The sequence below is a fragment of the Streptomyces sp. NBRC 110028 genome, from assembly GCF_001417735.1.
In the GTDB taxonomy this organism is placed as follows: Bacteria; Actinomycetota; Actinomycetes; order Streptomycetales; family Streptomycetaceae; genus Streptomyces.
The window spans coordinates 115,344-170,430 of the sequence record NZ_BBUZ01000032.1 but is presented as its reverse complement, the minus strand read 5'-3'; the positions used below and the strand labels follow the sequence as shown (position 1 = coordinate 170,430).

52 protein-coding genes and 4 pseudogenes (2 of these 56 only partly in view) are annotated in these 55,087 nt (G+C 71.0%); 17 read left to right on the top strand and 39 right to left on the bottom strand.

Features of this window, described 5'->3' with window-relative positions:
- The 5 genes and pseudogenes from ASC60_RS43140 to ASC60_RS25020 form a co-directional block, all read right to left on the bottom strand.
- Positions 1–47 (bottom strand): annotated as a pseudogene (locus ASC60_RS43140) (MFS transporter); its annotated part reaches 172 nt to the left of the window's first position; the annotation flags it as partial.
- Positions 48–252: 205 nt separating this feature from the next.
- Entirely contained in the window at positions 253–2,037 is a 1,785-nt protein-coding gene (gene uidA / locus ASC60_RS25035) for a beta-glucuronidase (RefSeq protein ID WP_055554681.1), read from the bottom strand.
- Between the two features lie 70 nt (positions 2,038–2,107).
- Positions 2,108–2,983 carry a carbohydrate ABC transporter permease gene (locus ASC60_RS25030; protein WP_055554678.1) on the bottom strand — a complete coding sequence of 292 codons (876 nt, stop codon included), beginning with the start codon at positions 2,981–2,983 and terminating at the stop codon, positions 2,108–2,110.
- A 1-nt stretch (position 2,984) separates the two neighbouring features.
- Positions 2,985–3,938: a carbohydrate ABC transporter permease gene (locus tag ASC60_RS25025; protein ID WP_055554676.1), complete on the bottom strand. Its 954-nt coding sequence runs from the start codon at positions 3,936–3,938 to the stop codon at positions 2,985–2,987.
- The gene (locus ASC60_RS25020) at positions 3,935–5,227 is read right to left on the bottom strand and encodes a sugar ABC transporter substrate-binding protein (RefSeq protein ID WP_055554674.1); all 1,293 of its coding nucleotides are present in this window, start codon (positions 5,225–5,227) and stop codon (positions 3,935–3,937) included. The genes ASC60_RS25025 and ASC60_RS25020 overlap by 4 nt, the downstream gene beginning before the upstream one ends.
- A gap of 182 nt (positions 5,228–5,409) precedes the next feature.
- Between ASC60_RS25020 and ASC60_RS25015 the strand changes: the two genes are divergently transcribed.
- A complete protein-coding gene (locus ASC60_RS25015) occupies positions 5,410–6,030 on the top strand; it encodes a TetR/AcrR family transcriptional regulator (protein ID WP_055554672.1) in 621 nt (206 codons plus the stop codon).
- A gap of 23 nt (positions 6,031–6,053) precedes the next feature.
- Here the strand turns inward: ASC60_RS25015 and ASC60_RS25010 are convergent, their stop codons facing one another.
- Positions 6,054–6,617 (bottom strand): DUF488 family protein, encoded by a 564-nt coding sequence (locus ASC60_RS25010; protein ID WP_107097157.1) that lies wholly within the window; start codon positions 6,615–6,617, stop codon positions 6,054–6,056.
- Positions 6,618–6,795: 178 nt separating this feature from the next.
- Here ASC60_RS25010 and ASC60_RS25005 point away from each other — a divergent pair, with 178 nt between their 5' ends.
- Positions 6,796–7,575 carry an SOS response-associated peptidase gene (locus ASC60_RS25005; protein WP_055554668.1) on the top strand — a complete coding sequence of 260 codons (780 nt, stop codon included), beginning with the start codon at positions 6,796–6,798 and terminating at the stop codon, positions 7,573–7,575.
- Here the strand turns inward: ASC60_RS25005 and ASC60_RS25000 are convergent.
- From ASC60_RS25000 to ASC60_RS24970, 7 genes and pseudogenes are all read right to left on the bottom strand, one after another.
- Positions 7,529–8,317, bottom strand: a complete 789-nt coding sequence (locus ASC60_RS25000; protein ID WP_055554666.1) for a thioesterase II family protein — start codon at positions 8,315–8,317, stop codon at positions 7,529–7,531. The two genes, ASC60_RS25005 and ASC60_RS25000, sit on opposite strands and share 47 nt — an antisense overlap.
- Positions 8,314–8,529 (bottom strand): acyl carrier protein, encoded by a 216-nt coding sequence (locus ASC60_RS44145; protein WP_234357120.1) that lies wholly within the window; start codon positions 8,527–8,529, stop codon positions 8,314–8,316. The genes ASC60_RS25000 and ASC60_RS44145 overlap by 4 nt, the downstream gene beginning before the upstream one ends.
- A pseudogene (locus ASC60_RS44140) lies at positions 8,506–8,718 on the bottom strand (TetR family transcriptional regulator); the annotation flags it as partial. The gene ASC60_RS44145 and the pseudogene ASC60_RS44140, both read right to left, overlap by 24 nt.
- Positions 8,719–9,459: 741 nt before the next feature.
- Positions 9,460–10,449 (bottom strand): aldo/keto reductase, encoded by a 990-nt coding sequence (locus ASC60_RS24985; RefSeq protein WP_055554660.1) that lies wholly within the window; start codon positions 10,447–10,449, stop codon positions 9,460–9,462.
- Positions 10,450–11,144: 695 nt separating this feature from the next.
- Positions 11,145–11,768 (bottom strand): TetR/AcrR family transcriptional regulator, encoded by a 624-nt coding sequence (locus tag ASC60_RS24980; protein WP_055554658.1) that lies wholly within the window; start codon positions 11,766–11,768, stop codon positions 11,145–11,147.
- A gap of 170 nt (positions 11,769–11,938) precedes the next feature.
- On the bottom strand, positions 11,939–13,366 hold the full coding sequence (gene dctA, locus ASC60_RS24975) for a C4-dicarboxylate transporter DctA (protein ID WP_055554656.1): 1,428 nt from the start codon (positions 13,364–13,366) through the stop codon (positions 11,939–11,941).
- Positions 13,363–14,481 carry a PrpF domain-containing protein gene (locus tag ASC60_RS24970; protein ID WP_055554654.1) on the bottom strand — a complete coding sequence of 373 codons (1,119 nt, stop codon included), beginning with the start codon at positions 14,479–14,481 and terminating at the stop codon, positions 13,363–13,365. The genes dctA and ASC60_RS24970 overlap by 4 nt, the downstream gene beginning before the upstream one ends.
- Before the next feature lie 131 nt (positions 14,482–14,612).
- Here ASC60_RS24970 and ASC60_RS24965 point away from each other — a divergent pair, with 131 nt between their 5' ends.
- On the top strand, positions 14,613–15,617 hold the full coding sequence (locus ASC60_RS24965; protein ID WP_234357110.1) for a LysR family transcriptional regulator: 1,005 nt from the start codon (positions 14,613–14,615) through the stop codon (positions 15,615–15,617).
- Here the strand turns inward: ASC60_RS24965 and ASC60_RS24960 are convergent.
- A complete protein-coding gene (locus ASC60_RS24960) occupies positions 15,521–17,311 on the bottom strand; it encodes an amylo-alpha-1,6-glucosidase (RefSeq protein WP_055554652.1) in 1,791 nt (596 codons plus the stop codon). The genes ASC60_RS24965 and ASC60_RS24960 overlap by 97 nt on opposite strands.
- A complete protein-coding gene (locus ASC60_RS24955; RefSeq protein ID WP_055554650.1) occupies positions 17,308–18,336 on the bottom strand; it encodes a LacI family DNA-binding transcriptional regulator in 1,029 nt (342 codons plus the stop codon). The genes ASC60_RS24960 and ASC60_RS24955 overlap by 4 nt, the downstream gene beginning before the upstream one ends.
- Before the next feature lie 271 nt (positions 18,337–18,607).
- Here ASC60_RS24955 and ASC60_RS24950 point away from each other — a divergent pair, with 271 nt between their 5' ends.
- Complete coding sequence (locus tag ASC60_RS24950; protein WP_055554648.1) at positions 18,608–21,250, top strand: CBM35 domain-containing protein; 2,643 nt, start codon at positions 18,608–18,610, stop codon at positions 21,248–21,250.
- Here the strand turns inward: ASC60_RS24950 and ASC60_RS24945 are convergent.
- The 8 genes from ASC60_RS24945 to ASC60_RS24910 all read right to left on the bottom strand — a co-directional run bounded on the left by ASC60_RS24945 (position 21,237) and on the right by ASC60_RS24910 (position 28,030).
- The gene (locus ASC60_RS24945) at positions 21,237–22,292 is read right to left on the bottom strand and encodes a LacI family DNA-binding transcriptional regulator (RefSeq protein ID WP_055554646.1); all 1,056 of its coding nucleotides are present in this window, start codon (positions 22,290–22,292) and stop codon (positions 21,237–21,239) included. The two genes, ASC60_RS24950 and ASC60_RS24945, sit on opposite strands and share 14 nt — an antisense overlap.
- Before the next feature lie 136 nt (positions 22,293–22,428).
- A complete protein-coding gene (locus ASC60_RS24940; RefSeq protein WP_055554644.1) occupies positions 22,429–23,814 on the bottom strand; it encodes an MFS transporter in 1,386 nt (461 codons plus the stop codon).
- 169 nt (positions 23,815–23,983) lie between these two features.
- Positions 23,984–24,904 (bottom strand): dihydrodipicolinate synthase family protein, encoded by a 921-nt coding sequence (locus tag ASC60_RS24935; protein WP_055554642.1) that lies wholly within the window; start codon positions 24,902–24,904, stop codon positions 23,984–23,986.
- 173 nt (positions 24,905–25,077) lie between these two features.
- Entirely contained in the window at positions 25,078–25,365 is a 288-nt protein-coding gene (locus ASC60_RS24930) for a YiaA/YiaB family inner membrane protein (RefSeq protein WP_055554640.1), read from the bottom strand.
- Positions 25,366–25,424: 59 nt separating this feature from the next.
- Positions 25,425–25,823: a VOC family protein gene (locus ASC60_RS24925; RefSeq protein WP_055554639.1), complete on the bottom strand. Its 399-nt coding sequence runs from the start codon at positions 25,821–25,823 to the stop codon at positions 25,425–25,427.
- 55 nt (positions 25,824–25,878) lie between these two features.
- Positions 25,879–26,667 carry an ABC transporter permease gene (locus ASC60_RS24920; protein WP_055554637.1) on the bottom strand — a complete coding sequence of 263 codons (789 nt, stop codon included), beginning with the start codon at positions 26,665–26,667 and terminating at the stop codon, positions 25,879–25,881.
- A 65-nt stretch (positions 26,668–26,732) separates the two neighbouring features.
- A complete protein-coding gene (locus ASC60_RS24915; RefSeq protein WP_055554635.1) occupies positions 26,733–27,662 on the bottom strand; it encodes a M48 family metalloprotease in 930 nt (309 codons plus the stop codon).
- Entirely contained in the window at positions 27,659–28,030 is a 372-nt protein-coding gene (locus ASC60_RS24910; protein WP_055554634.1) for a BlaI/MecI/CopY family transcriptional regulator, read from the bottom strand. Before ASC60_RS24910 ends, ASC60_RS24915 begins: the two co-directional genes overlap by 4 nt.
- 113 nt (positions 28,031–28,143) lie before the next feature.
- Here ASC60_RS24910 and ASC60_RS24905 point away from each other — a divergent pair, with 113 nt between their 5' ends.
- The 3 genes from ASC60_RS24905 to ASC60_RS24895 all read left to right on the top strand — a co-directional run bounded on the left by ASC60_RS24905 (position 28,144) and on the right by ASC60_RS24895 (position 30,894).
- Positions 28,144–28,773 carry a phosphatase PAP2 family protein gene (locus ASC60_RS24905; protein WP_055554631.1) on the top strand — a complete coding sequence of 210 codons (630 nt, stop codon included), beginning with the start codon at positions 28,144–28,146 and terminating at the stop codon, positions 28,771–28,773.
- 73 nt (positions 28,774–28,846) lie between these two features.
- Complete coding sequence (locus tag ASC60_RS24900; RefSeq protein ID WP_055554629.1) at positions 28,847–29,509, top strand: response regulator transcription factor; 663 nt, start codon at positions 28,847–28,849, stop codon at positions 29,507–29,509.
- On the top strand, positions 29,506–30,894 hold the full coding sequence (locus ASC60_RS24895; RefSeq protein WP_055554627.1) for an ATP-binding protein: 1,389 nt from the start codon (positions 29,506–29,508) through the stop codon (positions 30,892–30,894). The genes ASC60_RS24900 and ASC60_RS24895 overlap by 4 nt, the downstream gene beginning before the upstream one ends.
- Here ASC60_RS24895 and ASC60_RS24890 read toward each other — a convergent pair.
- From ASC60_RS24890 to ASC60_RS24855, 8 genes and pseudogenes are all read right to left on the bottom strand, one after another.
- Positions 30,875–31,705: a hypothetical protein gene (locus ASC60_RS24890; protein WP_055554625.1), complete on the bottom strand. Its 831-nt coding sequence runs from the start codon at positions 31,703–31,705 to the stop codon at positions 30,875–30,877. The genes ASC60_RS24895 and ASC60_RS24890 overlap by 20 nt on opposite strands.
- Positions 31,706–31,777: 72 nt before the next feature.
- Complete coding sequence (locus ASC60_RS24885) at positions 31,778–33,286, bottom strand: hypothetical protein (RefSeq protein WP_055554832.1); 1,509 nt, start codon at positions 33,284–33,286, stop codon at positions 31,778–31,780.
- Positions 33,287–33,416: 130 nt separating this feature from the next.
- Entirely contained in the window at positions 33,417–34,295 is an 879-nt protein-coding gene (locus ASC60_RS24880; RefSeq protein ID WP_055554623.1) for a hypothetical protein, read from the bottom strand.
- Between the two features lie 215 nt (positions 34,296–34,510).
- Positions 34,511–34,882: a hypothetical protein gene (locus ASC60_RS24875; RefSeq protein WP_055554621.1), complete on the bottom strand. Its 372-nt coding sequence runs from the start codon at positions 34,880–34,882 to the stop codon at positions 34,511–34,513.
- A gap of 134 nt (positions 34,883–35,016) precedes the next feature.
- Positions 35,017–35,856 carry a hypothetical protein gene (locus tag ASC60_RS24870; RefSeq protein ID WP_234357109.1) on the bottom strand — a complete coding sequence of 280 codons (840 nt, stop codon included), beginning with the start codon at positions 35,854–35,856 and terminating at the stop codon, positions 35,017–35,019.
- Between the two features lie 141 nt (positions 35,857–35,997).
- Positions 35,998–37,113 (bottom strand): annotated as a pseudogene (locus ASC60_RS24865) (beta-galactosidase); the annotation flags it as partial.
- A gap of 156 nt (positions 37,114–37,269) precedes the next feature.
- Complete coding sequence (locus ASC60_RS24860) at positions 37,270–37,704, bottom strand: DUF2267 domain-containing protein (protein WP_055554617.1); 435 nt, start codon at positions 37,702–37,704, stop codon at positions 37,270–37,272.
- Positions 37,705–37,843: 139 nt separating this feature from the next.
- Entirely contained in the window at positions 37,844–38,278 is a 435-nt protein-coding gene (locus ASC60_RS24855; RefSeq protein WP_055554615.1) for an Hsp20/alpha crystallin family protein, read from the bottom strand.
- Between the two features lie 125 nt (positions 38,279–38,403).
- Here ASC60_RS24855 and ASC60_RS24850 point away from each other — a divergent pair, with 125 nt between their 5' ends.
- The gene (locus tag ASC60_RS24850) at positions 38,404–39,075 is read left to right on the top strand and encodes a hypothetical protein (protein WP_055554613.1); all 672 of its coding nucleotides are present in this window, start codon (positions 38,404–38,406) and stop codon (positions 39,073–39,075) included.
- A gap of 65 nt (positions 39,076–39,140) precedes the next feature.
- Here ASC60_RS24850 and ASC60_RS24845 read toward each other — a convergent pair whose 3' ends face one another.
- From ASC60_RS24845 to ASC60_RS43780, 3 genes and pseudogenes are all read right to left on the bottom strand, one after another.
- The gene (locus ASC60_RS24845; protein ID WP_055554611.1) at positions 39,141–39,935 is read right to left on the bottom strand and encodes a SigB/SigF/SigG family RNA polymerase sigma factor; all 795 of its coding nucleotides are present in this window, start codon (positions 39,933–39,935) and stop codon (positions 39,141–39,143) included.
- Positions 39,936–40,254: 319 nt separating this feature from the next.
- Entirely contained in the window at positions 40,255–40,482 is a 228-nt protein-coding gene (locus ASC60_RS24840) for a DUF5133 domain-containing protein (protein ID WP_055554609.1), read from the bottom strand.
- 158 nt (positions 40,483–40,640) lie between these two features.
- Positions 40,641–40,736, bottom strand: a pseudogene (locus ASC60_RS43780) (thiamine pyrophosphate-binding protein); the annotation flags it as partial.
- A 153-nt stretch (positions 40,737–40,889) separates the two neighbouring features.
- Here ASC60_RS43780 and ASC60_RS24835 point away from each other — a divergent pair.
- The 4 genes from ASC60_RS24835 (at position 40,890) to ASC60_RS24815 (ending at position 43,736) form a co-directional block, all read left to right on the top strand.
- On the top strand, positions 40,890–41,393 hold the full coding sequence (locus ASC60_RS24835; RefSeq protein ID WP_055554607.1) for a methylated-DNA--[protein]-cysteine S-methyltransferase: 504 nt from the start codon (positions 40,890–40,892) through the stop codon (positions 41,391–41,393).
- Between the two features lie 62 nt (positions 41,394–41,455).
- Positions 41,456–42,187 carry a 2OG-Fe(II) oxygenase gene (locus ASC60_RS24830; protein WP_055554605.1) on the top strand — a complete coding sequence of 244 codons (732 nt, stop codon included), beginning with the start codon at positions 41,456–41,458 and terminating at the stop codon, positions 42,185–42,187.
- Entirely contained in the window at positions 42,184–43,047 is an 864-nt protein-coding gene (locus tag ASC60_RS24820; RefSeq protein ID WP_234357108.1) for an ABC transporter substrate-binding protein, read from the top strand. Before ASC60_RS24830 ends, ASC60_RS24820 begins: the two co-directional genes overlap by 4 nt.
- The gene (locus ASC60_RS24815) at positions 43,044–43,736 is read left to right on the top strand and encodes an alpha-ketoglutarate-dependent dioxygenase AlkB (protein WP_055554603.1); all 693 of its coding nucleotides are present in this window, start codon (positions 43,044–43,046) and stop codon (positions 43,734–43,736) included. The genes ASC60_RS24820 and ASC60_RS24815 overlap by 4 nt, the downstream gene beginning before the upstream one ends.
- A gap of 239 nt (positions 43,737–43,975) precedes the next feature.
- Here ASC60_RS24815 and ASC60_RS24810 read toward each other — a convergent pair whose 3' ends face one another.
- Complete coding sequence (locus ASC60_RS24810; RefSeq protein WP_055554601.1) at positions 43,976–45,439, bottom strand: MFS transporter; 1,464 nt, start codon at positions 45,437–45,439, stop codon at positions 43,976–43,978.
- 320 nt (positions 45,440–45,759) lie between these two features.
- Between ASC60_RS24810 and ASC60_RS24805 the strand changes: the two genes are divergently transcribed.
- The 3 genes from ASC60_RS24805 to ASC60_RS24795 are packed head-to-tail and all read left to right on the top strand — an operon-like array spanning position 45,760 to position 47,741.
- Positions 45,760–46,347 carry an RNA polymerase sigma factor gene (locus ASC60_RS24805; RefSeq protein ID WP_055554599.1) on the top strand — a complete coding sequence of 196 codons (588 nt, stop codon included), beginning with the start codon at positions 45,760–45,762 and terminating at the stop codon, positions 46,345–46,347.
- Complete coding sequence (locus ASC60_RS24800) at positions 46,344–47,159, top strand: MGMT family protein (RefSeq protein WP_063787194.1); 816 nt, start codon at positions 46,344–46,346, stop codon at positions 47,157–47,159. Before ASC60_RS24805 ends, ASC60_RS24800 begins: the two co-directional genes overlap by 4 nt.
- Before the next feature lie 30 nt (positions 47,160–47,189).
- Positions 47,190–47,741, top strand: coding sequence for a methylated-DNA--[protein]-cysteine S-methyltransferase (locus ASC60_RS24795; RefSeq protein ID WP_079038587.1), 552 nt, complete (start codon positions 47,190–47,192; stop codon positions 47,739–47,741).
- Between the two features lie 687 nt (positions 47,742–48,428).
- On the opposite strand, the gene rutA is transcribed toward ASC60_RS24795, so the two are convergent.
- Positions 48,429–49,493, bottom strand: coding sequence for a pyrimidine utilization protein A (gene rutA, locus ASC60_RS24790; protein ID WP_055554597.1), 1,065 nt, complete (start codon positions 49,491–49,493; stop codon positions 48,429–48,431).
- Positions 49,494–49,926: 433 nt separating this feature from the next.
- On the opposite strand from rutA, the gene ASC60_RS24785 reads away from it, so the two are divergent.
- Together ASC60_RS24785 and ASC60_RS24780 are read left to right on the top strand one after the other, a co-directional pair.
- Positions 49,927–50,772 (top strand): putative RNA methyltransferase, encoded by an 846-nt coding sequence (locus ASC60_RS24785; protein ID WP_055554595.1) that lies wholly within the window; start codon positions 49,927–49,929, stop codon positions 50,770–50,772.
- A gap of 247 nt (positions 50,773–51,019) precedes the next feature.
- A complete protein-coding gene (locus ASC60_RS24780) occupies positions 51,020–51,913 on the top strand; it encodes a bacteriocin fulvocin C-related protein (protein WP_055554593.1) in 894 nt (297 codons plus the stop codon).
- 116 nt (positions 51,914–52,029) lie between these two features.
- Here ASC60_RS24780 and ASC60_RS24775 read toward each other — a convergent pair whose 3' ends face one another.
- From ASC60_RS24775 to ASC60_RS24765, 3 genes are all read right to left on the bottom strand, one after another.
- Positions 52,030–52,911: a peptidoglycan-binding protein gene (locus ASC60_RS24775; RefSeq protein WP_055554592.1), complete on the bottom strand. Its 882-nt coding sequence runs from the start codon at positions 52,909–52,911 to the stop codon at positions 52,030–52,032.
- Between the two features lie 85 nt (positions 52,912–52,996).
- Positions 52,997–54,484, bottom strand: coding sequence for a DUF6519 domain-containing protein (locus ASC60_RS24770; RefSeq protein WP_079038586.1), 1,488 nt, complete (start codon positions 54,482–54,484; stop codon positions 52,997–52,999).
- A gap of 64 nt (positions 54,485–54,548) precedes the next feature.
- On the bottom strand, positions 54,549–55,087 hold the 3' portion of the coding sequence (locus tag ASC60_RS24765; RefSeq protein ID WP_055554590.1) for a hypothetical protein. Its footprint extends 1,630 nt past the window's final position; 539 of the gene's 2,169 nt are visible here — the last part of the coding sequence; its start codon lies off the right edge, out of view; it ends in the stop codon at positions 54,549–54,551.

Below are 55,087 nucleotides of genomic sequence, written 5' to 3'. Positions count from 1 at the left end.
TTGAAGGCTCCCGCGTTCAGACCCGGCAGGAAACCGGGGTTCTCCTTGGCTGCTGGTTGACCGCGTGCGTGAATGTCACTGGACCAGTGGCTGAGCCCCTCGGTGGGTTCACCGCACGTGCTGACATGACCGCGAGCGGGCGCTTCCCGAGGGAAACGCCCGCTCGCGGTCGTCCCCGGCCGGATGACCGGGAGGCGGACGCAGCGCGATGAAGGCCGCGCCGACTGACGTGATCCGCCTTCTCTCCCGTGCTCAGTCGGCCTTTCGCCACCGGGCGCGCAGGCTGAAGGCGGCACTCTTGGGGCGGCGCTCGCGTGTGAAGACGCCCTTCTTGTTGCCGTCGACGCGGAAGACGCCGGGCGCGGTGGCGAAGTCGGCGAAATGCCAGACCTGTTCTCCCACCACCGCGTCGACCCGGTCGAATACCCGGTGATACACGTCGAGCAGCTCCGTCTGGTACTCCTCCGTCCAGGGGCTGGGCACGGCGCTGTGCAGACCGGGGTAGGTGTCGGCGCCGTACTCGGTGATGACGATGGGCTTGTCGTGCCGCTCCGCCCACTGCCGCAGTTCGGCCTCCAGCTCGGTCTCGGCCGCTGCCAGGTCATCGGGGCCGAAGTACCAGCCGTAGTAGCGGTTGAGGAGTACGACGTCGAACAGGTCGGTGACCGCGCACTGGTCCGGTGAGCCCATCAGTGCGTTGACGTAGGCGACGGGCCGGGTCGGGTCCAGCCGGCGGGTTTCGGCCGCCAGCGGGGCGAAGTAGTCGCGGGCCTCCGGTTGGACGTTGTCGGGCTCGTTCGCGATGGACCACAGGACGACGCTGGGGTGGTTCTTGTCGCGCGCCACGAGTTCCCGGATCGCCTGCAGATGGGTGTGCCGGGCGCGTTCGCCGATGGTGTCGGAGGAGAACGTGGCCACCTTGCCGGTCTTGAAGACACCTCCGCCGATATTGAGGTTGAGGCCGACCGCCGCGGTCTCGTCGATCACGACCACACCGTGGCGGTCGGCATAGTCGAGGACCTCTTCCGCGTAGGGGTAGTGCGAGGTCCGGAACGAGTTCGCGCCGGTCCACTCCAGCAGTGCGAAGTCATGCACCATCAGCACGTCGTCGTGGCCCCTGCCGCGCACCGCGGCGTCCTCGTGTTTGCCGAATCCCTTGAAGTAGAAGGGGTCTCCGTTGATCAGGAACTGCTTGCCCCGTGTTTCCACGGTGCGCACGCCGACGGACTGACGGTAGTCGTCGACGATGCCGCCCGACGTGTCCGACAGCGTGGCCACCAGTTCGTAGAGGTAGCCGTCGCCCGGTGCCCAGGGATGCACGTCGGGCACGCGTAGTGTGCCGACGGCACCGGTGGCGGTGGCCACCTCGGCGCCGGAGGCGTCGCGCAACGCCACGCGGACCGTGTCCGCCTCCCCGGTGCTGTCCACCCGGTAGTCGACCACGCCGGTCGTGGCCTCGAAGCTCGTGGCCACGGTGATGTCGCTGATGTGCGTACGGGGGGTGGTGTACAGCCAGACCGGCCGGTGCAGACCCGCGTAGTTGAAGAAGTCGTGGAAGTACCGCTGTGTCCGGCGGCCGTCGGGACGTTCCTCGACGCGGCCCGGCGGTATCGACTCCCACGTCAGCTCGTTGTTGACCACGACGGTGACACGGTTCTCGGCTCCCGGGCGCACGTGTGCGGTGACGTCGGCCTCGAACGGTGTGTAGCCGCCTTCGTGTGTGACGACCTCGGTGTCGTTGATCCAGGCGGTGGCGCGGTGTGTGGCCGCGTCGAAGCGCAGGACGATCCGCTCCCCTGCCCACCGGGCCGGCGCCCATATGCTCGTCTGGTACCACGCGTCGCCGACGTGGTCGCGGACTGTCGCGTCGGGGAAGATGTCGTTGTAGCTGGCCGGTACCGGGATGTCCACAGCCGCTGTGAGGGGCGAGCGCCACCAGCCTTCGGTGCGGCCGGCTCCCTCCGGGTCGAGCCGGAGCCTCCACAGACCGCCCAGTGAGCGGCGTTCGCGTGTGGGACCGTCCTGCGGGCGAAGCATCTTCGGTTCTCCTGTTCTTCGCGTGTTGTCACGCGATGTTTCGATGAAGTCGGCCCCGGCGGCATTCCGGCTATTTGATGCCGGTGTTGGCGATTCCCTGGACGAAATGTTTCTGGAGGACCAGGAAGAGGAGGACGATCGGTGTGACGACGGTTACCGCGCCGGCGAGCAGCAGGCCGTAGTTGGTGCCGTTGGCGCCCACGGAGAACAACGCGAGCGCGACGGGCAGCGTGTAGTGCTCCTCGGTCTGGGCGATCACCAGTGGCCACAGGAAGTTGTTCCACTGCGCGAGGAACGTCAGGATCGCCAGCGTCGCGAGAGAAGGACGGCAGAGCGGGAGGATCACCCGGAGAAACGTCCGCACCTCACCGGCACCGTCGAGGCGGGCCGCCTCGACCAGCGAATCCGGGATGTCCCGGATGAACTGCCGCATGAGGAACACGCCGAGCGGCGTCACAAGGAAGGGCAGGATCAACCCGAGATAGGAGTTGCTCAGGCCCATGTTGCTGACCAGGACGAAGAGCGGTACGAAGGTGGTGACACCCGGAATGATCAGCATGGTGAGGACGAGGCTGAACAGAAGGCGCTTTCCGGCGAACTCGATCTTCGCGAACGCATACCCGGCCATGGAGCAGAACAGCAGATTTCCCAGGACGCAAGCCAGGGCGACCAGCGCGCTGTTGAAGAAGTACAGTCCGAAGTTCTGCTTCGAGAGCAACTGGTCGAAGTTGACGAGCGTCGGAGCATCCGGGAGCCAGGAACTCGGATGAGCGACGATTTCGCCAGTCGGCTTGACCGACCCGAGAAACATCCAGGCGAACGGAGCCAGCGTCGCGAGGAGCCCCAGGGTCAAGGCACCGTACAGCAGCATGCGGGAAGTCGGGATGCGTCGGCGTGCGCTGACGGCGCGGTTGACCGGAACCGTCCTTGCGGTCGTGGTGATCATGTCAGGCTTTCGCTCGGAAGATGCGGAATTGAACGAAGCTGAGCAGCGCGATCGCGGCCACCAGCACGTACGAGGCGGCGGAGGCCAAGCCGTAATTGCCGAAGCCGAACTGCTGGTACGCGTAGTAGCTGATCGATGTCGTGCTGTCCAGCGGACCGCCACTGGTCATCACAAACGGTTCTTCGAAGAACTGGAGGTAGCTGACGCTCAGAAGTACCGCCACGATCAATGTGGTCGGCCTGAGAAGCGGCAGGGTGATGCTGCGGAAGGAGCGCCAGCGGGTAGCGCCATCGATGCGCGCCGCCTCGTACAGTTCGGCAGGCACCGCCTGCAGCCCCGCCAGGAAGATCACCATGGGGATGCCGAAGTGGCGCCACACCGCCATCAGGATGAGCGCGGGCATCGACCAGTCCGGATCGTTCAGCCAGTCGGGGCCGTGGATTCCTACGCCGGCAAGGATGGAATTGATCATCCCGTCCGGTTTGTAGAGGTATCTCCACACCACTGCGATGGCTACGATGCTGGTCACCACAGGGGCGAAGTACGCGACCCGAAAAAGCGCCTTCGCGCGCCGGATCCCCGAGTTCAGTGCGACGGCGAGAGCGAGGGCGATCACCATCGTCAGGGGGATTCCCGCGGCGACGAAATAGAGGGTGTTGAGGATCGCGCGGACGAACGTGGGATCCGAGAACAGGGCGCTGTAGTTGTCGAGGCCCACGAAGTCGACCTGGAAGGGTGCCCGTACGTCCCTGCTGGTGATGTCGGTGACGCTCATCGACAGGGAAGAGACGACGGGCCAGAGACCGAAGGTGGCGAACAGCGCGATGAACGGCGAGCAGAATCCCCAGGCGATCAGCGTACGCCGAAGGCGTCCCGATGCGGTCCTTGGCGGATCGGTTCGCCGGGTGATGGCGGCGCGGTCCGGTGGGGCTTTCGCAGCGGCGGTCGGAGTCATCGGTGGTTTCCGGTTCCGATCGTCGAGGCCTTGGCCTGGATCCGCTCGAGAGCCGATTTCGGCGAGGAGATTCCCTTGGCGACCTTTTCGATCTCGGCGTCCAGTACCGCGGTGACTTGCTTCCACGTGATGGCCGTCGGCCCCGGCTGTGCGGTCTTGAGCTGGGACCGGAAGACGCCCAGGGCGGTGTCCGTAGCGAGCTTTCCCTCGTTCCAGGCCGACTGTACGGCGGGAAGGTCGCCGGACAGCTCATGCCATGCCTTCTGGCTGCCGGACCGGGCCGTCCACCGGATGAACTTCCAGGCCCCTTCGCGGTTCTCGGCGTTCTTGAACACCGCCCAGTGCCCGCCGCCGATGTAGCCGGCGTTGGAACGCGGTCCCGCCGGGAGCGGCGCGATCCCCACCTTGTCGTCGACGAAGGACGCGCCACCGGCGGACTTCAGCAGGCCTTGCTCCCACGGGCCGGAAATGAGTGCGGCGGTGGACCCGTCGACGAAGTCCGGCTCGATCTCTCCGAGGCTCACCGGGCCGTTCCGGCTCACGGTCTTCGAGGTGAAGAACGACTGGTAGAACTCCAGCCCCTTGAGCGCCTCAGGGGTGTCGAAGGTGAATTCGGTCTTGTCCTCGTTCATGAGCCGGGCGCCGGCCTGCCACATGAAGGGCAACACGCTCTGCCAGCTCTGCGCCGCGCCGGTGGGCAGCGAGAGGCCCCACTTGGCGCCTTCCTTCTGGAGGGCCTTGAGGAACGGGCCGTACTCGTCCCAGGTCTTCGGCGCGGACACTCCGGCGGCCCGCGCCAGGTCCTTGCGGTAGAACAGGGAGCGGGTTTCCACGTACCAGGGGACGCCGTACGTGGCCCCTTCGAAGGCACTGCTGCGGACGGCACCCCGGTAGAAAGCCGAGTCGTCGACGAGCTTCGGCGGGACCTGCTCCAGCCCGCCCGTGGACGCGAACATCGCGAGATCCGAAGCACCCACCAAGGTGGCGTCAGGGGTGTCACCGGACGCGATCGCCGTTTCGACCTTCTTGCCGTAGTCCTGCCACGGAACGGCCGTGACCTTCACCTTCGCGTCGGGGTTCGCCTTCTCGAACCGGGCGGCGAGCTTGGGCAGCAGCTCGCCCTCCGTTCCCATTGCCCATACCGTGATGTCGCCGGTCGCGGGAGAGCTGTCGATGGGCGTGCCTGCGGACTCCTGCCCACGGGGGGTGCCGGTCCGGCCGCAGCCGGTCATGAGCAGCGCGGCGGCCAATCCGAGAACGAATGTCTTCGCGGTTTGTGATCTGAACATTCCTGCCTGTTCCTCTCCACCCGAGGGATGCGTGAGCGGCTCTTCCGCACGCCGTGGTGTAGGTGAGCGAGACGGTACAGCGAAAACCGAACAGGTGCCACAGTTTCGACAAGGCGAAAGCCGGGGCGTGTGTGGAGAGGCGACGGAGCGCGGCGCGGCCGCGCCGCCATAGGGTTGATGCCATGACCGAACAGACTCGCCCAGTCGCTCGGCGTGGCCCCTACGCCAAGAGCGCGCGACGCCGAGCCGAGATCATCAGCTCCGCCACATCCGTCTTCTCGGCGCGCGGCTACCGAGGCGGGTCCCTGCGGGAGATCGCCAAACAACTCGATCTCAGCCTGACCAGCGTCGTGCACCACTTCCCGAGCAAGAGCGCGCTCCTGGTGGCCGTCCTCGAGAACGCCGACTTCGCAAGCGTCGCCTCCTTCCAGTCGGACAGCCGCAGCGAGGGCGTGGCGTACGCCGTGCTGCAGTACGTTCGTCGCAACCTCGAGCGGCAGGAGATGCTGCGCCTGCTCGCCCTCATGGCTGCGGAATCCTCAGCTCCGGACCATCCCGCGCACCAGTGGTTCCGTGACAGGTACGAGAGGGTCATCGCCACCCTCGCGATCACCATCCGGCGGGACCAGGACAAGGGCCGCGTCTCCAACAGCCGCGACCCCCGCGCGATCGCGGGGGTCCTCGTGGCCGTGTGGGACGGGCTCCAGCTCCAGTGGCTCATCGACCAGCGACTCGACCTCGTCGGTGGGATGACAGCCGCGATGGAAGATCTGCTGGGTACCCGACTCCCTCGCGACGCATAGCCCTGTGCCCCCCATCCGGCCGGTCAGGACGTGCGGGGTCCGCCCGGCGCGTGTGCTGCCGCGAGGTCGTCGTAGACAAGCAGACCGTCCTCGCGCAGCCGCACACCCGCCGTCGGCACGTGGAGGCGCGGTTTCCCGTCGTGCATCAGATGGTGCACCGGCGTCCCTCGCGCGAGGACGGCGAAGTCGGCGATCAGGCGGCGGTGGCAGCGCCACCAGACCGCTTCGCCGCACATCACCGCCGTACGAGCCATCGCGGCGTCGTGCAGCAGCCGTTCCATGGCGGCGAGGAAACCGGGCGTTCTGGTGTGTGTGGCATAGCCGCGAAAGGACGCGTTGCGCCAGACCACGTCCGGGCTGTGAGGAGGCGGTTTGCGAAACCCGCCGAGGTCGGGCTCCCAGCGGTAGGCGATCCCGTGTGCGGGCATCCACACCTCCAGCCGCTCCCTGGCCAGGTCCGGATCGCGACGGCTGCCCGGGGCGATGCGTACGTCGACGACGGACGTGACACCGGCTCCATGAAGCAGCCGGATGATCTGTTCACGGCCGGCGGTGCCGTGCCCGAAGGTGATCAGTAGCGGTTCCATGTCCCTCCGCGTGGCCATCACAGCGGGTGGTGACCGGCGGGCCCTCATCGGCCGCCGGGACCGCCGCGACGGGTTACCAGGGCGGCCGCCTTCGAAGCGGCCGGCGCGCGGCATGCTGTGCGGCTGTGGTGGCGTGGGCCATCCGCCGTCCCGGGGGGATGCGTGGCACAGTGGCGATATGTGCGGCCGTTATGTGTCCACCCGCAGCCCGCAGGACCTGACCCGGCTCTTCGGCGTCCTCGACTGGCGCTCCGAGGAGACACTGGAACCGAACTGGAACGTCGCCCCCACCGACGAGGTCTATGCCGTCCTCGAGCGCGCCCCGCGCCGGGACGACGACGGGGCGTCGTCGGTGCGCAGGGAGCTGCGGCCGCTGCGGTGGGGGCTGGTGCCCTCCTGGGCGAAAGACCCGAAGATCGGATCCCGCATGATCAACGCGCGGGTGGAGAGCGTGCACGAGAAGCCCGCTTACCGCACCGCCTTCGCCCGGCGCCGCTGCCTGCTCCCGGCCGATGGGTTCTACGAATGGCAGCAGCTCGGGAACGACCAGAGCGGCAAGAGGCGCAAGCAGCCGTATTTCATCCACCCCACCGATGAGCAGGTGATGGCCCTCGCCGGCCTGTACGAGTACTGGCGCGACCCGGAAGCGGGCGACGACGACCCGGGCGGCTGGCTGATGACCTGCACCATCATCACCACCGAGGCCACCGACGCGGCCGGCCGCGTCCACCCCCGCATGCCGCTCGCCCTGGCCCCGGAGCACTACGATGCCTGGCTCGACCCTCACCGCGACGACGCCGGCGAGCTGCGCGGCCTGCTCACTCAGCCCGCGGACGGCCACTTGAGCGCTCGGCCCGTTTCGACGGCGGTGAACAACACCCGCAACAACGGTCCGCAGCTCCTGGGCGAGGTCACCGGCCCGCCGGATTCCGGTACGCGGCCAGCAGATCGTCCGTGAGCCGGCCGACCACCTCGGCCACTTGGGTGCGCAGATAGTGGTGGCCACCGGGGAAGCGGTGGACCCGGGCGTCGGCCGTCGTACAGGCGCTCCACTCGTGCTGGGTCCCGGGGTCGACCATCGGGTCGTCGAGTCCACCGAAGACGCTCAGCCGCGCGCGCAGCGGCGGCCAGGACCGCCGCGTATGGTGCAGCAGCGCCACCGCGTCCGCGAGGAACGGGGTGTAGACGGTGCGTGTGAGCGCGTCCTCGGCCGGTGGCTCCCAGCCCATGATCTCGGTGATGACGGCGATCCCGGTGCCGAGGTTGCGCGCGATGTGGTCGTCGAGGCCGTCGCGGTCCGGTGGCGGAACGGCGGAGAGGGCGAGCAGGTCCGGTTCGGTGCGTGACGCCGACCGGAGGCGCTGGGTGGCCTCGAAGGCGAGCAGCGCTCCGAAGCTGTGGCCGAAGACGGCGTAGAAACCGTCGGCGGGTGGCCGGTGCCGCAGGTCACCGGCGATCTCTTCCGCGATGCCGGCGGCGGCCCAGCCGATGTCGGTGATCGACGGTTCCCCGGTGCGGGTGCCGCGGCCCGGCAGGTCCACGGCCACCAGGTCGAACAGGTCGGAGAATGCGGCGGTCCAGGGCAGGAAGAACTCCGATCCGGTGCCGGACGGTGGCACACAGTAGAGCCGGATCCGCGCGGTCTGCCGGTCGGTGAGCCGGTTGAGCTCCGGGGTGGGGAAGGGCGTACGCGGTGTCATGCGCCTCGCCTGACCCGTCCGAGAAGGCGCGGGGCGAGCTGCCGGACACCGGCCGCGGTGGCCAGTTCCATCGTCGGGACGACGCAGTCCAGCCTGCGCTGCAGCACGGAGCTCAGCTCGGCCGCCATCAGCGACTCCAGGCCGAGCTGGTCGAGCCGGGTGTCGGGGTCGATGCGTTCCGGAGTGGTCTGCGTGACCGGCGCCTGCCACAACGCGACGATCACGTCGATGAGGCCGGTGGCGACATCGCACCACGTGGCACGGGAGCAGGCAGGGGCGTCGTCGGCGAGGGCGCGCTCCCTTTCGGCGGCCATCTGCGTGACCAGATGGCGCGTCATGGCGGCGCGCTCCTCGTACACCTCGGCAGGCAAGTCGGGCAGACAGCGGTTCATGCCCTCCCGCGTCGCGGCGGCCCGCTCACCCTGCCTCGCCCTGCCTGCCATCATCACCACCACATCGGGCCTCACAAACTCCGCGACAACCGGCCCGCAAGCCGCCGCAGACCCCCGCCCGAGCCGGGCGAGATCAAACGCCGGAAGCCGCCTGATCTGGCTCCGCAATCCCAACGTCGTCCGTCTCCTCCGGGGCCTGGCCACCGGCAGCATCCCGCTCACCCATGACGGGCTGCACCAGGCTCGCCACCATTGAGAACCCCGAACACCGGCGGCTTTCCCAGCGCTTCGCCATCTGGCACCAGATGCGGAGCCTGCGGAGAAGGGCTGACCTCATGCGGGCATACGTCCAGTCCTGTCAGCGCTTGCCCTACGCCAGCAGCAGAAGCTCCCAGTGGCTCTTCCCCGGCCGACAGCCCGGCCAGCCGATGAACCCGGTCAGCCTCCAAGTCCACCTGCGGGAGATCGGTGTCCCGCCGCAGCGAGGCAGGACCTCCGCGATCCGCCGGCTCGTCCTCCAAGCCCCGGCGCCCGTTATCGCGAGGGCGCTCGGTTACCACGACAAGACAGCCACTCGCCTGGTCACGGAAGCCGGAGGAACCTGGAGCCGATACGCCCCTGGCCACCACACACGGTGGCACCAGGACCGACCTCAACGAGGAACACGCGTCACCTCACCATGCGAGCCACCAGCCCCGAGGCCGACAGGGCTGAGCGTCGGCGTGCCCCGGCTGGTCGTGATCGGCGAGGTCACCGAGGGATCTCAGCGGTGAACGCGGGTAGGTAGCGCTCGCCCATCACCTGGTCGCTCAGCGGGTCCAGCGCGGCCAGCGCCTCGGCGTCCAGGGTGAGTTCCAGCGCGGCCGCGTTCTGCTCCAGCCGGGCCGGGCTGCGGGTGCCCGGAATGGTCGCCACCGCCACCCCGAGCCGCTCGGCCTGGGCGTACACCCAGGCCAGCGCCACCTGGGCCGGGGTGGCACCCAGCCGGTCGGCCACCTCGCGCACGGTCTGCGCGATCTTCTCGTTGGCCTCGCCCGCCTCGCCGGCGAAGCGGGGGTTGGTGCGCCGGAAGTCCTTCTCACCCAGCGTGGAGCGGTCCAGGGCGCCGGTCAGGAACCCCCGCCCCAGCGGCGAGTACGGCACCAACCCGACCCCCAGCTCGGCCATCACCGGGGTCACCGCCTCGACATCGCGGGTCCACAGCGAGTACTCGCTCTGCACCGCGGTGATCGGGTGCACCGCGTGCGCCCGGCGCAGCAGCTCGCCGTCGACCTCGGACAGGCCCAGATGGCGGACCTTGCCCGCCTCGACCAGCTCGGCCATCGCCCCGACGGTCTCCTCGATCTCCACGTCCTGGGGCGGGCGGTGGGCGTAGTACAGGTCGATCACCTCGACGCCCAGCCGCAGCAGCGAAGCGTCGCAGGCGCGCAGCACGTAGTCCCGGGCGCCGCGGATGCGGCGTGCCCGGTCACCGGCGCTGCGATCGATGCCGAACTTGGTGGCCAGCTGCACCTGGTCCCGGCGGCCGTGGATGGCCCGGCCCACCAGCACCTCGTTGTGCCCGGTGCCGTAGGCGTCGGCGGTGTCCAGGAACGTGATGCCCAGCTCCAGGGCCCGGTTGATGGTGGCCAGGCCGCCGTCCCAGTCGGCGGCGCCGTAGCTCTCGCTCATCCCCATGCACCCCAGGCCCATCGCGCTGACGGTGAGCCCGGGCGAGCCGAGCGTGATTCGGGTGATCATGCGCGGATACTCCTCCTGCCCGGCGGACCGGGCGGTACCTCGAGGGCTGACGAACGCCTTCGACACTAGGATTTGGAGCGCGCTCGAAGTCAAGCAGGAGGACCGGCCGGCCCCCGCCGGCGGGTCAGGGTGAGGGTGAAACGGTCCGCCGGCAACAGGTCGCCACAGGGCCCGGACACCGCGTAGACGGATCATCGATGTCCAGTTGCTCGGCCAGGCACTTCACCAGCTCCGGCGGCACCCCATCGAGCGGATCGTCGAAGAACCCGCCCGTGCAACGGACCGTTGCCAGCCGCACCGCGAACCCCGGCCCACCAGTCCCGAAGGCCGCACCGTGGTGGCCGCCGGTGTCGCCCTCATGCCCCAGTTCCACTACAGGGCGCAGGTCCGGATGGGGACCTCTCCGTGGGGCCCGGGGACGGTGTGGTTCTCGACGGAGACAACCGGCATGGTCCACTCGCCCGGATCGCGGAAGTATTTCATCGCGGAAGTATTTCCGTGAACCTGGCCATGGCCTCCGGGTCGGCCTGGGCGTCCTCCCAGCCGAGGCCCTGGAGAAGGTGCGTCTTCCCGGCGAGGAAAGGATCAAGCGGCATGGGGGCTCCCGTGGTCTGCCGCACCCGAAATCCAGCAATCTTGAGAATTTACGGCGAGAGGCCGCCGCGCGAAAGCCGGGCCGGTCGAGGCCCGGCCGATCACTCTTCCGGCTCCGTTTCCGGCCCGGAACCGGGCGGTGGCACCAGCATCCGCGTGAAGGACTCGGCGACCGCGGCGATGTCCACCGCGGGGTCGTGCATCCACTGGATCTGCAGGCCGTCCAGCACCGCCAGCACCGCCCTGGCCAGGTGCTCGGCCGGCAGGTCGGCCCGGACCACCCCGGCCCGCTGCGCCTCCTGCAAGTCCTGCGTGACCTCCGCCGCGAGGTCCCGGTAGCGTTCGGCGAAGTAACCGTGCGCGGGACTCTCCGGATCGGTGGCCGCCGCCGAGAGCGTGACGTACAGCTTGGCAAGAGCGGGGTGATCGGTGGTGTGACGCGTGCTCGCCACCATGTTGTCGATCATGCTCCGGTCCTCTCCGGCGCCACGGGCGAGCGACTTGCCCAGCACGTCCCGCCGGTCCAGGACCGCGAGGAGCAAGTCGTCGCGGGTGGGGAAGTAGTACGTCAGCGCGGGCTGCGTCACCCCGACCCGGTCGGCGATGTCCTGCAGGGAGGCTCGTTCGCCGTGCTCGTCGATCGCCTCGTAGGCGGCCTGGAGGATCCGTTCCCGTCGCTCCGCGCTCTTGCGATACGGGCCCCGGGGCTTCCGCTGGTTCGTCATTCGCCAGACCGTACTTCACTTCGTCGGGCGGGAGGACCGGCGTGTGACCTGGGTGCCGACCGTGATCGTCGCCGTGTGGGGGAGGTCGTCGGCGGCGAGTCCGGCCGGCGCGGACGGCACAGCCGGCCCGGAGCAGAGGCTCCGGACCGGCTGTGCCGTGGGGATGTACGTCAGCCGGCGGCGGCCACGGGCTCACGATCCGTCCCGGCCGCCGGCTTCGGGTCGGGCTCCGCGGGCTTCTCACCCGGTGCGGGGGCGGCCTGCGGCTCGGGGGTGTGATCGGAAGCGGAGGTGTAGGGGATCTCGCCACGGAGGACGGCCTTGGCGCGGTCCTCGTCGAGCTGCCCCTCCCACTTGGCCACCGCCAGGGTGGCGACACCGTTGCCGACCACGCTGGTCAGGGCGCGGGCCTCGGACATGAAGCGGTCGACGCCGAAGATGAGCGCCAGCGCGGCGGCGGGTACGTGGGGAACCGCGCTGAGGGTGGCGGCCAGGGCGATGAAGCCGGAGCCGGTGACCCCGGCGGCGCCCTTGGAGGTGACCAGCATGACGGCGAGCATCGACAGCTGCTGGGTGAGGCTGAGGTCGATGCCGAGGGCCTGGCCGAGGAAGACCGAGCCCATGGTCAGGTAGATGGCGGTGCCGTCGAGATTGAAGGAGTACCCGGCGGGCAGCGTGATGCCGACGACCGGCTTGGAGGCGCCCGCGTGCTCCAGCTTGCCCATCATGCGCGGCAGCACCGGCTCGCTGGACGAGGTGCCCAGGACGATCAGCAGCTCTTCCCTGATGTAGCGGAGGAAGGGCAGCAGACGCAGTCCGTTGATCCGCATGACCGTGCCCAGGACGACCAGGACGAAGAACAGGGCGGTGAGCCAGAAGGAGCCGACCAGCAGGAAGAGGTGGCGCAGGGTGTCCAGCCCGTAGTTGCCGATGGTGAAGGCCATGGAGCCGAAGGCGCCGACCGGGGCCAGCCGCATGATCCAGCGGATGAGCGTGAACAGGACCTTGGACAGCTTCTCGATGCCCTGGGTGATCCCCTGACCCGCCTCGCCGGCGGCGTTCAGGCCGAAGCCGAACAGCACCGAGATCAGGAGGACCGGCAGGATCTCGTGACCGGTCAGCGCGCCGACCAGGGTGTCCGGAATCATGGCGAGCACGAACGCGGCGAAGCTCTCGTGGCTCGCGGTCGCCTCCGGCGGCAGCCCCTCGGTGGACAGGGTGGAGACGTCGACGTGCAGTCCGCTGCCGGGCTGGACGACGTTGACGACGATCAGCCCGATCACCATGGCGACGGTGGTCAGCACCTCGAAGTAGATCAGCGCCTTGAGGCTGACCCGGCCGACGGCGCGCGCGTTGCCCATGGAGGCGATGCCATGGACGACGGTACAGAAGATGATCGGCGCGATCATCATGCGCACCAGGGCGATGAAACCGTCGCCCAGGGGTTTCAGGTCGGCTCCGAACGCCGGCCACAGCCAGCCGACGGCGGCCCCGGCGAGGACACCGATCAGGCACTGCACATAGAGCAGGGACAGTAGCCGTCGGATACGGCGCGGTGGAGCGGTGCCGGTACCCGGCGCGGCGTCGTTGCGGCTCATGCGGGGCGTCCTTCCAGGACGGGAACGAGAAGTTCGGCTCGGGCGATGCGGCGGGCGGCACGGTGCAGCAGCACCGTGGGGGACGCGCCGCCCACCGCGGGGACGGCTTGGGCGGTGATGACACCTGCCGGGGTGCCCAGACGCAGCGTGCCGTCGGCGGTCTGCCGGGCGAGGCGGTGGGCGAGCGTGCCGGGGATGGCGGCCGCGGTGGCCAGGGCGACGGCCGAGGTGAGACCGATCGCCGGGTGGGGTGCGTGCATGGAGACCATGCGCACGGCCAGGTCGTACTCGTCCTGTGCGACCAGGGTGCCATGCGTGGTGCGGTACGGGGCAGGCTCCGCGACGACACCGACCTTCGGTACGGCGTGGCCGACGGGATCGCTCTCCTCGGCCAGCCCCATGGTCAGGGCGGCCCGGCGGCGCAGCACGGTGAGCGCGGGCACCGCGGCGGAGAACTCGGCCGGGGATTCGGTGCCGTCGAGGCCGAAGGCCTTGGCCTCGAACAAGGCGGCCGGGGCGCCGGCGTCGACCAGGGATACCTCGACCGGGCCGGTGGGCCCGGCCAGGGTGTCCAGGGCCCGGCCGGTCGGCAGGGCGCGCCCTGTGGCCGTACCCGCCGGGTCCTCGAAGCCGAGCAGGACCGGCACACCGAGCGCGGCAGTGCCCGGCACCGCGGCCGCGCCCTCGTCGGGGGCCGCGCCTCCGGGCGTGGGGATGGTGCCGCTGAGGCGCGCCCCGGTGTTGACGTTGAGCATCCGCACCGTGGTGGAGTCCGACGTGATCCGCACCAGGCCGTTGTGGACGGCGTACAGGGCGACGGCGGTGGCGCAGTTGCCGCAGTTGCTGGTCCACTCCACGTGCTCGTCACCGATGCCGACCTGCGCGAAGGCGTATTCGACGTCGATGTCCGGTTCGGGCGACGCCTCCACGATCGCGGCCTTGGAGGTGGTGGAGGAGGCACCGCCGACACCGTCGATCTGGCGGGGGTCGGCGGCGTTGTAGGCGGCGAGCAGCAAGGTGTCGGCATCCACACCGCTCGCCACCACATCGCGGCGGTCGAAGATCCAGCACTTGCTGGTTCCTCCGCGGATCATCTCGCCCTGCAGACGCAACACAACAGACTCCTCGTGGAAACCCCGACGGCCCTTCCGTGTGGGGTGTGATCCACAGTGGGCGCGGAGAGCGTGAAGTACAATCACGGAAATCTGCATGGCTATTAAGTTGAAGTTAATCCTGGAGGTGGACGATGCTTGATGTCCGGCGCATCCTGCTCTTCACCGAGGTCGCCCGCCGGGGCTCGGTCACCGCGACCGCGCGGGCTCTCAACTACACGCCGTCAGCGGTGTCCCAGCAGGTCAGCCGCCTGGAGGCGGAGGCCGGGCAGCCCTTGCTGCAGCGCCATGCGCGGGGTGTCACGCTCACCGACGCGGGACGCGCCCTGGCGATACGCGGGCAGCGGATCGAGCGGGAGCTGACGGCCGCGGAGAACGAGCTCGCCGACTTCGCGGGACTGCGTGCAGGCACCCTCCGCATCGGCACCTTCCCCACCGTGGGCGCTTCCCTCCTCCCCCGGGCCGTGATCGCCTTCCGGGAAGCGCACCCGGATGTCACTCTGACGGTGCGCAGCGCCCGCATCGCGGGTCTGTGGGCGATGCTGGAGAACCGGGAGATCGAGATGTCCCTGATGTGGGACTACGACTGGAACCGCATCGACCGCGAGGACATCGTCGTCACCCCGCTCGCCGACGACCCCCCGGCCCTCCTCGTCAGCAAGGACCATCCCCTCGCCGACCGTCCGATGGCCGCCCTCGCGGACTTCGCGGACGATCCCTGGATCACCCGCGCCGACCACCACCCGGTGGCCGAAGCTCTCGCCCGCAGTTGTCACACGGCCGGTTTCGAACCGCGGATCGCCTATGAGGCCCACGACTACCAGGAGGCCCAGGCCATGGTCGCCGCGGGCATCGGTGTCGCCCTCGCGCCCACCCTCGCGCTGGAAGGCATCCGGGGCGGCGTCGGCGTCCTGCCCCTGCAACCCCCCGCGCCCGTGCGCCGCATCCTCCTCGTCCGCATGAGCGACCACATCCTCACCCCCGCTGCCCAGTCCTTCGCGGGCTTCCTGCGGGACAGCGCGACGGCCGGTACGTCAGCGGGTCAGGGGCTCGACCCGGTCGCGGGGCGCCCCCCGGGTGGAGCGTCGGCGCCCTCGGTGGCGTGCCGGGACGCGTGGGCTTCGGCGAGGAGGAGGTAGCCGGCGGCCGTCCAGGTGTAGGCGCGGTCGCGCAGCCCGCTGCCTGTGAGGGCGTCGAAATTCTCGGCGAAGCCGTGGCTTTCGCACAGGGCCCGGAAGCGGGCGCTGATCTCGTCCGCGAGCCGGTGGTGGCCACCGCGCCGCAGTCCGTCCTCGACGAGGATGGTGGCGGGCGCCCAGATCGGGCCGCGCCAGTAGCCGTCCGGGCGGTAGTGGGGCGAGGTGGGATGCTCGGTGGCCAGCCCGTGGGGGGTCAGATGCGCCTCGATCCGGGTGGCCAGGGCGGTGGCGATGTCGGCGGGCAGGTGCTCGCCCAGCACGATCGGCATCAGGTCGAGCAGGCTGGAGCCGCTCCAGGTCTCGCCGCTCCCGGCGCCCCGGGCAAGGAACCGCTCCCCCGTCCAGAGTTCGCCGAGCATGGCCGCCTGGGTCTCCCGCGCGGTGCGTGTCCACTTCCGCGCGTCGTCGGGGTGGCCGAGTTCGGTGGCCAGGGCCGCGAGTTCACGCAGTTGCAGGACGAGGAACGCGGCGAGGTCGGCGGTGACGACGACGCGTTCGCGGTCGAAGGTGGTGGCGTTGTCCCAGCCGCTGTCGTTGCCGTGCTGGTAGTGGGGCAGTGCGGTGCCGGGCGTGCGGCGCGCGGTGAGCCAGAAGTTCGTCCAGCGCCGCAACCTGGCGTAGATCGCGGCGAGTCCGGCGCGGTCCGGGGGTTCGGGGAGACGTCTGCGCAGGTGGCCCAGGGCCCAGCCGTGGATGGGTGGTTTGACGAAGTTGCGCAGGACCTCCGAGTGGGTCACCGAGTCGGGCAGGGCCCCGCTCTCGTCCTGGTGGTCGAAGGGCAGCGAGAACTGGTCCCAGGCCAGCGCGGGCGCTCCGGGTGCCAGGGCGAGGGCGTTGAAGCAGTGGTCCCAGCTCCAGACCTTGTCCATCCAGTGCTTGGACATCAGCACGGCGGGTCGCGTGACGAAACCCGCCGGGGCGACCGTCGCCGACCACAGGACGTACGCGGCGAGTTCGGCGGCCGGGGTGCGGGAGGAGCGCCAGGGCGCCACCGCGTCGGCGAATGCCGCGAAGCTGTGTTCCGCCGCGGCCACCACCTCGCCGAACGTCGCCCCGGCGGTGCAGGGGCCGCGTGCGGTGTCCAGCTCTTCGATGGCGGCCTCCCAGGTTTCGCCGGGACGCGCGCAGATCGCGAGGCCGCGATCGGCGGTGCTCAGGGCCTGGTCGCCGGTGACACCGCGTACGTCGCCCGCCAGGACGGTGACCCGGTAGCGGCGGCCGGTCTCGTACGAGGTGAAGACATACGCCCCGTCCACCGGGTCACGGTAGAAGTAGGAACCCGTGAACGGGGTCAGCCGCTGTGCCGCCGCGGTGACGCGCAGCCCCGGCCCGTCTCCGCGCAGGCGTACGGTGTCCGGTGACGCGTAGGCGAGGCCGATCGCCCCGCCCTCGGGAGTCGTCCAGCTGAGGAGGCCGGGTGTCGCCGTGACCCGGGTCGCGATCCGCTCGCGGGCCGTCGGATCGAGGGGGACGAGGCGCAGGACGGCGTGCATGCCGTTCTGGTGGGACACCAGGTGAAGGTCGTCGGCGCGGGTCTTCTCCGCCAGCACCGGGGAGATGCCGAACCAGGATCCGTAGGTGCTGAACGGGATGTCGTGTACGGAGAAGGCCGGGCCGGGCCGCGCTTCGGTCATGCGTCGCGACTCGTCTCGTGCCGGGCGGGCCCGGTGCTGGCCCGCAGGGAGACCGGCGGCGCCAGCAGGTGGTGGCGAGGAGCCGCGCCGGGCCGGCCGAACCGCTCGACAAGCAGTTCGACGGCGAGGCGCCCCATCCGCTCCGCCGGCACGTCCGCCGCGGTGAGCTGCGGGGTCATCGTCTCCGCCCACCGACTGGCCACCACCCCGGTGACGGAGAAATCGCGCGGCACATGGCGGCCCGCCACGGCCAGGCCACGGTAAAGGCCGCCCAGCGCGGCCTCGTTGAGCGTGACCAGCGCGGTGGTGGCCGGATCGTCGCGCAGGATCCGCTCCAGGCACGCCTGCCCGGAGGGAGCGTCGTCGCCGCAGCAGTACGTCCGCACACCGAGGCCGCGCTCGGCGGCGGCCTGGGTGAAGCCGTCCAGCCCGCGGTGCGCGGACTCGTACCCCGCGCGCAGCAGGTGTTCGGGCCGGTTCACCAGGGCGATCCTGCGGTGGCCCAGGTCGGCGAGGTGACGCACACAGGCCGCCGCCAGCGCGGTGTGGTCCAGGCCGACCCACCAGTGGCCGTCCGGGTGCGCGGTGCGGCCGATGCAGATGGCGGGGAAGTCCTCGGCTGCGAGGTGGTCGATCCGGTCGTCCCGGAGCCTGATCTCCATCAGGATCACGCCGTCGACCCGCCGCTCGGCCAGCAGCCGCTGGAACGAACGGTCGCTGTCCACGCCGCTCGGCGAGAGCAGGACGTCGTAGTCGTAGGCAGCGGCGGCCTCCACCACGCTGCCGATGAAGTCCAGTTGCATGCCGGTGTAGTGATTGCCGGCCGGAGGGAAGACCAGGCCGATCGTGCTGGTCCGGCCGTTGGCCAGGGCGCGCGCACTCGCGTTGGGGCGGTATCCCAGTTCGTCGATGACCCGCTGGATCTTTTGCCGGGTTTCGTCCGACACCGAGCGCTTGCCGCTCAGGGCGTAGGAGACGGTGCTGCGCGAGACACCGGCCCGCTTGGCGATCTCCCCGATGTTCACGGCGCCCCTTCGCCGACCCGGTCCGGAAGCGGACCGGTTGTCGAATCGGTTCGCATAAAGGGACGTTAGGACCGGCTGTCCGTCGCCGTCAATCCCCGCGCACACTTCGAGAACCCGCACTTCGATCCGCGCCGGAGGTATTGCTGGCTGTTTTCAGGCGGTGCTAGCTTCCGTCGAACCGGTTCGCATCGTGGATGAGATGGATCACCCGACGGAGACCTCCATGCGACGCAGACACAGCAGAAGCAGAGCAACCGCCGGCGCCGCGGCCATGACCGCCCTCGCCGCCCTGCTCGCCGTACCCACCGCGGGCACCGCCCGCGCGGCGGAGCCGGAGCGCCTCACGATCGACCTCGCCACGGACACCGGCGCCTTCCACGGCGGTGCCTCCGGCTCGCTGTACGGGATCTACGGCGATGGCGTGCCGAGCCGTAACGTCGTCGAGGGGATGCACGTCCGTACGGTCTCGACGAAGGCGCAGGACGGCCCCCAGCATCCGGGGGCGGACGCGCTGGAGATCCTTCCGCCGTTCGTGGACTCCGGCGGCAAGGACGTCTACATCTACATGACCGACATCTACCGCGGCTTCCCCTACCAGTGGCCGGGGGCGGACGGCCCCGCGCGGCTCGCCGACTTCGAGGCGAAGATCAAGAAGCAGGTCGAACAGGTCCTGACCATGGGCGGTTACCAGGACCACGTCGTCTACGTGCCCTTCAACGAGCCCGAGGGCAACATGTTCGGCTCGGGCGAGTGGAGCTACAACAAGGTCTCCTGGCTGGATGACCCGCAGTACTACTTCGCGGCCTGGAAGAAGGTCTACCGCCTCATCAAGGGCCTCGACCCGCGGGCCCGCATCGCCGGTCCGAACACCAGCGTGCTCTACGACCAGGTCAAGGGCTTCCTGCGGTACGCCAAGGCCAACGACGTGGTCCCGGACGTGATGACCTGGCACGAGCTGTCCTCGCCCGCCGCGGTCCGCACGAGCGTGGCCGCGTACCGGCAGATGGAGAGGGAGGCCGGGATCGGCCCGCTGCCGATCAACGTCAACGAGTACGGCCACAACTACCACCTCTCGGTGCCCGGCCAGGTCGTCCAGTGGGTGTCCGCCATCGAGGAGTCCAAGATCGACGCCGACCTGGCGTACTGGAACATCGACGGCAACCTCAACGACTCCGCCGTCGAGGCCAACAGGGGCAACGGGCAATGGTGGCTGTTCAACGCCTACGGCCAGATGTCCGGTCACACCGTGAAGGTGACGGCTCCCCACGCCAACCAGCAGTACACCCTCCAGGGGGTCGCCACGCTCGACTCCGCCAAGAAGCAGTCCCGGGCGCTCTTCGGCGGCAAGAGCGGTGACGCCGACGTCGTGTTCGAGAACGTCGATCCCGAGCTGTTCGGCACGACCGTGCGGGCCACCGTGCAGGAGATCCCCTGGAGCGGTCAGGTCGGCGACTCGGCCCAGCCGATCCGGCTGGCGGACCAGGAAATCACGGTCGGCGCGGACGGTAACGTGACCCTGCCGATGAGCGGGATGAACGAGATGTCGGCGTACCAGGTCATCCTCTCCCCCGGCGGCAACGGCGGAGTACCGGCCGAACCCTCGGTGAGCTGGCGCACGACGTACGAGGCCGAGAACGCCACGTACACCGGCGGCGGCTACTCCAGGAACGGCCCCGAGGGCACGCCCTCGAACGTCGGCGGGTTCGCGACCTCCGGCGCCTACGACGTGGGAGGCCTGCGCACCGGATCCGACGGCGTGCTCGCCTTCGACGTGGAGGTCCCGCGGGACGGCACGTACGACCTGAGCGTGTTCGCCAACTCCCACAACCTCCACGAACGGGTGAAGGAGCAGGGTCCGACCAATGTCTTCCTGCGCGTCGACGGCAAGGATCCGCGGGAGCTGCGGATGCCGCTCGGCTACAAGTGGGTGGTCTGGGGCCACACCGACACCACGGTGAGGCTCACCGCCGGGAAACACCGGATCACTCTCGCCGCCGAGGACCCGCGACTGGGCGTCACCAAGGGCGACGTCATCATCGACAAGTTGGACCTGTCCCTGCGCGACCGGAAGGTGACCGCGCCCGCGGTCTACGAGGCCGAGTACGCGGCCCTGGAGGGAGCGAGGCCGGACTACACCCGGCCCGGCGCCTCGGGTCCCGGCACGGTGCCGCTGAGCAGGGGTGCTTCCGCGAGCTTCTGGGTCTACTCCCGCGCCGACGGCGAGTCGACCGTATCCGTCGACCACCTCGGCGGCGGCCGGGCGGCGCTGTCGCTGGGCGGCGAGAAGCTGGAGGTGCCCACGGTCGGCGGGTCCGAGAAGGGCACGGACCATGTCCGGGTCTTCCTCTCCGGTGGCATCAACAAGATCACCCTCACCGGTGCCTCGCGCGAACTGCTCCTCGACCGGCTGCGGGTCACGCCGGCCCGCGGCGCCCCGGCGACCGCGGTGTACCAGGCGGAGGACGGCACGCTGACGGGCGCCGCGAAGGTGACCGACACCCATACCTTCGCCACCGGTGGAAAGGCGGTCACCGATGTCGGCGACGGCAAGGCCAACGCGCTCTCACTCGACGTCGTCGCCGGGCGGTCCGGACGGCACGCGATGACCATCCGCTACTCCAACGGCGAACAGGCGCCCGCCACCCACTACAACCCCGACCCGATCGCGCGCCACGCCGACGTCTCGGTGAACGGCGGGGCGGCCCGCCGAGTGCTCTTCCCGACCACCTTCCACTTCAACGACTTCCGGGAACTGACCGTCCCCGTCACCCTGAAGAAGGGCACGAACCGGATCACCTTCACCGCGGAGGAACTGCCGGACTTCAACGGCGACACCTACAACCAGCACGGCCAGCGGTCCCCGTACGCCCCGGTCATCGACCAGATCGCCGTCACACCGCTCACACGGGAGTAGCCCGCGCGCGGACCGTGGTGCGGCGCGGGATGAGCGTGGGGGCGAAGGTGCGGGTGCCGGCGGGGGTACCGGCGATGCGGTCGATGAGCTGGTCGACGGCCGCGGCGGCGATGGTGCCGAAGGGGACGCGGACGGTGGTCAGCGGCAGTGCGAGCCGGGAGGCCAGGGGGATGTCGTTGTACCCGACGACGGACAGGTCCTCGGGCACGCGCAGGCCCGCGCGCTGGACGGCGGCGAGCACGCCGATGGCCGTGTTGTCGTTGACCGCGAACACCGCGGTGGGCCGGGGGGCGAGGCCGAGCAGCCGCCGGCCCGCGTCCTCGCCGCTCTCCATGCTGAACGTGGAGGGCAGGATCAGCTCCTCCTCGAGCGGGAGGCCCGCCTCGCGCAGGGCGTCCTCGTACCCGGCGCGCCGCCCGAGGGCGCTGGAGGCGTAGCCCGGTCCGGCGATCAGGGCGATGCGCTGGTGGCCGAGGTCGATGAGGTGGCGGGTGGCGAGGTAGCCGCCGAGGCGGTCGTCGCCCACCGCGGCCGCGCTGTCCCCGTACGTCCGCAGGGCCAGCACATACGGGATGCCCTTGTGGGCGAGGTCCTGGCAGAAGCCGCCGTCGGTGCGGGCGGTGGTGAGCACCAGGCCGTCGACGCGGCGCTGGAGGAGGACCTCGCCGTTCTCCCGTTCGCGGCCGGGGTCGTCGTGGGTGGTGGCGACGAGCGTGTGGTAGCCGCGGTTGAGGCCGGCGGAGGCGATCTCCTCGTAGAGCATCGCCATCACGGTGTCGGTGAGGCGGGGCACCAGCACACCGATGGTGTTGGTCTGCCGGCGGCGCAGGTTGGCCGCCACGGGGTTGGGCGCGTAACCGATCTCGGCGGCGACCTCGCGGATCCGTGCGGCGGACGGGCTGCGGTAGAAGCGGTGCTCACGGTTGAGGGCGCGTGAGACCGTCGATGGACTGACTCCGGCGGCCCGGGCCACGTCGGCGATGGTCGGCGGCTTGCTTTCCCCTGCCGGAGTCGTCGATCCACCGTTGTCCGGCCCGTTCATGGTCCCGTGTCCCCTTCCGTCGGCCCGCTTCGGCAAAAGAAGCCTACCGTTCGCGCAACAGATAAGGGAATCGATTGCACATCCGTCTCGTCCCGCCCGCGGGAGCAGGGGCGCCGGCGGACGGGACGAGCGGTGGTCAGGGTGAGAGTTCCTCCAGGACCCTGCCCCTGGTCTCGACCGCGAAGACCGTCGTGACCAGGCCACCGATGAGTGCCACGGCGGCGAAGGCGCTGAAGACGTAGCGAACGCCCAGGTCGGCGACGATCCAGCCCACCATGACCGGGCCGAGGGACGAGCCCGCCCTGAGCCAGGCGCTGCCGAAGCCGGTGCCGATCGCGCGGAGCCGGGTGGGGTAGAGCTCGGCGGAGTAGAGGTAGAGCGAGAAGGAGATCGTCTGCAGGATCGCGTAGGCGATCGGGGCGAGGATCACGACCTGGGTGGCCGTCGTGGCGCCCAGCGCCGTGAGGAGCAGGAGCGGAATGGTGGCGGCCAGGAACGCGGCGGAGTACCAGCGCTTGCGGCCGACCTTGTCGATCAGCAGGGCGCAGATGACCGAGGCGACGACGCCGGCGCCGGAGGTGATCCATCCGTAGGCGAGGCTGGTTTCCAGCGGAAGGTGGAACACCTGCTTGTAGAGGGTGGGCAGCCAGGTCACCAGGCCGTTGTTGACCATGTAGACGCAGATCCACAGGACCCAGATCATCAGGGTCCGCTTGCGGTAGACGCCGGTGAACAGCTCCCGCCAGCCGGACCGGGCCGTGGCCGTGGCGGCGAGCGGACGGACCCTCGGCTCGGGCAGCGGCAGACCCTGCCCGGCCGCGTCCTTCTCCAGCTTCGCCACCACCGCCTCGGCCTCCTCGAAGCGGCCCTTGGAGGCGAGCCAGCGCGGGGATTCGGGCATCAGCCGGCGCAGCGGGATGGCCAGCACCGACGGGACGATGCCGACGACGAACAGGGCCTTCCAGCCGAACATCGGCACCAGGAAGTATCCGGCGATGCCGGCGAACATCAGACCGGCCGGGAAGATGACCTCGTACAGGAGGAAGAAGCGGCCCCGCTTGCGGGCGCCGATGAACTCGTTGATGTAGGCGCTGGCCACCGGCACCTCACCGCCGGTGCCGATGCCCTGCACAAAGCGGAACACCATCATGGACGTGCCGCTCCACGCGAACAGGCAGGCGATGTCCATGGAGGCGAAGAGCACGAGGGTGATGAGCAGCGTGGGCAGGCGGCCGACCTTCTCCGCCAGCGCTCCGAAGACCAGCGCTCCGACGAGCTGGCCCACGTAGCCGGCGGACAGGATGAGGCCGACCTGGGCGGATCCCAGGTGCCATGCGTCCACCAGTTGCGGCATCGCGAACGCGATGGCCAGGACGGTGTAGGCGTCGAAGAAGGTGGCGCTGCCGACGATCACGCGGATCAGCATCAGCCGGCGGGTGACGGGAAGCCGCTCGAGGCGGGCGACGAGGGCGGCGTGGGAAGCCCTCGCCGTTGCCTCATCGGCAACCGAAGTGGTGGTCATGTCGTTCGTTCCTCGCCATTGCGGTGGGAGGTGGTGCCGGCCGGTCCGGAGGGGAACACGCGGCGGCGGGCGGGACGCGGGATGGGCGGACTGCGCTGCCGATCCTGCCTGACCCGGCAGGCGGGAGAGACTGCCGGGTCCTCATGTCGTGCTTCTCGGCGGGCGCCGCTCAGACGAGCCCCGCCTGCTTGAGGGCGAGCTCGATCTCCGCGGCGGCACCATCGGACAGCGGCCGCAGCGGCTGGCGGACGGTGGCGTCCTCGAGGACGCCGCGGGCGACCAGGCCGAGCTTGAGCGCGACGGTGCCCTCCATGTGTGAGCCGCGGTGGTAGACCGCCTTGGTCACCGGCAGCAGCCGGTCGTGGATCTCCCGCGCCGTGGGGTAGTCCTTCGCCTTACCGGCGGCGATGAACTCCACCAGCGGCTCGGGCGCCAGACCGCCGTAGCCCACCAGGGCGCCGTCCACGTCGAACATGGTGTGCAGCAGGTATTCGTCGTGGCAGGTCAGGATCTGCAGATCCGGGAACCGCTCGCGCAGCACCGGGATCTCGGTGTCCCAGCGGCGCATGTTGCGCACGCCGTTCTTGGTCGCGACGACGCCGGGCTGGGCCGCGATGTCCAGCTGCGTCTGAAGGTCGTAGGTGGCCTTGGTGGCGTCCGGGTACTGGAAGAGGATGCACTGCAGGCCGGACTCCTCGTGGATGGCCCGGTAGCGCTCCTGCGGCGCGCCGGGCTGGAACCCGAAGCGCAGCCAGCCGTGCGAGGGGTAGACCAGGGCGCCGACAGCGCCGGCGTCGGCCGCCCGGCGGGCCTCCAGCGCCGCGGTCTTCGTGCCCTCACCGGTGATGCCCGCGATGATCGGGACCCGGCCGTCCACCGCCTCGACGAGCGTGCCGATGAGTGCCACCTGCTCCTCCGCGGTGAGGTACGTGCCCTCACCGGCGTGCCCGAGGCAGACCAGCCCCTTGACCCCCTCGACGGACACCAGCCAGCGGGCCAGGCCGGCATTGGCCGTGTGGTCGACCTCGCCGTCGGCCGTGAACGCGGTGACCGGGGCGGGGACGAGACCGCGCAGATCCATGGGATTCATGAGACACACTCCTGTGCAATCGATGACGGCATCGATTGCACAACCGTGCCGTGGGGCACGTCAAGAGGTGTGGCGGAAGAAAAGTCCGGTGTGGTTCCCTCAACCGGCCATGGACCTGACCAGCGGGATCCCCAGGAGTGGGGGGCTGGGAACGGGTTTACAGCTTCACAGCTTCACAGCTTTTCGAAGGGATCGTGCTCGGCGAGCAGCTTCTCCACACGCGCCTGGTCGACCCGGCTGACGATCTGCCCGGCCTCCTGCCGGTCCCGGATCACCTTGGCGAGGGTGAAGGCGGACGTCACCAGGTAGAGGACCGCGATGGCCAGGAAGCCGCGCACCCAGGCGTCGGCGTTCAGCTGGAAGATGCCGATGGCGGTGGCCGCCATCGCGACGGCGAAGGAGGCGATCGCCTGGCCGTGGAACGCGGCCGTGCTCTGCTGTTTGACCGGTGTCTCACTCATGCGGACAAGGATCGGGGGGCCTGACCGGCTCCGTATCCGCTCGGATACTCAGGACGTACTCAGATCCGGCGCGGATCCCCCAGGGGCTGGATCCGGGCGTGCAGGAGGCAGAATTCGTTGCCTTCCGGGTCGGCCAGGACGTGCCAGTTCTCGGTGCCGGTCTGGCCGACGTCGGCGGGCCTGGCGCCGAGAGCGAGCAGCCGCTCCAGCTCGGCGTCCTGGTCGCGGTCGGTGGCGTTGACGTCGATGTGCAGCCGGAGCTTGCCGGGCCGCGGGTCGCCGCTGGGGCTGAGGACGAGGGTGGGCTGCGGGCCGCCGAAGCCGACGGGCGGGCCGATCTCGATGCTTCCGTCGTCCTCCCGGCCGAGTTCGACGTAGCCCAGGACCTCGCTCCAGAACGCGGCGAGCCGGTCGGGATCGGCGCAGTCGATGACCAGCTCACTGATGCGGCATGCCATGCCGGTCAGTGTACGAAGACCACGAGCCGGGGTGCCATCGGAATATGCGGCGCCCTCACCTGCGATGGTCCTTGGGGCGGTGCAGGTGGCCACGGGCGATGAGTTCAACGGTGCAGGCGACGGCCACCGCCTGGATCGCCATCAGGGCGACGAGGACGAACAGTTGGACCGCTCCCGCGGCGACGGGACTGGCGCCGCCCAGCAGCATGCCGACGAAGGCGCCCGGGAGCGTCACCAGGCCAACGGTGCGCGTCTGGTCGAGACCTGGCAGCAGGGCGTCCGACGCGGCCGGGCGCGCGATCTCCATGCGGGCGTCCCGGTCCGACATCCCCACGGCCAGCCCTGCCTCGAACTCGCCGTACCGCAGGTTGAGTTCGTCCAGCGCCCGCCGGCCCGACAGCACGGTCGCGGTCAGCGCCCCGCCGATGAAGATCCCGGTCACCGGAATCAGCACGATGCCCTTCGGCGGTACCAGGCCGCTCAGCAGCAGCACGCTCACGACCGGCAGCACGCTCAAGCCGATGGGCCACAGCGTCACCCACCACGATCCGTCCGTGGTCAGGCGCCGCCCGGCGGTCCGCACCGCCACGCCCAGCATCACGACCAGGAAGGCCACCGTCGCGAGGGGCGAGCGCACCACCCACGCGATGATCGTGGAGACGACGGCCAGCTGGAGCGCGGCACGCACCCCGGCCAGCAGGACCTGCCGGGCCCGGTGCGTGCGCGCGTCCGGCGACAGGCGGAAGAGGGCGACGGCTCCGGTCGCGGCCAGGAGGAGCAGGACGAGCAGCACGGCCAGCGTGGTGTTGACCGGCAGAAGAGAGGAGGCTGCGCTCGGACGCATCGTGCGGCCGCCTTCCAAGTGAACGAGCTGTGCGAGGGAATCCGCGGCCGGCTGGTCAGCGGCTGTCAGCGGCTCTCCTCCCCTTGGGCGACTTCGACGTCGTGATGGAAGGCGAGCACATCGGTCGTCGCGGCGCCTGCCGACAGGAGCGCGCAGACGGCCAGGAGCAGGGCGGCGCCGCGCCTGACCGGGGCCGGTCGCCCCCCGGGCGCCAGGAGCGCGGCGACGCGCCGCGGGACCGGGCCGGCGGCCGCCGCGGCCGCGAAGTCCGGGCGGGCGGAAGGCGAGGCATGACCGGCCAGCGCGGCCCGGGCGATGGCCCTGGCCGTGAGGTGCCGGTCGCCGACGGCCCCGGCGGCGGCCTCGTCGGCGGCGCGTTCGGCGGCGAGCCGGATGTCGGCGCGCAGCCCGCGCAGGGCGGGGTGGCAGTGGGCGGCGAGTTCGGCGGCGGCGAGGAAGTAGTGGTGGCCGGCCCGGTTGTGGGCGCGCTCATGGGCGAAGAGCGCCTCGCGCTCGGCCGGGTCGAGGCTGCGCAGCATGGCGGTGGTGACGACGATGCGCTGCGGGCGGCCGGGCAGCGCGTACGCGTCCGGGTGGGGCGAGTCGATGACGCACAGGTCCCCCGCGGCGGGGCGGCTTTCGGCCTGGCTACGGGCGGTGCGGAAGGTGCGGGCCTGACGGAGGGCCGAACGTCCGAGGGTCCAGACGCAGACGGTGAGCGCGCCGGTGGCCAGCGCGGCCGCGGGCAGGACGAGCAGGCCGGAGGGGGTGCGCAGGGGGTGGACCAGCTCGCCGAGCGCCGCGAACGGGGGGAACGTGAGCAGTCCGGTCAGCACCAGGGCGCCCAGGGCGGCCACGCACGCGCCGGCCAGCAGCAGGGCGGAGGCGGTCAGCACCCACAGCGCGGTGACCGGGTCCAGGCGGGCGAGGGTGTGCCGGGCCGACGGCGGTGCCGCGAAGGGCAGCAGCAGGGGGACCAGCAGCAGGGCGCTCACCGCTCCTCCGCTTCCAGCAGCCGGCGCAGCACCTGCTCGTCGTCGGCGCTGAGCTGGGCGACGAACCGGGCCAGGACCGTCTCCCGGTCGGTGTCCCGCGCCAGTTCCCCGTGCATGCGCCGGGCGGTGAGCCCGGGGGCGTCCTGGACGGGGAAGTACGCGTAGCCGCGGCCCTGCCGCTCGCGGCCGACCACGCCCTTGTCGTGCAGGCGGGACAGGATCGTCGTCACCGTCGTACGCGCCAGGCCGACGCCGAGTTCGAGCTGCACGCGGCCGGGGGTGAGCGGCGCGTCAGCGGCCCACAGGGCGGCCATGACGGCGGCTTCCAGCTCGCCCGCCGGGCGCCGTTCGTCCTTCTCGTCGGTCATGGGAACGATCCTCACCCCGCCATCGTCTACAGTTCAGTAGACCGTCTACAGGATTGTAGTCACTCGGGTGCCGTTTCGGCGCCCGTCCGTCCAGTATGAGAGGGCCCGCGCCGATGGCAGCACCCCCCTTCGCCGAAGCATCACAGCTCGCGGTCGACGGCTCGTCCCTCGACGCGTCGGCCTACACGGCCGTCGTGGACCTGTCGCATCGCGCCCCCGGCTGGCTGGACGGCGCGATCTCCGCGTGGTCGGCCTACGGGCTCGTGGTGTTCGCCGTGCTCATGGTGCTGGGCTGGTGGCGGGCGCGCCGCGCCGGGGCCGGGGCCGCGTTGACGGCCCTGGCGGTGCCGGTGGCCGCCGTGCTGGCGTATGCCGTGGACTCGGTGCTGAAGCTGGTGGTGCGCGAGGACCGGCCCTGCCGGAGCCTGCACATGAGCACGCTGGAGGCGTGCCCCGCGCCGGGCGACTGGTCCTTCCCCAGCAACCACGTGGCCATCGCCGCCGCGGCCGCGGTCGCCCTGTTCTTCGTCTCCCGCCGGCTCGGCGCTCTCGCCGCCGTGGCCACCGTCGCGATGGCGGCGTCCCGGGTCTGGATCGGTGTCCACTATCCGCACGACGTGGTGGCCGGTGCCGTGGTCGGCACGCTCGTGGCGCTGGGCGCGCAGGGTGCGCTCAAGCGGTCCTCCCATGCCCTGGCCCGGCGGATCGCGGCCACCCGGCTGCGGCCGCTGCTGATGCCGTGAAGCGCTGCCGGTGGCCGCCCACACGGTTCATCACGGAAACCACGGCTCGCGGACGAAGGAGCGAGGGAGGACCATGCGCCACAGGATCCTGGTCGTCGAGGACGATCACGCCCTGCGTGACGTACTGCTGCGCGGGCTGCGGGAGGAAGACTTCGACCCGGTGCCGGCCCCCGACGGCGCCACCGCCCTGCGCCTGGCCTTCGGCGACATCACCGCGGCCGTGATCGACGTCGGGCTGCCCGACGCGGACGGGCGGGACGTGTGCCAGGCGATGCGGGCAGGCGGGTTCCTCTCCCCCGTCGTCTTCCTGACCGCCCGTCACAAACTCGCCGACCGGTTGTCCGGGTTCTCCGCCGGGGGCGACGACTATCTGCCCAAGCCGTTCCACCTCGCCGAACTCGCCGCCCGGCTGCGCGCCGCGCTCAAGCGCGCCGGGCCCGGCCCCGCGGCCGGCGCCGGGGACCTGGTCCTCGACCCCGTCCGGCACAGCGCCACCGTCGGTGGCGCGCAGGTGGACCTGACCCCGACGGAGTTCCGTCTACTGGCCACCCTCATCGCGGCCTCCGGCGGCATCGTGCGCCGGCGTGAGCTGGTCCGGGCGGGCTGGCCCGAGGGCGCGCAGGTCAGTGACAACACCCTCGACCAGTACATGACCCGGCTGCGCCGCAAACTGGGTGCGGTCCGCAGTGAGCTGACGATCAGCACCGCCCGCGGGATCGGGCACCGGCTGTCATGACCACCGTGCTTACCCGGCTCGCGCCGCGCACCTTGCGCGGCCGCCTCTCCCTGGTCGCCCTGACCACCGCCGCGCTGCTGATGACACTCCTGACCGTGGTGTTCAACACCGCGGTCCGCCACCACCTCCAGCGCCAGGCGGACGACGAGCTGCGCACCCGGGCGGCCGCCGTCGCCACGACCGTCGACACGAGCGGCCCGAGGGTGCGGGTCCTCGAAGCCTCCGACGACGGGCTCCTCGACGCGAACGTGTGGATCTACGCGGGCACCCGGTTGCTCGAACAGCCGCCGTCACCCGCCGCTTCGCTCACCCGCGCCACCGGACGGCTCGTCGCCCGCGGCGGGCGTGACTGCGCCACCGTCGCCGCCGCGGGCCACGGGTCCGGGGGCATAAGGCTCTGTGCCCGGCCCGTGCGCGGCGGCGGCAAGCCGGCCACGGTGGTCACGGCCCTCGACCTGGCCCCGTACGACAGTTCGGCGGACACGCTGCTCCTTGGTTCACTCGCCCTGGACGCGGCGATGCTCGGCTGCACCTACGTCCTCACCCGGCTGGCGGTGGGCCGCGCGCTGCGTCCCGTACGCACCATGACCGACCAGGCCACCCAGCGGAGCACGGTCGCCTCCGAGGAGCGCTTCGGCGCGGTGCGGCTGCCGAGCGAACTCGCCCGCCTGGGCGCCTCCCTGGACACACTCCTGGACCGCATCCGCGCGGTGCTGCGCCACGAGCGGCAGCTCACCGGGGAACTCTCGCACGAACTGCGCACCCCGCTCAGCCGGATCGTCGCCGAACTGGACTGGTGGCAGACCCGTCCGCGCTCCGCCGCCGAGACCCACGCCACCCACCAGGTCATCGCCGACGCCGCGCGGTCCATGCTGACGATCTGCGAGACCCTCCTGGATGACGCCCGCGGCGGCACGTCCACCGCGGGCACGGCCGAGGTCCGGCCCGTACTGCGCCAACTCCTCGAACGCCTCGACGTCCCCGCACATGTGACGATCGATCTCGCCGATCACCGCGCCCACCAGGGAGGCGACACCGCCGGGGGCCTGGAAGCCGGAATCCCGCCGGCCCTTCTCGAACGCATCGTGAGCCCCCTGCTCGCCAACGCCCTCCGGTATGCCCGGTCCAGCGTGGTCGTGCGCACGGCCCGCGAATCCGGCAGCGTACGCATCGACGTCACCGACGACGGGCCCGGCGTACCGAGGCCGTTCGCCGGGCAGCTCTTCGCGCCGGGCCGGCGGGCCGATCCCGGTGACGGACACGGCGGAGCGGGTCTGGGGCTGCCGCTCGCACGGCGTCTGGCCCGCGCGGCCGGTGGCGAGGTGTCCTACGACAGCGGGCACGCGCCCGGGGCGAGGTTCATCGTCAGCCTGCCGACCGGCTGACCCGGGTCTCGATGACATCCTTGCGTGTCATCGCCAGATACACCACCAGGCCGAGGATGACCGCGAGGAACAGCACACTGGTGACCACGGTGCCAAGGCCCAGTCCTCCGCTCCCGGACGGCTGGGAGAGGTAGTCGCCCACCGAGGCGCCGAGCGGGCGGGTGAGCACGTACGCGATCCAGAAGCTCCCCACCGCGTTCAGGCCGAGCGCGAGGTGTGCCACCGCGACGGCGGCGATCGCCAGGGCGAACAGCGCCGCGGACACCCAGTAGCCCAGGTCCATGCGCTCGGCGACCAGGTCGCCGGCGGCGGTGCCGAGGGCGAAGGTGAACAGCACCGCGAGCCAGTAGAAGGACTCGCGGCTCATGGAGTCGATGCCGTGGATGGACAGGGTCCGCTCCCGGCGGTACCAGACGGCGAACACGATCGCGAGGACGACCGCGAACACCGTGGTGCTCGTGGTCAGCGGTACGCCCATGTTGTCCGTGAGGTTGTCACTGATCAGCGTGCCGACGATGCTGATCAGGGCCACGGCGAGCCAGTACACGCCCGGGCGGTAGGCCGAGGTGCGGAACTGGACGACGAGCACGACCGCCAGCAACGCGCTCATCAGCAGCGACACACCGGTCAGGCCCAAGCCCAGCTTCTCGTTCAGCATGTCGGCCGCGGTCTCGCCCACCGTCGTGCACAACACCTTGATGACCCAGAAGTACACGGTGACTTCGGGCACCTTGTTCAGGCGGAGGCGGTGACCGGGCGGGGCGGCGGCGGGGTTGTGGACCGTGGAGGTCTCGGAAGTCTCGGATGTCATAGACCCGACCGTGTCACCGCATACCTGAACGTTTCCTGACCGGTGCGCGGCGCGGCCGTCGCGCCCACGGGCTCATCCGGGTACGCCCTTGCGCGCGGCCGGGTCCACATAGAGGCGCAGCCCGCCGAACGCATGGAGGGGCCAGCCCAGGGCGTACGCCGGTGGCTCGCCGTGCGCCGTGGCGAGGGCGGCCACCGGCGTCCGGCGCGCGGTCCGCAGGAGGTGAGCCCGGGTGGTGTCGGCGTTGTGGCCCCGGGTCTGCGCGGAGGAACAGCCGGCGTAGAAGGCGATCGGGATGGCGTCGTGTCCCGTCAGGAGGCACGGCGGGCGTACGCCGAGGTGGTGCAGCTCGGCCGCGGTACGGGCCCACTCGCGGTGGGTGGCGGTGGTGCGGTCCACGGCGTGGTCCAGCACCGCGAACTGCACGGCCAGGTGCCCGGCGAGACCGAGCGCCACGAAGGCCACGGCCACCGGGCGCCAGGCCCGGCTGGAGGCGGTGACCAGGTGGACGAGGGCGTCGGCGGCGGGTATCGCGAGCAGCGCGTAGGCAGGGAGCAGGAAGCGGGGCGCGGCGTACCCGATCATGAACAGGTAGGGGATCGCCGCCGTCGTGGCGCAGGCCAGCGGCACGAGGGTGGCCGCGGCGCGCCGGGCCTTCACCGCGACCACGAGCCCGGCCACCACCACCAGGGGAAGGGCGTACCACCACGCGGTGACCGCCGCACTCGGCATCGGCCCGGTGCACGGGCGGCACAGGGCGCGCCCGCCGAGACTCCGCAGCTGGTCACCGATGGCGATGTGCCAGCCGAGGCCGCCTTGGATGCGAGAGCCGTCGGACAGGCGCTGCAAGGGGCCGCCGTATCTGACGTATGCCTCGACGATCCACTCCGCCGCCCCGGCCGCCAGCCCGGCGCCGAGTGCGAGCGGCAGCCGGATGTGCCACCCCCGGCGTCGTACGCCCACCGAGAGGGCGAGCAGTGGCAGGCTCACCCAGACCGCGTCCGTGGGCCGCATCCACGCCATCAGCGCGGCGTTCGCGGCCACGCCCCACAGCGCGGCCCGGTCGAGGCGGTCGGCCCGCGCGCGCAGGAAACAGCCCACGCCCGCCAGGGCCCCGACCGCGACCCAGTAGTTGGGCATGGCCTGCGGGCCGTAGAACAGGGTCACCCAGAGCGTCGCGAACAGGGCGCCCGCCAGGGCCAGTACGCGCGGGGGGAACAGTCCGCGCCACACGCGCAGCGCGAGGAACAGCGCCAGTCCGGACAGCAGCGCCAGATAGCCCCGCAGCAGTGCCGTGGACGACGACCACTCGGCGATCGGCGCGACCAGCAGCGAGATCCCACGGGCGCGCGGCGCGCTGAAGAACGCCGCCGGGGCGTGTCCGCTGACCTGGCTGACGTAGACCGCCTCGTCCCAGCCGAGGCCCATCCCCGGCCGCACCAGGACCAGTTGCGCGAGCGTGAAGGCGCCCGCCACGAGGGCGAGCCAGTACTGGCCTTCGGCGCGCCGCGATGTCCGGGCGGCCGACGGTGAGGTGCGGCGCTCGGTACCGGCGAGCGGGATGTTCACGGTCCCGGTCATCATCCGCCCTTCGTTCCTCCTGGCTGCGGGGTCGGAAAAGCCTACGGGGCGCGGGGTGAGAGCCGGATGCGGAGAAGGCATGAAAGCGGTAAGAAAACGAGTGAAGCGGCCTCCGCCGCTCCGGCAGCCCTCAGGAGACGCCCGTCAGGGTCGTGTCCTGGGCGGCGGCGGTACGGCGTTCCCGACCATGGGCGCAGCCCATGAGGCCGACCAGGACCATGAGCAGCACGGCCGACGAGCCGGCTGTGCCGAGGTCGAGGCCGCCCTTGGCGATCGGCTTGGTGAGGAAGTCGCCGGCGGTGGCCCCGAGGGGGCGGGTGAGTACGAAGGCGATCCAGAACAGCACCACATTCGGTACGGCGGGCACCCGCATCAGGGCGACGAGTACGGCGAGCACTCCGGTGACGAGCAGGGCGCCGCCCGCGTAACCGAGTCCGGAGCTGTCGGAGAGGAAGTCGCCCATCGAGGTGCCGAGCGTGTTCGATACGAGGATCGCCGCCCAGAAGAGGGCTTCGGCGCGGAAGGTGACGATGTCGCGGATGGCGAAGGTCAGGCCGGTGCACTTCCAGACGACGAAGATGACGACCAGCAGCGACATCAGGATGACGGCCCCCGCCGGGTAGCCCAGCCCCAGGCCCTGGGGCCCCCAGCCGAGTGATGTCGCGCCATCGGTGAGGAACGTGGCGCTGGCGTCCCGGTTCATGAAGTCGGACATCGTGGTGCCCGCCATGCTCGTGGACAGGATGACGGTCCAGTAGCAGAAGGGGTGGTACCGCCGGGACCGGAGCTGGACCGCCAGCGTGATCACGAAGATCAGGAACAGTGCGATGGTGGTCAGGAAGTAGCCGATTTTGAGGGTCTGGGCGAAAAGGTCACCGGCCGTCTCGCCGAGCGTGGTCGCGGCGACCTTCATGACCCAGAAGGCAAGCGTGACCTCCGGCAGCTTCCGCGGCACGTACCTGTCGGTGCCGGCGACGTCGATGTCGGTGAGGACTTCGGGCTCGGGCAATGTCGGTCCCTCCGGGGCGTCGGCGTACGGCGGGTACGAGACACACCGCGCACAGCGATGGCCTCGCCCACGGTCCGACGCTCCCAGCCGACGCCTGAACGCATCCTGAACGCCGCAGATCCGCAAGGGCGTTCGGGCCGGAAGGGTGCCCCGGCCGCTCACCTGCGGCGAGCGCGTCCCGGACGGATGCGTGCGGTCTGCCCGGAGGTCTCAGCTCACGCGGCCAGCGTCTGGGCCACCGCCGCCGCGGGCACGCGCGCCACCGGGATGCGCACCGGCGTGACCGGCGAACGGGCGGGCCACACGCGGTAGGTGGTCTTGGCCGGGTCCACCAGGGCATCACCGAGGATGATCCGTCCCTCGGCGTACAGCCTGTCGCATTCGGGGGTGGGCAGGGCGACGTAGCACCCTCCCCTGTTGGTGGCGGAGTCGTACGGCTGCCAGTAGCCGTACCGGCGCCGTCCGTTCGCGTGCACGGTGAGGAACACCGGAGTACGGGAGTCGGACATGACGCGGAGAACGCCGGCGCCGGCCACGTCGAAGGGAGCCTCGGATCGGGAGCGGGACTGGTAGAGGGCGGGGGACATCAGGATCGCCTTTCCGAGGGGCCGGGGCTCAAGATCATCCACCCAATTAAAGCAGCGATATGATCTCGCGTACACAACTTCCGCTCGAGCAAAAGGGCTTGGGCGCTCCCCCGCCCCGACCCGTGCGTGGGGTGTCAGCCGTCCGTGGACCGGACGGTGCTCATGATCTTCTTGATCTCGGCGGCTGTCAGCGCGTTCGGCACTCCCTGGTCCGCGTAGATCACCCAGCCGTGCATGGTCCCGTCGGGGAGCTTTTGGGCGATGCTGTGCACGATCGCCTTCGGCGGGACGCAGGAGCTGGGCCGGTGGGTGACGGTGACCTCGGCGGTCGCGGTGTAACCGTCGAGGCCCCCCTGCTCGATCGGCTTGGCCTGGCTGACCTTGATCTTGGGCTTGTGGTCCTCGCCGCCGTACGCGGCGAAGCCCCAGTTGCCCGCCCAGTTACGAGCGTTTTCCTGGAGGGAGCCGTCCTTGCCACCGCCCGTGGTGCCGACGGTGGCGAGCTGACCCTTGCCCGCCTCGCCGATGGCCTTCGGATTGGGGCTCGACCCGCAGCCGCCCTCACGGTAGTTGGCGGTTCCGGTCATGACGACGATCGGCTGACCGCTCTTGTCCGTGTAGGACAGGGCCGTGCCCTCCTCGATCACCTTCCACTTGGCGGCCTTGGCGGGCACGTCGTAGCGGAAGTGGTGCTTCTGCGCGGTCTGCGTCTGCCATCCGGGGACCGACGGCTGATCGCCCGACGGGCTCGCCGGGCCGGAGGACGCGGACGACCCCGCCGAGGGCGCCTTCGACCCCGCGGCGTCGGCGCTCTTGTCCGTGGCCTTGCCGGTGTCGTCGTTGCATCCGCTCACAGCGACGACGGCCATGCCGATGCCGACGGCCGCGACCAGGGTCTTCTTCATGCGGCGGGACGGTGTCCGGGCGGACTGACGGTACGGGGCGACACGCTCGCTGATCTTTGGCTGAGACATGATCGGAACTCTAAGCGCACCGCCCCGCCGCCCATCCCCCGGGTGGACGCTCACCACAAGACGGGTACCACTTCGTGACACACCACATGAGACCGATACACGCGGCGGTCCTCGGGCCGGGCGGCGGCGGTGCACCTCGGGTCAGCGGTCCAGGAGCACCCGGGCGTCCCAGGGCCGCAGCATCAGCTCCTCCCCGACCCCGTGGTCCGTACCGTCGAGTGCGTCCCGGGCCGCCGCGGGGAGCCGGATCGGCACCTCGTCCCAGGACCAGTTGTGCACGAAACGCACCCTGCGGCCGTCGGGGGCGGTGGCACCCGTGCAGGTGACGCTCTCCTGGGCGAACCTCCAGCCGCCCTCCCGCTCCGGGACGGCCCACCGGAACAGCGACCTGGCCAGGACCGGGTCCGGCACGGTGCCCACGTACGTCACCCTGCCGTCACCATGGGGATGGGTGGTGACGGCGGGCCAGCGGCCGAAGTGCGGGTGGTCGTACCCGGCCAGGACCTGCGCGCCGTCGGTCTGGAGGCCGTCCACCCAGCGGGTGGCGGCCGCCCCGGCCGGCAGGGTGAGCGGGGAATCGGCAGCGGGGCGGACCGGCACGTCCTCGGCGAGGTTGCTGAACTCGTCGTACCGGGCTCCGGCCGCCCTGGCGAGGCGCCCGGGCATGACGTCGGTGCGGGCCCTGGCACACGGGTCGCCGTAGCCGGTGCGCGGGCCGAGCACGAGGTGGCCGCCCGCGGCGGCGTAGTCGCAGAGCCAGTCCAGCGTCGTGTCGTCCGCGCTGTACAGGCCCGGTACGACCAGGACCGGGTGCCGCTCGGCGGCTTCGCGCGCGCCTGTGTCGGCGAGGCGGTCGGCGTGCAGGATGCGGACCTGAAGCCCGGCGTCGAACGCGCCCCGGTAGAAGGGGTCGAACAGTCCCTGGTAGGAGCGCCGGTCCGGGCCGCCGTCCGGCCCGGCCAGCGGCGGCTGGAACGCCAGCGCCCACTTGCTCGCGGAGGAGTAGATCATCGTCACATCCGCGTCCGGTGTCAGCCCGGCCACCAGGTCGCCCGCGGTTTCGAGCTCCTGGCCGATGCGGGCGATCTCCCGGTAGACGCGCCCGGGACGGCCGCTGTGCGGCAGCACGCCGCCCCAGTAGGTCTCCGTGCCGAAGTGCAGCGTGTGCCAGTGCCAGTACTCGATCATCCGCGCCCCGCGCGAGACCAGCGCCCAGGCCGCCTGGCGCCATTGTCCGTCGTAGGCGGGTCGGTTGTCCGTGGCCCGCCTCCGTCATCAGGACCAGTATCGAACACATGACGATCCCCATCGTCACCGACGGCGCGTCGGTGGCCGCCGCGGCCGCGAACGCCGCCGGAGCCGAGGGCGGACACGCGATCGTCGCCCTGGCCACCGAGGAGCCCGGCGCGGGCGTCAGGCCGCGCGCGTCAGCTCGATCCGGCCGAACAGGAGGGCGTAGCCGGAGGCGAGCTGGGCGAGGATGCGGTCCATCAGGTCGTCTCCCGCGAGGTGTGCGACGACTCTGAGGACGGAGCCGGTGTCCCAGCGCGCGGTGGCGGGGGTGCCGCCCAGCCGGGTGGCGAGGTCCTTGACGAAGCCCCAGCCCGTGAGGGGTTCGCGGTCGGGGATCTGGTCGGCGAGGATCCGGGCCGCCTCCACGGGCAGACGGGCGGCGAGGTCGACCCGCTCGTCGCCGGTGAGCTGCCGGCCCAGGCCGGTCAGCACGGCGCGCACGACCGTCTCGGCCCGCTCCCGAGTGGGGTACGCCCCTTCGTAGCGAACTTTCTCCAGCATCTGGTCGAACGTCATGTCCGCGGTGACCGGGGCGTATTCGAACTGGACCGGCATGGCTGGCTGGGTCGCCTTTCTCGTCATGCTTGCTCGTCGTGTGGGAGTGACGCGAGTGATCGCGAAGGGCGGGGCGGAGAACGGGAAGGGAGGACCGGCCTCGACCGCCCTCCGCCCGCGAGGGGTGGCTGACTGACGGTCAGCCGCTGATCTGCTTGCGCCCGGCGCCCTCGCCGATGGCGATCTTGCGGGGCTTGGCCCGCTCGGCGATGGGGATGCGCAGGGTCAGGACACCGGCGTCGTAGTCGGCCCTGATGTGCTCGGTGTCGAGGGTGTCGGCCAGCATGAGCTGGCGGGAGAACACGCCCAGGGGCCGCTCGGACAGCTCCATCTGCACATCGTCGGCCTTGGCGAGCGGCCTCCGCTCCGCCTTGACGGTGAGCATGTTCCGCTCGACGTCGATGTCGATGGCGTCGGTCGAGACGCCGGGGAGGTCGAGGGCGATCACATAGTCGTCGCCCTCGCGGTAGGCGTCCATCGGCATCGTGGACGGCCTGGACCAGGTACCGGTGGACCCCACGAGCTGCTGGGTGAGCCGGTCGAGCTCGCGGAAGGGGTCGGTGCGCATCAACATCAGGAAACACCTCCAGTGGTCTTGGGCAGTACCGCCAATGCGCTGCAACCTGCCTCCGTTGTAGCATGTCATCGAAACGATGACAAACGCTGATGTCGTCGATGCGATGACAGAGAGGGTGTGCCATGACCAGCCCGGAGGAATCCCGCGGACCCGACCCCGCACCCATCTCGTTCCCCGCCACCGCGGCGGCGTTGGAGGCCATCAACGACGCCGTGCGCAGCGCCACCACCCCGCCGGGCCGGGCGCCGGAGCCGGACCGGACCAGCTCGGAGCAGGCTCTGGGCGCGCTGTTGCTGCTGCGGGAGCTGCGGGACCAGCTCGCCGGGTGGGAGCCGTGGCTGATCGAGACGGCTCGTGAGGCGGGCGCCAGCTGGGCCGAGCTCGCACACCCCCTGGGCGTGGCGAGCCGCCAGGCCGCCGAGCGCCGCTATCTGCGCGTACGGCCCGGCGCCCCCGGCGCCACCGGGGAGCAGCGCGTGCAGGCCACCCGTGACCGCCGCGCCGCCGACCGCACCGTCACCTCCTGGGCCCGTGGCAACGCCGCCGACCTGCGCCGACTCGCCGGGCAGGTCACCGCGCTCACCGACCTGCCCGCCGAGGCCCATGGCCACATCGCCCGGCTGGCGGACGCCCTCGCCCACGACGACCCCGCCCGGCTCGTCGCCCCGCTCGCCGAGACCCATCAGCACCTGACGGCACGTCACGCCGATCTCGCCGATCTCGTCGACACCATGACCCGCCACACCGACCGGCTGCGGCAGGGCAGCGGGGACCAGCGCCGCACCACGAACTGACCGCGCCCGCCTCCCGTCGAAGTGCTCCGCCGGGCGCCGGGGGTACGTCAGGGGCCTGGAGAGCCTCACGCCGCCTTGGCCTCGATCTGGTCGTGCAGCTTGGCGCAGGTCCGGCTGATCAGCCGGGAGACGTGCATCTGGGAGATGCCGAGCTGTTCGGCGATCCGGCCCTGGGTCTCCTCGCGGAAGAAGCGCAGGTACAGGATCCGGCGCTCCCGTTCGGGCAGGGCACGCAGCTTGGGCTTCAGGGCCTCGCGCTGAATCACACGGTCGTAGGAGGGCTCCGGCGCGCCGAGCGTATCCGCCAGGGAATACCCGTCGTCGGCGCCCGAGACCTCGGCGTCCAGGGACAGCGCGGAGAAGCTTTCCATCGCCTCCATCCCCAGCAGGACGTCCTCTTCGCTCATCCCGGTGTGCCGGGCGACGTCGGCCACGCTCGGGGAGCGGTCATCGGGGGTGCGCGTGAGGTCCTGCACCGCGGCCCGCACCCGGTTGCGCAGCTCCTGAACCCGGCGCGGCACGTGCACGCCCCACATGTGGTCCCGGAAGTGGCGCTTGATCTCCCCCACAACGGTCGGCACGGCGAAGCTCGCGAAGGCACTGCCGCGGTCCGGCTCATAACGCTTGACGGCCTTGACCAAGCCGAGCATGGCGACCTGCCGCAGATCCTCCGCGGACTCACCGCGGTTGCGGAACTGCCTCGCCAGCCGCTCCGCCATCGGCATCCAGGCGCGTACGACCTCTTGCCGCAGCGCCTCCTTTTCGGGACCATCGGGCAAAGCGGCGATGCGCTCGAACTCGGCGGTGGTGTCGGGAGCGTCGTCGTGTGAGTGCTTGCTGCGTGCGCGTACGGCAGTCATGGCGCGGTCTCCCTCATCACATGGTCGGTAGCACCACGGGAGTGAAAATCCGCCTGCCGGGGGGTGCCGGACAGAGCACACCCCGAGCAGCCGAACTGCTCCCTTGGGCGTGCCTCCAGTCCGAAGCACAACCAGCGCCTGCCCCGCGCCCACACCCCCAAACAAACTCATCCGCCAGCCGGGGGCACAGCGCGGAATCAACGCCACCGGCCCGGCACGCGGATGCTCGCGGCGTCGGGGGTGGCGTCGAAGTCACCCAGCGGCAGCCGCGCGGTGACGGCGCACCAGTCGGTGCGCGCCGCCGCGCCTCGCGGTTTCCTCAGAGGTCGACGACGGAGTCGTCGCGCGCCAGTGCGCTGCTGAGCCGGTCCTGGGCGGTTGCCAGTGCGGTGTCCACGTCCCGGGTCCCGGTGGAGACGCATAGCGTGTAGGCCACGTCGTCCATGCGCCGCCGCACCTCAGGACCGCCCGCGTCGGTGTGGAGGGCCCGGAGGGTTTCGTACTGCTCGACGAGATTGCGCAGCACCGCAGGGTGTGCCATCAGCATGGTGTCTCCATTCACTACGGAGGGCCCCCGGACCCGACCGGGCCGCGCCCCAGGTACCCGCCAGGTGCGAAGGTATGTGGCAGGAAGCCCATCAGGGGGTGTCGGCGGTGAACACGGCGTCGTCGTCGGCGAGTTCGTCGAGGATGACGGCCGCGGGTGTTGCCGGGCCCGCAGTTGCCCGCGCACACGGCGAGCCGCCCGGTCAGCTGCGCCTCGGCGGCCGCGGCGAACGCGGCCGCCTCCTCGTTCCGCACAGCACGCCTACCCGGACGGAGCGGGCACGAGTCATCCCACGACGGCCCGGGGATGCTCGCGCCACTCAGCGTGATGTCCGAATACCGCCAGCATTCCCTGTCACGACCCCGCATCGTCGACAGTGAAGCCCCAGAGGATGAGAGAGCGCGACGATGACCATCTACACCACATGGGACAGCCCCCTGGGCGAACTGCTGCTGGTGGGCGACGAGACACCGGACGGCGCCACACTGACCTCGCTGTCCATGCCCGGGCAGAAGAACGCCCCGGCCGTACGGCCCGGCCGGCACCACGCGCCCGGCCGGTTCACGGAGATCGTCCGGCAGCTGGGCGCGTACTTCGACGGCGGGCTCACCGCCTTCGACATCCCGTTCACGCCCGGCGGCACGGACTTCCAGCGGCGCGTATGGCAGGCGCTGGAGCACATCCCCTACGGCACCTCGACCACCTACGGGCAGCTCGCCGAAGGGCTGGGCGTGCCGCGCGAGCAGGTCCAGGCCGTGGGCGCGGCGATCGGCGCGAACCCGCTGCTGCTGGTACGGCCCTGCCACCGGGTGATCGGCGCGGACGGGACGATGCGCGGCTACGCGGGAGGCGTCGAGCGCAAGGTGTGGCTCCTCACCCACGAGGGCGCACTGCAGCCGACACTCATCTGACCTGTGGGCCGGGGCGCCCGCACCCGGCCGCCGGACGAAGCACACCGAAGGAACCGCACATCATGACCGACACCACCCGCTCCGCGAGCCAGGTGGCCGACCGCGTCGCGGCGGACGACTGGGACGCGCTCACCGCCGAACTCGACGAGCATGGCAACGCGCTCACCGGACCACTGCTCACCCCCGCCGAATGCCGCCGGATCGCCGGACTGTACGACGAGACCGGACGCTTCCGCACGACCATCGACATGGCCCGCTACCGCTTCGGTTCGGGCCAGTACCGCTACTTCACCCACGACCTCCCCGACCTGGTGCGCGAGCTGCGCGAGGCGTTCTACCCGCGGCTGCTGCCCATCGCCCGCGACTGGGCCCGCAAGCTGAACCGGCCCGCGCCGTGGCCGGACACGCTCGAGGAGTGGCTGGCGATGTGCCACGAGGCGGGGCAGGCCACGTCCGCCCAGATCCTGCTGCGCTACGGCCCCGGCGACTGGAACGCCCTGCACCGGGACGTGTTCGGGGACATGCTGTTTCCGCTCCAGGTCGTGGTGGGTCTCGACGCGCCCGGCGAGGACTTCACCGGCGGCGAGTTCATCATGACCGAGCAGCGCCCCCGCGCACAGTCGAGGGGATCGTCCACCACCCTGCCCAAGGGCCACGGGCTGATCTTCACCACCCGGGACCGCCCGGTGGCCTCCAAGCGCGGCTGGGCGAACGGCCCCATGCGGCACGGTGTGAGCACCGTACGCTCCGGACACCGCCACACCCTCGGCCTCGTCTTCCACGACGCCTCATGACGCCCGCCCCGTCCGGCCGCGCCCCGCACGGGAAGCACCGCACATTGATCGGCCCCGAGGGGGCGCCGTATCGCAGCGCCACGCCCGGTAGTCTCGGCGGGCACCGGCGCCTGCGGCTGTACGGGCGTCTGGACTGCCCCTCCGCGCTGCGGGCCATCGCCCGCGGCCACTACGTGAAGCACCGGGTGTTCTTCGTGGACGAGGCCACCGCGACCGCCGCCGGATACCGGGCGTGCGACGTGTGCCTCCCCCAGCGGTACGCCCGGTGGAAAGCCGACTGGGAGAACACCCACACCATGAGCCCCCTCACGGGACCACCGGCGTCCCGATCGCCCCTGATCCGCGCGGAGGACCTGGACGCGTACGGCGACCTGCCCAGCCCCGCCCCGCACACCGCCGCCGAACTCGACGCCCTGCTGGGCCTGTTGGCCTCCAGGGAGGGCCGCGTCGAGACCGTCGCCGTCGGCCACAGCCGGGACCCGGCCTCCCGCGCCGCCGCCGAGGCCTTCGCGGCCGCGTGGAAGGGGCGCGGCGGAAAGGTCCTCGCCACGGTGGACTGGCCGGAGAGCGCCGCGTCCTGGCTGCGGCCGGCGCGCCGGCTGACCGCCGAGGAGCCCGACGCCTGGGTCATGGCCGCGGCCCCGCTCGGCCTCGCCCAGCTGGCCCGCCGGCTGCGGCACTCCACCGACTGGGACCCGGCCCGCACGGTCGCCTTCGCCGCCCTCAAGGACTCCCGCCTCCCCGCGCTGACCGGTCCGGACACGCTGCACGGCCTGCGCGGCGCCACCGCCGAGGGCGGCACCTGGGAGGTACGCCGGCGCTGGGTCACCTCGTACCCGCCGGCCGGGAGGAGCGCATGACCGCCCTGATCCCCCGCCCGCCCATGGAGGTCGCCCCCGGGGCCGTGCACCTGCCCGGCTGGCTCACCCTGGAACAGCAGCGCGAGCTCGTCACCGCCTGCCGCGCCTGGGCCACCGGCCCGGTACCCATCCGCCATACCCGTCTGCCGCGCGGCGGTGTGATGTCGGTGCAGACGGTGTGCGTCGGCTGGCACTGGCAGCCCTACAAGTACACCCGCACCGCCGGCGATGTGAACGGCGAGCGTGTCGCCGCGTTTCCCGACTGGATGGTCCGGTTGGGCCGCCGCGCCCTGCTGGACGCGTACGGCGACGCACAGGGCGCGGCCGGTTACACACCGGACACCGCGCTGATCAACTTCTACGACGGTCAGGCCAGACTGGGCATGCACCAGGACAAGGACGAGAGGTCCTCCGCACCGGTCGTCTCGCTGTCCATCGGCGACACCTGCGTCTTCCGCGTCGGCAACACCGAGACCCGCACCAGGCCCTACACCGACATCGAGCTGGCCTCCGGCGACCTGTTCGTCTTCGGCGGCCCCTCCCGGTACATCTACCACGGCGTGCCCAAGGTCTACGAGGGCACCGCCGACCCCGCCGCGGGGCTCGCCTCCGGGCGCCTGAACATCACCATGCGCGTCACCGGTCTCACGGACCGGGCGGTCGAGGTCAGCGGGCGTTGTGGAAGATGATGCCGAGTGTGGTCCGGAGTCCCGAGGCCACGGTCGATTCGGCAACGCCGCGCACTCACATTCTTGCCCTCGCATTCACCACCGCCCGTCGGTCAGACGATGGCCGTCGCTCCCGCGCGAGCGACGGTCAGGTCCTCGTCCCCCATTCCGCCGCTGACGCCGATAGCGCCGACATGGAACCGGCCGGAGCCGGAGTGGACAACAAGGGGAGGAAGAACAGAGCGGGCGAGGAGCCGGACTCAGGCAGTCGACTCCTCGCTCCGGGCCGCCGCCCCGGAGCGGAAGAAGACGGCCACGAGACCGGCGACCGCCAGGCTCGCCACCGCGCCCACGAGCACCGCCAGGTGCATGCCGTCGAGGGTGTCGGTGATGCTCGCCTTCGCACCCTCGGCCGTGTCGGCACCGAAGACCGCGACGGCTGCCAGCACCGGGGTGCCGAGCGTCAGGGCGATCTGCTGGCTCATCGTGCTCAGACCGGTCGCCAGGCCCTGCTCCTCGTTCGGCAGGCCGGAGGTGGCGATGACCGTGTAGGAGACGAGACCCATGGCGTGGCCGAAGAAGGCGACCGCGACGGCGACGAGGACGATGTAGATCCCGGCGTCACCCTGGTCCACGGTGAGCAGCCCCATGAGGCCGAGCCCCTGAATGGTGAGGGCGGTGACGAGGGTGCGCTTGCTGCCGATGGCACCGATCACCTTGGGGGCGAGAAGTCCGCCCGCGATGGCGGCGATGCTGGACCCACCGAACGCCAGACCGGCGGCGAGCGGCTTGTAGTCGAGGACGTCCTGCAGGTAGAGCGTCATCTGGAAGACCACGGCACTCGGCATGCTGACGACGAGGAGCCCGGCGAAGTTGCCCCAGCGCACGGTGGGCCGCTGGAGCACGCTGACCGGCGCCAGCGGGTTGGAGCTGCGCAGCTCGATGAACCAGAAGGCGACCAGCAGTACCGCGGCGAGGATCAGGCAGCCGATGACGACGGGGTCCCCCCAGCCGTCCTGCTCGGTCGCGGAGATGCCGTAGACCATGCTGACCAGAGCACCGGTGACCGCGACCGCGCCGGGAACGTCGAGACGGCTGCGGGTCCGGTCGCCGGTGTCGCTCAGGACACGCGGGGCGAACACCAGGATCACCACGACGACCGGCAAGTTGATGAGGAACGCCCAGCGCCAGCTCAACAGCTCCGTCAGCACCCCGCCGAGCACCGAACCCAGCGCGAAGCCGCCGGTGAGAAGGGTGCCGTTGAGCCCCAGCGCGCGCTGGCGGAAGGGGCCTTCGGGGAATGACGTGGTGAGCAGCGACATCGCCGCGGGCGTCGCCATGGCCGTGGCGAGCCCCTGTCCGGTGCGGCCGGCCAGGAGCATGCCGGGCGACTGGGCAAGGCCGCCGACCAGCGACGAGGCGCCGAGGATGAGCATGCCCGCCAGGAAGAGATTCCGCCGGCCGAAGAGGTCGGCGATGCGGCCGAACAGCAGCGTGAAGCCCGCGGCGGGCAGCATGAAGCCGGTGACGATCCACTGCAGGGTGCTCAGCTCGAAGCCGAGGTCGGCCCCGATGGTCGGCACGGCGATGTTGAGCACGGAGAAGTCGACCGCGAGCATGAACTGGGCACCGAGCAGGAGAACCAGAATCAGCCGGTGCCGGGGCGTCATCCGCTCCTCGGCGGGTTTGTCCCGCGCCTCACTGATGGCATGGAGCTCGGTCATCGCTTTGCCTCTCCTCCGGTGACTCTCACGTCCGCCGGCTCGCCCCGCGCCGCTTGGTGTCTCGAGGGCCGGTCATGGCCCCACGGCCCACGGCGCGGCTCGTGATCGAACCGACGGAGGAGAAACACCGTCGGCCGCCGGGGGGTTGCATCACCGCGGAAGCCAGTGGCCGACGGCTCCCGGCACAGCCAGTCGGTGCAGCTGCCCGACTGACCCGTACGCCCTGGCGCGGTGCTGTGTCATGCGGGTCCGGCTCGGCTCCCGGGCAGCCCGACGGGCGCTGTGCAACCATTGCGGAAGTCCTGGTGTTTCTGTAGCTGATGGACGATACGGCGGAGCAGCTGACCGAGCGCCTGGCGTCGGACCTCGATGACGGCTTCACGGAGCTGGTCAGGGTCCACGCCTCGGCGGTGCGTGCCTTTCTGTTCCGGGTCTCAGGATCGGCCGCCGAGGCGGACGACCTGGGCCAGGACACCTTCTTACGCGCCTATTCGGCGCTGCAGACCTACTCCCCGGAGCGTCGGCGCAAGCTGAAACCGCGCGCCTGGCTGATGACGATCGCGGCGAACGTCTGGCGCAATCATGTGCGTACCAGAGTCCGTCACCCGGTGTCGGCCACCCGTGCGGAGGACGCCTGCGACGGCTGGCCGGACGAGAGTCCGGGCCCGGAGGAGCGGGCGGCGGCATCCGCCGACCGTACGATTTTGGTCAAGGCACTCACCGAACTGCCCGAGAAACATCGCGTCGCGGTGGTGATGCGCCATGTCATCGGGATGAGTTACAGCGATATGGCGGAGGCCCAGGGGTGTCCTGTGGGCACGGTCAAGGCACAAGTATCGAGAGGGATCGGCACGCTTCGCGAGATTTTGACACCCGAGGCGTCGGTGTTGGGGGAGGTGACGAGATGAACTACCGGAATGATGAAGAAGAGCAGTCCGCGGAGGGACAGTTGGAGCACGCCTTGGCCGATCTCGCGGCCCCCGCCCCGGCGGACTTCGCCCTGAGGGTACTGCAGCGCGTAGGAATTCCGCGAGAGCACTATGACACCTACAGCCATCTCGACAGCGCGGCGGGCGGAATCTATGTCGCTTACAGCCCGGACGCGGTGACCGGGTCGGCCGTCGAGACGATGGTGACCGGCTCGGAGGAGTTCGAGCGGTTGCATCACGCCCGCACCGGCCGGACCGCCATCCGCGCCTCAGCGCCGTTCCCGGGGCTCCGCCCCGCCCTGCGCACGGGCCGGGCGAAGCGGCTGCCGATCGATCTGGGAGGCCTCACCGAGCTGGAGCGCGCCGTGCTCCACGCGGTCCGGTCCATTCCCTCCGGGCAGCTGCGGCCGATCACCTGGCTCGCGCGAGAGGCGTCGCTGCCCTCCGCCACCAAGCCGATCACCGAGGCCCTGGCCAAAAATCCGGTGCCGCTGCTGATCCCGTGCCACCGCGTCACCGATGAGAGCGGCACGCCGTGCGACGCCGCCTACGCGGAGCGCGTCGGGGATGCCCTGCGGAGCGCGGAGGGCATCGACATGCACCGGATGAAGGAGCTGACCCGGCGCGGGGCCGTCTTCCTCGGCAGCGACACCACGCGGATCTACTGCCATCCGACGTGCGCGCACGCCCGCCGGATCACCCGGCCGCACCAGGTGCCGTTCCGTACCGCAGGTGATGCCCGGCAGGCGGGCTACCGCGCCTGCAAGAGCTGTCGTCCCGCTACGGCCTGAGCTGTCCGGCCCGGAGAAGGAGGAAGATCGATGCAGTCCGACGTCCGTGCCCCGGTGACCTCCGTGGCACTCGCCGAGGAGCCGAGTCCATGTGGCCGGCTCGTCCTCGCGGCCACGGACGAGGCGTTGCTCGCCTGCGCGTACGACACCGCGGAGGCCGTGCGCCGGCGCGCCGCCCGTGCGGGTGGGAGCGGGGTGGAGTTCCTCACGGACGCGGACGCCACACCCGGGCAACTGGCCGTGCTGACCGAGGCGCGCGCTCAGCTCGCCGCGTATCTGGCCGGGAATCTCCGGTCGTTCTCCGTTCCCCTGGATCTCTCCCTCGCCTCCGCGTTCACCGCGCGGACCGTGCTCGCGCTGGAGTCGTTCGTGCCCTACGGCCACACCGCCACCTACGGTGAGCTGGCCGCCGTGCTGGGCCGCCCGCGAGCCGCGCGGGCGGTGGGGATGGCGCTCGGCTCGAATCCGCTGTGCGTGGTGCTGCCCTGCCACCGCATCGTCGGAGCGAAGGGTTCCCTGACCGGATACGCCGGTGGTGTCGACGCCAAGCGCTTCCTGCTCGCGACGGAAGGGGCCACCTGATCGGAGTTTCGCGTCGCCGGCCCCTTCCCCCGCACCCCTTTCACTCTCGGACGCAACCTTCCGCGGCTGCCCGGAAGCACCGGGTTCGCCAAGGCCATCGGCCGCACACCCGAGTCGCTGCTGACCGAAGGGGACCGGTTCAAGACCGTCGGCGGCATGCCCGAGCCGGGGTCCCGAATCCTGGTCCTCGGCCCGCTCGCGCGCTCCTTCAGCCTGGTCGGCGGCGTGCTGTACGCGACGAGCACAGGGAGCACGCTCCTGCTGGCTCCCCATTCGGGCCGCCGCGCCGTACTCCCTACGACCATCCGGCCGGGGGGCCGGCACCATCCTCGGGTCTCCCAAGCACTTCGCCGCTCTGACACGGATCGACCCACACCGTGCAACCGATCGCCGCGACGGCCAGGCCGGTGTGGTCGGCCGCCCGCGCCCAGCTCGCTCGTCACCGCCACCGGACGCGGGCCGCGCTCGCGGTGCACGAACACCATGTGCACGCCGTTCGGGGCCGCGAGGCCGGCCGTCTCCCGGGACTTCCGCATCAGCCGGGAGTTGACCGGCATCGCCGTGGCGGTCAGATCCGTCGAGGACGCCGCCGCCGAGGCCGGCCGCGTGGCCGGAGGACCGAGCCGCAACAGCCCCGGAGATTCCGTACGGGCTCCGGGTGGCAACGCCATCCGGAGCCGTCAGCCGTCACGGCCGGGACTTCATCAGCGGCTGGATGCGCGTGCCGAAGTTCTCGATGCCTTCGAGGAAGTCGTCGAACACCAGCATGATCCCCTTGGTGCCGGGGACTCCGGCGACCTCGTCCAGCATCGCCGCGACAGTTTCGTAGGAGCCGACGAGCGTGCCCATGTTCAAGTTCACGGCGCCCTCGGGCAGCGAGATCGTCCTGGCGGTCGAGGAGTCGTCGGCGGTCTTGTCCGTGGCCGTCTCGCCCGCCATGTACGCCAGCGCCGCGTGGTCGGCGTTGTCGTGGTAGTCCTGCCACTTGGCCTGGGCGGCCTCGTCGGTCTCGTCCGCGATGACCATGAACAGCGAGAGCGCGCCGACATCGCGGCCGGTCTCACGCGCCGCGTCCACGAGCGCGGCCGTGGTGCCCGAGAGCGCGAGCGGGGTGTTGACGCCGCTCCCCAGGATGAAGTTGTACTCGGCGTGCTCGGCGGAGAACTTCATGCCGGTGCTGCTCTGCCCCGCGGCGACGATGTCGATGTGGCCGTTCGCCGGGCGGGGGGACAGCACGCAGTCGTCCATGGTGTAGAACTCGCCCTTGAAGTTGCTGACGCCCTCGTGCCACAGCTCCTTCATCACGGTGACGTACTCCGCGGCGCGGGCGTAGCGGTTGGCGAAGTGTTCGTCGCCGGGCCACAGGCCCATCTGGGAGTACTCGCCGGGCGCCCAGCCGGTGACGATGTTGACGCCGAACCGGCCGGGGGCGATCGAGTCGACCGTCGTGGCCATGCGCGCGGTGATCGCCGGGGGCAGGGCGAGGATCGGGGTCGAGGCGTACAGCTTGATCCGCTCCGTCACGGCGGCCAGGCCCGCCATCAGTGTGAACGACTCCAGGCAGTGGTCCCAGAACTCGGTCTCACCGCCGAACCCCTTGAACTTGATCATTGACAGCGCGAAGTCGAGGCCGTGCTCCTCGGCCTTCCGCACGATGGCCTTGTTCAGCTCGAAGGACGGCATGTACTGCGGAGAACTCTTCGAAATGAGCCAGCCGTTGTTGCCGATGGGAATGAAGACGCCGATGTCCATGCCGCTCCTGAACGGTCCCGTGGTGTGATCCGGAACAGCAACCGTGTCATGTGATACCTGGTCAAGATCAAGTTTGCCTCGCCGACAATAGCCGCCCGCGTCAGCAGGTCCGGCTTGCCGCCGAGCTGGGGGCCGGTGCCCGGCAGGCTCGTGCTGATGGTGCCGGGGTGTGCGCCGGAGCGGCCGGGAAGCTCGTGCACGCCGCCGTAAGCGGACACGCAGGCGGCAGTGGACACGCTCCCCCGCGCCCCGGGCCCGTAGAATGACGGCGTGGCATTCATGAGCACCCCGCACTGCAACTTCCTTTGACCGGAAGGCTTTGAGGGCGACGCCGGACGGCGTCGCCCTCCTTGGTGTGCCTGCCGCGTGAGCGGTGCCCTTCCGCGCGCCCGCGGGCACGGCCCCTTCCCTTCACCGTTGCCAGGAGTGCCTCGTGCCCGTGTCGCCTCGCCCTGCCCTCGAACAGTTCCTCGACCTGTTGCGCTGCCCAACGTGCCGGGCCCGCGTGCATCCCGACGGCGGCGCACTGCGCTGCCCGGCGGGCCACACCTTCGACATCGCCCGCCACGGCTACGTCAGCCTGCTCACAGGCAGCCGCGCCACCAGCGGCGACGACGCGCCCATGGTCCGGGCCCGGGCCCGGTTCCTGTCCACCGGCGGTTACGAGCCCATCCGCCGGGCCGTGGCCCGCCTGGCGTCCGGCGACATGCCCGTACCGGACACGGTCGTGGACGCCGGATGCGGCACGGGCTACTACCTGGCGGGCGTGCTCGACCAGGTGCCCGGCGCCCGTGGCCTGGGGCTGGACACCTCGGCGCGCGCGCTGCGCTTCGCGGTCCGAGCCCATGAACGGACCGCAGGGGCGACCTGGGACATCTTCCGCCCCTTCCCGCTGGCCGACGGGGTGGCGGACGTCGTGCTGGACGTGTTCGCTCCGCGCAACCCGGCCGAGTTCCGCCGGGTACTGCGTCCGAGCGGCCGGTTGATCGTGGTGCGTCCCACCGGGCGGCATCTGGCCGAGTTGCGCGGACTGCCCGCGATGGTCACGATCGACCCGGCCAAGGAGCAGCGCCTCCACCAGGCGCTGAACCCCTGCTTCGAGGCAGTCGTCACCGAACGGGTCGAGTACGCTATGCCCCTGACCAGGCAGCACGTCCTCGACCTGGTCGGGATGACGCCGAGCGCCCGCCACCAGATCCCGGCAGACCTGGCCGGCAACGCCTGCCTGCCCGGCCACGTCACCGTCTCCGTACTGGCCACCGCCTTCCGGGCCCGCTGACGAACGAGCCGTGGGCTCGCCCGGCGCCCTGCCCTCCCCCACCACGGGGGAAGGCGGCTGAGCGGGCCGCGGCGGAACCCGGCCGGGGTGCTCGACTTCCCGGCCGGGTTTCAGCGCCATGGGGCCCGTGTTCGTCCTCACGCGCCATCCGCCCGTTCTGCTCGGCGACGCGATGAACGCGTAACGGCCGATCCCCTGCCGGCACGTGGCCTGTTTGCCCTCTTGCCGGCCGGTGTGCGCGTGGCAAATGTGGCGGAGAGGCCGCGACGTCGCGGTCGCACGCGCCTGCGCCAACAAGCTGACGGTGCTGCCACTGACCCATCCGGATGTCGAAGACTGGCGGCACGAGGCACTCGGCCGCGAGGCCGCCTGGGCTCCGACACTGCTGCGCGTCAACGGCGGTGCCGTACGCGCCTGGACCGGGGCCCACATGACGTTACCGCTCCTGCGCCGCCTGGGGCCTCGCTCCACGGTGAGGGTGCTGCAGTCCCTGGGGCAGTTGCGTCATCAGTACAACGGACATCCCCTGGACCGGGACGCCATGGGCCGTAAGCAGTTCCTGCGGGTGGGCGCCGGAGCGGCCGTAGCCGTGGGGCTGGTCTTCATGGGCAGGACGCCCGCCCTGGCGGAACAGGCCCACGGATGGGCGGAGGACAACAAGGACCGCCTCCCGAAGACGTACACGGCGATCATCGCCTATCCGATGACCTACCGGCGGGCCATCCACGCACGGCTTTCCCCGCCGGAGGCGAGCAGGGTCTGGCAGGAACACCTGAGCCACTACCGGGCGACTCATGCCGGTCTGTCCGCCGAACAGATCAGCGCACTCGACAGGCTCGGCGCCGAAGTCGCCAACCCCTCGATCTTCGATCGCGGGAACGGGCCGTACCAACCCCCGCAGCGCCTCAAGGACGCGACGATCGAGGCCTTCGGCCAGGAGGAAACCCGCGCGATCGTCTCGGTCCTCGGACCGGTGGACGCCGACAGCGCCGCCGCCGGGCCGCTCTCGGGGTGCGCCTGCCACCAAGAGGACGGCTGCTGCGGGCTCGGCTACCACTGCCGCCCAGGGAACTGCCAGACGTCTTCGAGCGGCTGCGGATGGTGGTACGGGCAGACCTGCGACGGTCTCTGCTACGACTAGGTCGTGTCGTCCGGGCCAAGGCCGGCCGCAACGGCGGGAACGTATCGCCGAGGGCACTTCGGGGAGCGGGCGTCGGTGCGCGGCGGGGGCCGCGCACCGGCCCGGTCGGTGGTGCTCTAGACGTTCGGGACGCGCAGCTTGTCCCAGCTCTTCTTGCCCGGGACGCCGTCGGCGGCATCGCCGGAGTAGCCCAGCTTCCGCTGCCAGGCCGCGTACGACTTCTTGTCGGCGGCCGTCCACTCCGGGCCCGGGCCCACTTCGTAGCGGCCGCAGCCCTCGGCCACCAGCCGCTTGCCCATCGCCGTGATGATCTTGCTCTCGCGGCCGGCGCGGAAGAAGTCGGCGCCCGGGAAGGGCTCGTACGTCGCCGGGGGCTTCGGCTTGGGCTCGGTCGGGCCGTCCGGCTTGTTGCCGAGGCGCTTGCCGATGCGGGTGCGCATGGAGCTCATCGTGAAGCCCCGGGGGTCCACCTTGCCCGGCTGCCACTCCAGGTGGCCGATCACGGACCGCTCGCTCCAGCCGTGGGCGCGGCAGATGGCGGCGGACACCTTTTCGATCGCCAGCTTCTGCGCCTCCGGCCACGGATCGTCGCCGTCGCCGAGGTTGACGCATTCGAAGCCGTAGAAGCGGGCGTTGCCGTCCTTGTCGGCCTCGTTGTCGGTCGGCAGCTTGGTTTCGTTGATCACCGCGTTCAGGACGTCGTTGTCGCCGAGGCCCGCGTGGTTGGCGCGGCCGTGGCCGACGAGGTGGATCTCGCCCTTCTTGTCGATGACGCCGTGGCACAGCGGTCCCGGCAGCGACGCGTGGCCCTCGTAACAGAGTTCGACCGAGCTCGCGGTGCCCGAGGTCACGGTGTGGTGGATCATGACGCCGTTCACCGGGCCCCAGGGGCCCTTGGAGTTGCGGTTGTGTGAGCGCCAGTTGCGGTATTCGTGGACGGTCAGGCCCTCGTCGCGCAGGACCTTCAGGAGTCTGTCGGCGCTCAGGGGTGTTGCCATAATGAGGTGCTCCTTCGGTGTTACTGGTATCCGTCATGTACGGATGCCGTCATGACATGACTCAGTTGGGTCGGTGTCCGGCGCGTCAACTACCGTCGTCCGCCGCCGGGACCGGGGCGGCCAGGGGCGCGAACGTCATCCGCAGGTCGGACACCTCACCCTCGCCGAACACCCATCCGAGGGGCGCGTAGTGCAGCTGGATTCCGTCCGGGGCCCGCAGCAGCGGCTTGTGGGCCGCGTCGACCGGCCACTCCACCGCGCCGGTGGCCGTACGGGCCGGCACCAGCCAGTGGTCGCCGGTCCGGTAGGTGCCGCCGGGCGCGAAGTACACCTCGACGCCGTCCTCCAGCGGCAGCCAGCGGCCCTCCTCGACCGGGACGGCGCCGTGCCGGAGCCTCGCGGTGGCCGCGCCGCCGCCCTTGCGCGGGCGCCGGGACGCGTCCCGCTGGTCCCAGCGGCGCAGGTACGGATGCAGGTCCGGGCGGCGCCCGACGCCCGGCTCGGGCTCGCCGGAGAGCCGTACCCGACGGCCCGGCAGGTCGACCTCCTCCACCCGCAGCAACGGCAGCGGCTCACCACGGCTGATGGTGGCGGTGTCCACGAAGTCGACCCGGTCACCCACGTTCAGGCCGAGCTTGCCGTCGCCGCCCAGCGACGCCAGCTCCACCCAGGTGCCGTCGAGTTCGTCGACCGGGAAGACCACGGAGCCGTTCTCCCGGGACCACTTGAAGGTGGCGCCCTTGGCGGGGCCACCGTCGTGGATCTCCACCCGGTAGAGCTGGTTCTCCGGGCCCCGGTAGCGGGCGTCCGGCGTGACCGTGCACGGGTCCTCGTCCGCGTGGTCGGGCCGCTCGCTGCGCGCGGCGAGCCGGGAGGCGGGCGCCCCGGCGGTGGCCGCCCACGTGGTGAACGCCTTGCGGACCAGGTCCCGCTGGTCCCCGGGCCCGTCCTCGATGTCGAGCTGTGAGCCCTCCAGCGGCAGCACCTGCCACACCACCTTGAGCCGGGCGGCGGTGTCCGGCATCGCCGGCCCGAGGGCCACCTCGCGCAACGCCGGGTCCTCGGCGGCGGTGACCGTGCGCTCCCACACCTTCAGGTAGGCCAGGTACGGGAACCGCGTGGGCAGCCGGTCGGCCGGGCGCTCCGGGTCGCGGTGGGCGTCCGGCTGGTCCCAGTACGTCCAGGTGGCGGGCGGCGCGGACGGCTCGCCGTCCGGGCCGGCCTCGTCTGCGGCGTTGCCGGTGCCCGGCGCTTCCGCCTCGTCGTCCACCGCCTCCTCGGGCCGCGGCCGGCTCGCGTCGCACAGGATGCCGTCGACGTAGTAGCGCCCGCCGCCGATGACGAGGTCGTCCAGCTCGCGGCTGCCGCCCTTGAAGTCGATCTTGAAGCCGGTGTTCCCGGCCGGGCCGCCGTGCTGCCCGATCAGGTCGGTGGCGAGCGTACGGGCCTGGCTGAGCTGGATCGCGGTCTGTTCGTTGGCGTCCGCGTCGAGCTGGACGCGGCCCTGCTGGGCGACGACCGCCGAGTAGTGCCGGTCGGGCCGGAAGGTGACGCGGGAGAGGTCTGCGTGCATCGGAAGGGGTCCCCCTCGATCAGGTTCGTGAAAGCTGCGGAGAAGGCGCTGCGGGTGCTCGGCGTCAGGTCACGTAGAGGACTCCCGCGTCGGTTCCGGCCGGTGTGTACTCGGCGAGGCGGGCACGCAGGCTGTCGGCGCGCTGTGGCTGGTAGAGGTCGTGGAAGGCGCCCATCTCGGCCCCGTCCTCCGCGCCCCGGCGGATCTCGTCGGCGCATCCGGTGGCCAACTGCCCGTACACCGGGGTCCCGTAGCGCTCGCCGCTGAAGTGCGGCCGCACCCGCCACGCCTCACCGGCGCCCACCAGGTCCGGCTGGCAGCGGTGGCGGCGCGGGGTGCGCGAACCCGGTGGGACGTAGGAGAAGCGCAGGCAGCCGATGCCGCGCCGGGCCACGTGCATCCGGCCGGTGAAGACGCTGTTCTCGCCCGACTGAACCGCGTGGGCGTGGACTTCGCCGATGACGGTGGTGCGGTGGGCGTGCAGCACGGCGTGTGCGTGGCGGCAGTCCGGGGCGGACAGGGCGGGGCGGTCGTGGCCGGTGGCGTCGAGGATGCTGTCGCGGATGTGGAGGCTGAGCGGGTCGGTGTGCACCTCGTCGCCCA

Excerpts from the sequence above, each read along its gene's own strand:
- uidA (WP_055554681.1), bottom strand. The coding sequence starts at position 2,037 with ATGCTTCGCCCGCAGGACGGTCCCACACGCGAACGCCGCTCACTGGGC.
- ASC60_RS25030 (WP_055554678.1), bottom strand. The coding sequence starts at position 2,983 with ATGATCACCACGACCGCAAGGACGGTTCCGGTCAACCGCGCCGTCAGC.
- ASC60_RS25025 (WP_055554676.1), bottom strand. The coding sequence starts at position 3,938 with ATGACTCCGACCGCCGCTGCGAAAGCCCCACCGGACCGCGCCGCCATC.
- ASC60_RS25020 (WP_055554674.1), bottom strand. The coding sequence starts at position 5,227 with ATGTTCAGATCACAAACCGCGAAGACATTCGTTCTCGGATTGGCCGCC.
- ASC60_RS25015 (WP_055554672.1), top strand. The coding sequence starts at position 5,410 with ATGACCGAACAGACTCGCCCAGTCGCTCGGCGTGGCCCCTACGCCAAG.
- ASC60_RS25010 (WP_107097157.1), bottom strand. The coding sequence starts at position 6,617 with ATGGAACCGCTACTGATCACCTTCGGGCACGGCACCGCCGGCCGTGAA.
- ASC60_RS25005 (WP_055554668.1), top strand. The coding sequence starts at position 6,796 with ATGTGCGGCCGTTATGTGTCCACCCGCAGCCCGCAGGACCTGACCCGG.
- ASC60_RS25000 (WP_055554666.1), bottom strand. The coding sequence starts at position 8,317 with ATGACACCGCGTACGCCCTTCCCCACCCCGGAGCTCAACCGGCTCACC.
- ASC60_RS24985 (WP_055554660.1), bottom strand. The coding sequence starts at position 10,449 with ATGATCACCCGAATCACGCTCGGCTCGCCCGGGCTCACCGTCAGCGCG.
- ASC60_RS24980 (WP_055554658.1), bottom strand. The coding sequence starts at position 11,768 with ATGACGAACCAGCGGAAGCCCCGGGGCCCGTATCGCAAGAGCGCGGAG.
- dctA (WP_055554656.1), bottom strand. The coding sequence starts at position 13,366 with ATGAGCCGCAACGACGCCGCGCCGGGTACCGGCACCGCTCCACCGCGC.
- ASC60_RS24965 (WP_234357110.1), top strand. The coding sequence starts at position 14,613 with ATGCTTGATGTCCGGCGCATCCTGCTCTTCACCGAGGTCGCCCGCCGG.
- ASC60_RS24960 (WP_055554652.1), bottom strand. The coding sequence starts at position 17,311 with ATGACCGAAGCGCGGCCCGGCCCGGCCTTCTCCGTACACGACATCCCG.
- ASC60_RS24950 (WP_055554648.1), top strand. The coding sequence starts at position 18,608 with ATGACCGCCCTCGCCGCCCTGCTCGCCGTACCCACCGCGGGCACCGCC.
- ASC60_RS24945 (WP_055554646.1), bottom strand. The coding sequence starts at position 22,292 with ATGAACGGGCCGGACAACGGTGGATCGACGACTCCGGCAGGGGAAAGC.
- ASC60_RS24940 (WP_055554644.1), bottom strand. The coding sequence starts at position 23,814 with ATGACCACCACTTCGGTTGCCGATGAGGCAACGGCGAGGGCTTCCCAC.
- ASC60_RS24935 (WP_055554642.1), bottom strand. The coding sequence starts at position 24,904 with ATGAATCCCATGGATCTGCGCGGTCTCGTCCCCGCCCCGGTCACCGCG.
- ASC60_RS24930 (WP_055554640.1), bottom strand. The coding sequence starts at position 25,365 with ATGAGTGAGACACCGGTCAAACAGCAGAGCACGGCCGCGTTCCACGGC.
- ASC60_RS24925 (WP_055554639.1), bottom strand. The coding sequence starts at position 25,823 with ATGGCATGCCGCATCAGTGAGCTGGTCATCGACTGCGCCGATCCCGAC.
- ASC60_RS24920 (WP_055554637.1), bottom strand. The coding sequence starts at position 26,667 with ATGCGTCCGAGCGCAGCCTCCTCTCTTCTGCCGGTCAACACCACGCTG.
- ASC60_RS24910 (WP_055554634.1), bottom strand. The coding sequence starts at position 28,030 with ATGACCGACGAGAAGGACGAACGGCGCCCGGCGGGCGAGCTGGAAGCC.
- ASC60_RS24905 (WP_055554631.1), top strand. The coding sequence starts at position 28,144 with ATGGCAGCACCCCCCTTCGCCGAAGCATCACAGCTCGCGGTCGACGGC.
- ASC60_RS24900 (WP_055554629.1), top strand. The coding sequence starts at position 28,847 with ATGCGCCACAGGATCCTGGTCGTCGAGGACGATCACGCCCTGCGTGAC.
- ASC60_RS24895 (WP_055554627.1), top strand. The coding sequence starts at position 29,506 with ATGACCACCGTGCTTACCCGGCTCGCGCCGCGCACCTTGCGCGGCCGC.
- ASC60_RS24890 (WP_055554625.1), bottom strand. The coding sequence starts at position 31,705 with ATGACATCCGAGACTTCCGAGACCTCCACGGTCCACAACCCCGCCGCC.
- ASC60_RS24885 (WP_055554832.1), bottom strand. The coding sequence starts at position 33,286 with ATGACCGGGACCGTGAACATCCCGCTCGCCGGTACCGAGCGCCGCACC.
- ASC60_RS24875 (WP_055554621.1), bottom strand. The coding sequence starts at position 34,882 with ATGTCCCCCGCCCTCTACCAGTCCCGCTCCCGATCCGAGGCTCCCTTC.
- ASC60_RS24870 (WP_234357109.1), bottom strand. The coding sequence starts at position 35,856 with ATGTCTCAGCCAAAGATCAGCGAGCGTGTCGCCCCGTACCGTCAGTCC.
- ASC60_RS24860 (WP_055554617.1), bottom strand. The coding sequence starts at position 37,704 with ATGCCGGTCCAGTTCGAATACGCCCCGGTCACCGCGGACATGACGTTC.
- ASC60_RS24855 (WP_055554615.1), bottom strand. The coding sequence starts at position 38,278 with ATGTTGATGCGCACCGACCCCTTCCGCGAGCTCGACCGGCTCACCCAG.
- ASC60_RS24850 (WP_055554613.1), top strand. The coding sequence starts at position 38,404 with ATGACCAGCCCGGAGGAATCCCGCGGACCCGACCCCGCACCCATCTCG.
- ASC60_RS24845 (WP_055554611.1), bottom strand. The coding sequence starts at position 39,935 with ATGACTGCCGTACGCGCACGCAGCAAGCACTCACACGACGACGCTCCC.
- ASC60_RS24840 (WP_055554609.1), bottom strand. The coding sequence starts at position 40,482 with ATGCTGATGGCACACCCTGCGGTGCTGCGCAATCTCGTCGAGCAGTAC.
- ASC60_RS24835 (WP_055554607.1), top strand. The coding sequence starts at position 40,890 with ATGACCATCTACACCACATGGGACAGCCCCCTGGGCGAACTGCTGCTG.
- ASC60_RS24830 (WP_055554605.1), top strand. The coding sequence starts at position 41,456 with ATGACCGACACCACCCGCTCCGCGAGCCAGGTGGCCGACCGCGTCGCG.
- ASC60_RS24820 (WP_234357108.1), top strand. The coding sequence starts at position 42,184 with ATGACGCCCGCCCCGTCCGGCCGCGCCCCGCACGGGAAGCACCGCACA.
- ASC60_RS24815 (WP_055554603.1), top strand. The coding sequence starts at position 43,044 with ATGACCGCCCTGATCCCCCGCCCGCCCATGGAGGTCGCCCCCGGGGCC.
- ASC60_RS24810 (WP_055554601.1), bottom strand. The coding sequence starts at position 45,439 with ATGACCGAGCTCCATGCCATCAGTGAGGCGCGGGACAAACCCGCCGAG.
- ASC60_RS24805 (WP_055554599.1), top strand. The coding sequence starts at position 45,760 with ATGGACGATACGGCGGAGCAGCTGACCGAGCGCCTGGCGTCGGACCTC.
- ASC60_RS24800 (WP_063787194.1), top strand. The coding sequence starts at position 46,344 with ATGAACTACCGGAATGATGAAGAAGAGCAGTCCGCGGAGGGACAGTTG.
- ASC60_RS24795 (WP_079038587.1), top strand. The coding sequence starts at position 47,190 with ATGCAGTCCGACGTCCGTGCCCCGGTGACCTCCGTGGCACTCGCCGAG.
- rutA (WP_055554597.1), bottom strand. The coding sequence starts at position 49,493 with ATGGACATCGGCGTCTTCATTCCCATCGGCAACAACGGCTGGCTCATT.
- ASC60_RS24780 (WP_055554593.1), top strand. The coding sequence starts at position 51,020 with ATGTGGCGGAGAGGCCGCGACGTCGCGGTCGCACGCGCCTGCGCCAAC.
- ASC60_RS24775 (WP_055554592.1), bottom strand. The coding sequence starts at position 52,911 with ATGGCAACACCCCTGAGCGCCGACAGACTCCTGAAGGTCCTGCGCGAC.
- ASC60_RS24770 (WP_079038586.1), bottom strand. The coding sequence starts at position 54,484 with ATGCACGCAGACCTCTCCCGCGTCACCTTCCGGCCCGACCGGCACTAC.